Annotated in this window: 58 protein-coding genes, 1 tRNA gene and 1 pseudogene (2 of these 60 only partly in view); 12 read left to right on the top strand and 48 right to left on the bottom strand. The window is 44.1% G+C overall.

The window, feature by feature from the left end:
- A protein-coding gene (locus RYK49_RS05130) for a MerR family transcriptional regulator (RefSeq protein ID WP_314830510.1) crosses the window boundary here: on the top strand, positions 1 to 127 show its end. 236 nt of this gene lie to the left of the window's left edge; only the last 127 of its 363 coding nucleotides appear in the window; its start codon lies off the left edge, out of view; its stop codon occupies positions 125 to 127.
- Between the two features lie 54 nt (positions 128 to 181).
- On the opposite strand, the gene thrS is transcribed toward RYK49_RS05130, so the two are convergent.
- From thrS to ccpA, 6 genes are all read right to left on the bottom strand, one after another.
- Complete coding sequence (thrS, locus tag RYK49_RS05125; protein WP_314830511.1) at positions 182 to 2,125, bottom strand: threonine--tRNA ligase; 1,944 nt, start codon at positions 2,123 to 2,125, stop codon at positions 182 to 184.
- Positions 2,122 to 2,814, bottom strand: coding sequence for an AAA family ATPase (locus RYK49_RS05120; protein WP_314830512.1), 693 nt, complete (start codon positions 2,812 to 2,814; stop codon positions 2,122 to 2,124). The genes thrS and RYK49_RS05120 overlap by 4 nt, the downstream gene beginning before the upstream one ends.
- 211 nt (positions 2,815 to 3,025) lie before the next feature.
- Positions 3,026 to 3,508: a hypothetical protein gene (locus tag RYK49_RS05115; protein ID WP_314830513.1), complete on the bottom strand. Its 483-nt coding sequence runs from the start codon at positions 3,506 to 3,508 to the stop codon at positions 3,026 to 3,028.
- Between the two features lie 68 nt (positions 3,509 to 3,576).
- Positions 3,577 to 4,899 carry a glycosyltransferase family 4 protein gene (locus RYK49_RS05110; RefSeq protein ID WP_314830514.1) on the bottom strand — a complete coding sequence of 441 codons (1,323 nt, stop codon included), beginning with the start codon at positions 4,897 to 4,899 and terminating at the stop codon, positions 3,577 to 3,579.
- A 1-nt stretch (position 4,900) separates the two neighbouring features.
- On the bottom strand, positions 4,901 to 5,899 hold the full coding sequence (locus RYK49_RS05105) for a glycosyltransferase (protein ID WP_314830515.1): 999 nt from the start codon (positions 5,897 to 5,899) through the stop codon (positions 4,901 to 4,903).
- 247 nt (positions 5,900 to 6,146) lie between these two features.
- On the bottom strand, positions 6,147 to 7,151 hold the full coding sequence (gene ccpA / locus RYK49_RS05100) for a catabolite control protein A (RefSeq protein WP_002894913.1): 1,005 nt from the start codon (positions 7,149 to 7,151) through the stop codon (positions 6,147 to 6,149).
- A gap of 162 nt (positions 7,152 to 7,313) precedes the next feature.
- On the opposite strand from ccpA, the gene RYK49_RS05095 reads away from it, so the two are divergent.
- The 5 genes from RYK49_RS05095 to RYK49_RS05075 all read left to right on the top strand — a co-directional run bounded on the left by RYK49_RS05095 (position 7,314) and on the right by RYK49_RS05075 (position 12,488).
- Complete coding sequence (locus RYK49_RS05095; protein ID WP_314865079.1) at positions 7,314 to 8,396, top strand: Xaa-Pro peptidase family protein; 1,083 nt, start codon at positions 7,314 to 7,316, stop codon at positions 8,394 to 8,396.
- A gap of 531 nt (positions 8,397 to 8,927) precedes the next feature.
- A complete protein-coding gene (locus tag RYK49_RS05090; RefSeq protein ID WP_314865077.1) occupies positions 8,928 to 9,974 on the top strand; it encodes an iron ABC transporter permease in 1,047 nt (348 codons plus the stop codon).
- Position 9,975: 1 nt separating this feature from the next.
- Complete coding sequence (locus RYK49_RS05085; RefSeq protein ID WP_314865075.1) at positions 9,976 to 10,731, top strand: ABC transporter ATP-binding protein; 756 nt, start codon at positions 9,976 to 9,978, stop codon at positions 10,729 to 10,731.
- Positions 10,732 to 10,786: 55 nt separating this feature from the next.
- Positions 10,787 to 11,815, top strand: coding sequence for an ABC transporter substrate-binding protein (locus RYK49_RS05080; protein ID WP_314865072.1), 1,029 nt, complete (start codon positions 10,787 to 10,789; stop codon positions 11,813 to 11,815).
- Positions 11,796 to 12,488, top strand: coding sequence for an alpha/beta hydrolase-fold protein (locus RYK49_RS05075; RefSeq protein WP_314865086.1), 693 nt, complete (start codon positions 11,796 to 11,798; stop codon positions 12,486 to 12,488). Before RYK49_RS05080 ends, RYK49_RS05075 begins: the two co-directional genes overlap by 20 nt.
- A gap of 120 nt (positions 12,489 to 12,608) precedes the next feature.
- Here the strand turns inward: RYK49_RS05075 and RYK49_RS05070 are convergent, their stop codons facing one another.
- From RYK49_RS05070 to RYK49_RS05030, 9 genes are all read right to left on the bottom strand, one after another.
- Entirely contained in the window at positions 12,609 to 13,796 is a 1,188-nt protein-coding gene (locus RYK49_RS05070; protein ID WP_314830520.1) for an NADH-dependent flavin oxidoreductase, read from the bottom strand.
- 110 nt (positions 13,797 to 13,906) lie between these two features.
- Positions 13,907 to 14,470 carry an Ada metal-binding domain-containing protein gene (locus tag RYK49_RS05065; protein ID WP_314830521.1) on the bottom strand — a complete coding sequence of 188 codons (564 nt, stop codon included), beginning with the start codon at positions 14,468 to 14,470 and terminating at the stop codon, positions 13,907 to 13,909.
- Positions 14,467 to 14,961 carry a methylated-DNA--[protein]-cysteine S-methyltransferase gene (locus tag RYK49_RS05060; protein WP_314830522.1) on the bottom strand — a complete coding sequence of 165 codons (495 nt, stop codon included), beginning with the start codon at positions 14,959 to 14,961 and terminating at the stop codon, positions 14,467 to 14,469. The genes RYK49_RS05065 and RYK49_RS05060 overlap by 4 nt, the downstream gene beginning before the upstream one ends.
- Before the next feature lie 26 nt (positions 14,962 to 14,987).
- Positions 14,988 to 15,893: a DNA glycosylase gene (locus RYK49_RS05055; protein ID WP_314830523.1), complete on the bottom strand. Its 906-nt coding sequence runs from the start codon at positions 15,891 to 15,893 to the stop codon at positions 14,988 to 14,990.
- Positions 15,894 to 16,017: 124 nt separating this feature from the next.
- Positions 16,018 to 16,869: a VOC family protein gene (locus RYK49_RS05050; RefSeq protein ID WP_314865070.1), complete on the bottom strand. Its 852-nt coding sequence runs from the start codon at positions 16,867 to 16,869 to the stop codon at positions 16,018 to 16,020.
- A gap of 260 nt (positions 16,870 to 17,129) precedes the next feature.
- A complete protein-coding gene (locus RYK49_RS05045; protein ID WP_314830525.1) occupies positions 17,130 to 17,579 on the bottom strand; it encodes an Rrf2 family transcriptional regulator in 450 nt (149 codons plus the stop codon).
- 56 nt (positions 17,580 to 17,635) lie between these two features.
- A complete protein-coding gene (locus RYK49_RS05040; protein ID WP_314830526.1) occupies positions 17,636 to 18,484 on the bottom strand; it encodes a metallophosphoesterase family protein in 849 nt (282 codons plus the stop codon).
- Positions 18,485 to 18,579: 95 nt separating this feature from the next.
- Positions 18,580 to 21,303, bottom strand: a complete 2,724-nt coding sequence (locus RYK49_RS05035; protein WP_314865068.1) for an FtsX-like permease family protein — start codon at positions 21,301 to 21,303, stop codon at positions 18,580 to 18,582.
- 1 nt (position 21,304) lies between these two features.
- On the bottom strand, positions 21,305 to 22,006 hold the full coding sequence (locus RYK49_RS05030; protein WP_314865066.1) for an ABC transporter ATP-binding protein: 702 nt from the start codon (positions 22,004 to 22,006) through the stop codon (positions 21,305 to 21,307).
- A 142-nt stretch (positions 22,007 to 22,148) separates the two neighbouring features.
- Between RYK49_RS05030 and RYK49_RS05025 the strand changes: the two genes are divergently transcribed.
- Positions 22,149 to 22,709 carry a TetR/AcrR family transcriptional regulator gene (locus RYK49_RS05025; protein ID WP_045502009.1) on the top strand — a complete coding sequence of 187 codons (561 nt, stop codon included), beginning with the start codon at positions 22,149 to 22,151 and terminating at the stop codon, positions 22,707 to 22,709.
- Between the two features lie 90 nt (positions 22,710 to 22,799).
- Here the strand turns inward: RYK49_RS05025 and RYK49_RS05020 are convergent, their stop codons facing one another.
- From RYK49_RS05020 to RYK49_RS04920, 21 genes and pseudogenes are all read right to left on the bottom strand, one after another.
- Entirely contained in the window at positions 22,800 to 24,851 is a 2,052-nt protein-coding gene (locus RYK49_RS05020) for a C69 family dipeptidase (RefSeq protein WP_314865062.1), read from the bottom strand.
- Positions 24,852 to 24,975: 124 nt separating this feature from the next.
- Positions 24,976 to 25,797 (bottom strand): PrsW family glutamic-type intramembrane protease, encoded by an 822-nt coding sequence (locus RYK49_RS05015; protein ID WP_314830531.1) that lies wholly within the window; start codon positions 25,795 to 25,797, stop codon positions 24,976 to 24,978.
- Positions 25,790 to 27,454 (bottom strand): C69 family dipeptidase, encoded by a 1,665-nt coding sequence (locus RYK49_RS05010; RefSeq protein ID WP_314830532.1) that lies wholly within the window; start codon positions 27,452 to 27,454, stop codon positions 25,790 to 25,792. The genes RYK49_RS05015 and RYK49_RS05010 overlap by 8 nt, the downstream gene beginning before the upstream one ends.
- A 402-nt stretch (positions 27,455 to 27,856) precedes the next feature.
- Positions 27,857 to 29,926 (bottom strand): M13 family metallopeptidase, encoded by a 2,070-nt coding sequence (locus RYK49_RS05005; protein WP_314865059.1) that lies wholly within the window; start codon positions 29,924 to 29,926, stop codon positions 27,857 to 27,859.
- A 424-nt stretch (positions 29,927 to 30,350) separates the two neighbouring features.
- A complete protein-coding gene (gene tehB, locus RYK49_RS05000) occupies positions 30,351 to 31,214 on the bottom strand; it encodes an SAM-dependent methyltransferase TehB (protein ID WP_223310670.1) in 864 nt (287 codons plus the stop codon).
- A gap of 372 nt (positions 31,215 to 31,586) precedes the next feature.
- Positions 31,587 to 32,570 carry a hypothetical protein gene (locus RYK49_RS04995; RefSeq protein WP_314865051.1) on the bottom strand — a complete coding sequence of 328 codons (984 nt, stop codon included), beginning with the start codon at positions 32,568 to 32,570 and terminating at the stop codon, positions 31,587 to 31,589.
- 144 nt (positions 32,571 to 32,714) lie between these two features.
- A complete protein-coding gene (smpB, locus tag RYK49_RS04990) occupies positions 32,715 to 33,182 on the bottom strand; it encodes an SsrA-binding protein SmpB (RefSeq protein WP_002894882.1) in 468 nt (155 codons plus the stop codon).
- Positions 33,145 to 35,493: a ribonuclease R gene (rnr, locus tag RYK49_RS04985; protein ID WP_314865049.1), complete on the bottom strand. Its 2,349-nt coding sequence runs from the start codon at positions 35,491 to 35,493 to the stop codon at positions 33,145 to 33,147. Before rnr ends, smpB begins: the two co-directional genes overlap by 38 nt.
- Positions 35,494 to 35,582: 89 nt before the next feature.
- Positions 35,583 to 35,816: a preprotein translocase subunit SecG gene (gene secG / locus RYK49_RS04980; protein ID WP_002894878.1), complete on the bottom strand. Its 234-nt coding sequence runs from the start codon at positions 35,814 to 35,816 to the stop codon at positions 35,583 to 35,585.
- A 42-nt stretch (positions 35,817 to 35,858) separates the two neighbouring features.
- Entirely contained in the window at positions 35,859 to 36,008 is a 150-nt protein-coding gene (rpmG, locus tag RYK49_RS04975; protein WP_072074309.1) for a 50S ribosomal protein L33, read from the bottom strand.
- On the bottom strand, positions 36,008 to 37,210 hold the full coding sequence (locus tag RYK49_RS04970; protein ID WP_314865084.1) for a multidrug efflux MFS transporter: 1,203 nt from the start codon (positions 37,208 to 37,210) through the stop codon (positions 36,008 to 36,010). Before RYK49_RS04970 ends, rpmG begins: the two co-directional genes overlap by 1 nt.
- A 3-nt stretch (positions 37,211 to 37,213) precedes the next feature.
- Positions 37,214 to 37,810, bottom strand: a complete 597-nt coding sequence (gene coaE / locus RYK49_RS04965; protein ID WP_314830536.1) for a dephospho-CoA kinase — start codon at positions 37,808 to 37,810, stop codon at positions 37,214 to 37,216.
- A gap of 5 nt (positions 37,811 to 37,815) precedes the next feature.
- Positions 37,816 to 38,640: a DNA-formamidopyrimidine glycosylase gene (gene mutM, locus RYK49_RS04960; RefSeq protein WP_314830537.1), complete on the bottom strand. Its 825-nt coding sequence runs from the start codon at positions 38,638 to 38,640 to the stop codon at positions 37,816 to 37,818.
- 27 nt (positions 38,641 to 38,667) lie between these two features.
- On the bottom strand, positions 38,668 to 39,138 hold the full coding sequence (locus tag RYK49_RS04955; RefSeq protein ID WP_314830538.1) for an NUDIX domain-containing protein: 471 nt from the start codon (positions 39,136 to 39,138) through the stop codon (positions 38,668 to 38,670).
- Position 39,139: 1 nt separating this feature from the next.
- A pseudogene (locus RYK49_RS04950) lies at positions 39,140 to 39,349 on the bottom strand (hypothetical protein); the annotation flags it as partial.
- 34 nt (positions 39,350 to 39,383) lie between these two features.
- Positions 39,384 to 40,289 (bottom strand): Fic family protein, encoded by a 906-nt coding sequence (locus RYK49_RS04945; protein ID WP_314830539.1) that lies wholly within the window; start codon positions 40,287 to 40,289, stop codon positions 39,384 to 39,386.
- A gap of 223 nt (positions 40,290 to 40,512) precedes the next feature.
- On the bottom strand, positions 40,513 to 41,412 hold the full coding sequence (gene era / locus RYK49_RS04940) for a GTPase Era (protein WP_314830540.1): 900 nt from the start codon (positions 41,410 to 41,412) through the stop codon (positions 40,513 to 40,515).
- A 66-nt stretch (positions 41,413 to 41,478) separates the two neighbouring features.
- Complete coding sequence (locus RYK49_RS04935; protein WP_002894866.1) at positions 41,479 to 41,877, bottom strand: diacylglycerol kinase family protein; 399 nt, start codon at positions 41,875 to 41,877, stop codon at positions 41,479 to 41,481.
- Entirely contained in the window at positions 41,858 to 42,355 is a 498-nt protein-coding gene (gene ybeY / locus RYK49_RS04930; protein ID WP_314830541.1) for an rRNA maturation RNase YbeY, read from the bottom strand. Before ybeY ends, RYK49_RS04935 begins: the two co-directional genes overlap by 20 nt.
- A gap of 223 nt (positions 42,356 to 42,578) precedes the next feature.
- Positions 42,579 to 42,651: transfer RNA gene (locus RYK49_RS04925), tRNA-Thr, on the bottom strand.
- Between the two features lie 48 nt (positions 42,652 to 42,699).
- Entirely contained in the window at positions 42,700 to 43,269 is a 570-nt protein-coding gene (locus RYK49_RS04920; protein WP_314830542.1) for a GNAT family N-acetyltransferase, read from the bottom strand.
- Between the two features lie 130 nt (positions 43,270 to 43,399).
- Here RYK49_RS04920 and ald point away from each other — a divergent pair, with 130 nt between their 5' ends.
- Positions 43,400 to 44,512, top strand: coding sequence for an alanine dehydrogenase (gene ald / locus RYK49_RS04915; RefSeq protein WP_002931148.1), 1,113 nt, complete (start codon positions 43,400 to 43,402; stop codon positions 44,510 to 44,512).
- Between the two features lie 66 nt (positions 44,513 to 44,578).
- On the opposite strand, the gene RYK49_RS04910 is transcribed toward ald, so the two are convergent.
- The 8 genes from RYK49_RS04910 to rplK all read right to left on the bottom strand — a co-directional run bounded on the left by RYK49_RS04910 (position 44,579) and on the right by rplK (position 51,186).
- The gene (locus RYK49_RS04910; protein WP_314830543.1) at positions 44,579 to 45,568 is read right to left on the bottom strand and encodes a PhoH family protein; all 990 of its coding nucleotides are present in this window, start codon (positions 45,566 to 45,568) and stop codon (positions 44,579 to 44,581) included.
- 89 nt (positions 45,569 to 45,657) lie between these two features.
- On the bottom strand, positions 45,658 to 45,873 hold the full coding sequence (locus tag RYK49_RS04905) for a YozE family protein (protein WP_002894860.1): 216 nt from the start codon (positions 45,871 to 45,873) through the stop codon (positions 45,658 to 45,660).
- A gap of 68 nt (positions 45,874 to 45,941) precedes the next feature.
- A complete protein-coding gene (gene cvfB / locus RYK49_RS04900; protein WP_049541523.1) occupies positions 45,942 to 46,796 on the bottom strand; it encodes an RNA-binding virulence regulatory protein CvfB in 855 nt (284 codons plus the stop codon).
- A 103-nt stretch (positions 46,797 to 46,899) separates the two neighbouring features.
- Positions 46,900 to 47,457: a ribosome recycling factor gene (gene frr, locus RYK49_RS04895; protein ID WP_125342347.1), complete on the bottom strand. Its 558-nt coding sequence runs from the start codon at positions 47,455 to 47,457 to the stop codon at positions 46,900 to 46,902.
- Positions 47,458 to 47,476: 19 nt separating this feature from the next.
- Entirely contained in the window at positions 47,477 to 48,202 is a 726-nt protein-coding gene (pyrH, locus tag RYK49_RS04890; protein WP_002894857.1) for a UMP kinase, read from the bottom strand.
- 189 nt (positions 48,203 to 48,391) lie between these two features.
- A complete protein-coding gene (locus RYK49_RS04885; protein WP_314830544.1) occupies positions 48,392 to 49,843 on the bottom strand; it encodes an amino acid permease in 1,452 nt (483 codons plus the stop codon).
- A 130-nt stretch (positions 49,844 to 49,973) separates the two neighbouring features.
- Positions 49,974 to 50,663, bottom strand: coding sequence for a 50S ribosomal protein L1 (gene rplA, locus RYK49_RS04880; RefSeq protein WP_002894855.1), 690 nt, complete (start codon positions 50,661 to 50,663; stop codon positions 49,974 to 49,976).
- 97 nt (positions 50,664 to 50,760) lie between these two features.
- The gene (gene rplK, locus RYK49_RS04875) at positions 50,761 to 51,186 is read right to left on the bottom strand and encodes a 50S ribosomal protein L11 (protein ID WP_001085809.1); all 426 of its coding nucleotides are present in this window, start codon (positions 51,184 to 51,186) and stop codon (positions 50,761 to 50,763) included.
- A gap of 151 nt (positions 51,187 to 51,337) precedes the next feature.
- Between rplK and RYK49_RS04870 the strand changes: the two genes are divergently transcribed.
- On the top strand, positions 51,338 to 51,685 hold the full coding sequence (locus RYK49_RS04870) for a DUF3397 domain-containing protein (RefSeq protein ID WP_125352922.1): 348 nt from the start codon (positions 51,338 to 51,340) through the stop codon (positions 51,683 to 51,685).
- Positions 51,686 to 51,795: 110 nt separating this feature from the next.
- Here the strand turns inward: RYK49_RS04870 and RYK49_RS04865 are convergent, their stop codons facing one another.
- The 3 genes from RYK49_RS04865 to RYK49_RS04855 all read right to left on the bottom strand — a co-directional run bounded on the left by RYK49_RS04865 (position 51,796) and on the right by RYK49_RS04855 (position 54,909).
- Positions 51,796 to 52,182: a VOC family protein gene (locus tag RYK49_RS04865; protein WP_314830592.1), complete on the bottom strand. Its 387-nt coding sequence runs from the start codon at positions 52,180 to 52,182 to the stop codon at positions 51,796 to 51,798.
- A 107-nt stretch (positions 52,183 to 52,289) separates the two neighbouring features.
- On the bottom strand, positions 52,290 to 54,596 hold the full coding sequence (locus RYK49_RS04860; RefSeq protein WP_314830545.1) for a DNA translocase FtsK: 2,307 nt from the start codon (positions 54,594 to 54,596) through the stop codon (positions 52,290 to 52,292).
- Positions 54,597 to 54,726: 130 nt separating this feature from the next.
- On the bottom strand, positions 54,727 to 54,909 hold the full coding sequence (locus RYK49_RS04855; RefSeq protein WP_002897145.1) for a PspC domain-containing protein: 183 nt from the start codon (positions 54,907 to 54,909) through the stop codon (positions 54,727 to 54,729).
- 222 nt (positions 54,910 to 55,131) lie between these two features.
- Between RYK49_RS04855 and RYK49_RS04850 the strand changes: the two genes are divergently transcribed.
- Genes RYK49_RS04850 through RYK49_RS04840 form a run of 3 tightly spaced genes read left to right on the top strand, consistent with a single transcriptional unit; the run spans position 55,132 to position 56,696 of the window.
- Entirely contained in the window at positions 55,132 to 55,551 is a 420-nt protein-coding gene (locus tag RYK49_RS04850) for an NUDIX domain-containing protein (protein WP_314830546.1), read from the top strand.
- 54 nt (positions 55,552 to 55,605) lie between these two features.
- Positions 55,606 to 56,424 (top strand): peptidylprolyl isomerase, encoded by an 819-nt coding sequence (locus tag RYK49_RS04845; RefSeq protein WP_314830547.1) that lies wholly within the window; start codon positions 55,606 to 55,608, stop codon positions 56,422 to 56,424.
- A gap of 35 nt (positions 56,425 to 56,459) precedes the next feature.
- Positions 56,460 to 56,696 carry a zinc-ribbon domain-containing protein gene (locus RYK49_RS04840; protein ID WP_314830548.1) on the top strand — a complete coding sequence of 79 codons (237 nt, stop codon included), beginning with the start codon at positions 56,460 to 56,462 and terminating at the stop codon, positions 56,694 to 56,696.
- A 53-nt stretch (positions 56,697 to 56,749) separates the two neighbouring features.
- Here the strand turns inward: RYK49_RS04840 and RYK49_RS04835 are convergent, their stop codons facing one another.
- Positions 56,750 to 56,821 carry the final stretch of an ABC-F family ATP-binding cassette domain-containing protein gene (locus RYK49_RS04835; protein ID WP_314830549.1) on the bottom strand. 1,470 nt of this gene lie beyond the right edge of the window, so 72 of the gene's 1,542 nt are visible here — the last part of the coding sequence; its start codon lies beyond the right edge, outside the window; it ends in the stop codon at positions 56,750 to 56,752.

The raw sequence follows: 56,821 nt of genomic DNA, 5'->3' as shown, positions 1-56,821 counted from the left end.
CTTAGAAATGCTGCAGAAGCACCGCAGTTTTGTTCAAGAACAAATTGAAAATTGGCAAATATCACTAAAAAAATTAGATAATAAAATTGAATGGTATCAAGCAGAAATCAGGCACCTTCCTAAATAGCCTATAAACGAAACCCGAGCAGTTGGCTCGGGTTTAATTGTTATCTAATGAGTTCTACTTTTCAACACGTGATTTGTTGGCAATGTCTGCTAAGATCTGCTCTACAAATTCGTCTACTGGTATTGTATGTGTTTCTTTTTGACCGTAGCGGCGGACATTAACAGTACCGTCTTCGACTTCCTTGTCACCAACGATGAGCTGATAAGGAATCTTGCTAGTTTGTGAGGCACGAATCTTGTACTGCATCTTTTCATTGCGCTCATCCACATCCGCACGGACACCCTTGTCGCGCAGCTTTTTAGCCACTTGCCAAGCATAGTCAATATGGGCTTCGTTAGAAACAGGAATCAAAGTCACTTGATGCGGAGCTAGCCAAGTCGGGAAGGCGCCCTTGTAATTTTCAATCAAGATGGCTGTGAAGCGCTCCATGGTTGAGATAACTCCACGGTGAATCATAACTGGGCGATGCTCTTCGCCATCAGCTCCGATATACTTGAGGTCAAAGCGCTCTGGCAAGAGAAAGTCCAACTGGATAGTTGACAGGGTTTCTTCATTTCCTAGGGCTGTTTTAACCTGGATATCGAGTTTCGGACCGTAGAAGGCTGCCTCTCCTTCTGCTTCAAAGTAGTCCACGCCCATTTCGTCCAAGGCTGCTCGCAGCATGGTTTGGGCATCTTCCCACATCTCATCGTTATCAAAATACTTATGCGTATCCTGAGGGTCACGAAGAGACAGACGGAAACGATATTCTGTCAAGTTAAAGTCAGCGTAAACATCGATAATCAACTGCAGCGCACGCTGGAATTCTTCTTGAATTTGCTCTGGCGTTACAAAGAGGTGGCCGTCATTCAAGGACATTTCACGAACACGTTGAAGACCAGTCAGGGCACCAGATTTTTCGTAGCGGTGCATCATGCCAATCTCAGCGATACGGATTGGCAGCTCACGGTAAGAGTGAACATGGTGTTTGTAGACTTGGATGTGGTGAGGACAGTTCATCGGACGCAGAACAAACTCTTCTCCATCACCCATATCCATGGTTGGGAACATATCCTCTTGGTAGTGCTCCCAGTGGCCAGAAGTCTTATATAGCTCCACAGAAGCCAAAGGCGGAGTGTAGACGTGTTGGTAGCCTGAAGCCAACTCTTTGTCAACGATGTAGCGCTCCAACTCGCGACGGACAGTGGCACCATTTGGCAGCCAGAACGGCAATCCTTGACCCACTTCTTGAGAAATCATGAAGAGATCCAGCTCTTTACCTAACTTACGGTGATCGCGTTCTTTAGCTTCTTCCCGCATTTGCAGATATTTCTTCAGGTCTTTCTTGTCAAACCAAGCAGTACCATAGACCCGCTGCATCATAGCATTGTCGCTGTTCCCACGCCAGTATGCACCAGCCACGTTCAAGAGGTGGAAGATTTGAATCCGACCAGTTGATGGGACATGTGGTCCACGGCAGAGATCCACATATTCACCCTGACGGTAGATGGTCAAACCGCCCTCATCTTCTGAGTGCTCTTCAATCAATTCCAACTTGTATGGATCGTTTTTGAAAATTTCACGCGCCTCATCCTTGGTCACTTCCTCACGGATGGATGGGAAGTTTTCTTTGACGATTTTCTTCATTTCTTCTTCGATACGAGGCAGATCTTCATTTGAAATTTGCCCTGCTTCATTGTCCGTATCGTAGTAGAAACCATCCTGAATGGCAGGACCAACGCCCAAGTGAATATCTGGGAAAAGACGGCGAGCTGCTTGCGCAAAGAGGTGGGCTGTAGAGTGACGCAAGATGTCTAAAGCATCTTCGTGGTCAGGTGTCACGATTTCAATGGCACCATCTTCAGTGATGGCCCGAGTCGTATCAATCAATTTGCCGTTGAATTTACCAGCCAAAGCTTTTTTAGCTAGGGAATTGCTGATAGATTGAGCAATTTCAAAAGTTGACACGCCAGATTCGAATTCACGCACAGCGCCATCTGGGAAAGTAATCTTAATCATGAGTTTTCTCCTTTAATATCTATTCTATTTATATTGGACAATTTAAAGATTCGAGCAATCTCTTCCGCAGTCTGCTTTTCTGATTGACGACCATCTGTTATGAGGCTAGGATAGCCTAATCTCACCGCTTCCTTCTGAACCATTTGGGCAAAAAGAATGTCTCGCTGCATCCAATTTTCAAAAGCTTGCTCAGGATTGGTTGTTCCCTCTAAGACAAAAGGAACCCATTCTCTCTGTCTATAATGCTTTTTCTGAAAATCAGCTGTCGGAGTCAAGCATAGATAGGAAGACGCTGGCCATTCAAGCTCCTTTACCAAGTGAGGCAAAAGTCCTGCCCCCTCAACCAAGAGTGGTCTATCTTGATTTTTTATCAAGTAAGATTTTACATAAGGAAAAATCTCTTCATAAAAGCGCCATTCTTCATCTGCCATCTCTTCTGGATTTCTCATCCAGATTTGTTCCGGATTTCTGTCCTGTCTAAGAAGGCAAATCGGCTGTGAGTCTGCACTTGCTTGACTCATCATCTCGTCTACCAAATCATCCAGTTTGATATGAAGCAGCTGATACTGTCTAGCAAGAAGTGAAGCAATTGTTGACTTCCCACTACAAGGCGATCCGCCAATCATATAAAGCACCATTCTCCCTCCTTCTGACAAAAGAAAAACGACATCCTCAAAAGGACGTCGCAACGTGGTTCCACCTTCATTTATGCAAGCCAAAAGACTTACACCTCGAATCGGCTCTAACGTAGCCACCGTTTTATGTTTGCATAAAAGCTGATAGAGTAGTCCCAACTGCATCCTCTACGCGATTTCCAGCTCCACGCGCTCTCTAAAAGATTTCCTGCAGGTGATTTGTCTCTAGAAAACATTATAGCACGATTGGAAAAATTTGCAAGAGCTATTGACCATCAAAACCAGAAAAACGATTTAGAGCCTCTTGACTCAAAGTGGCAGCTTGACGTTTTTTACGGTATTGCTCTGCTAACAGCATTCCTCCCAAAGAAAGGAATAACAAAACATGAATATCCCTAGCATTATAAAGCGTGGAAGTGATTGGATTATAAATCTTGTCTCCTGAGTAAAAAAGTCCGTCAAAAAAGTTTTTGAATAAGTAATAATACTGAACCCCTGGAATCAAAAGAAGAAAGGGCAGTGAAAAACCTTGCATCCGAGTATTTATATAAACAATCACTGCACCAATCAAAGGAAGCAGCACAGCATAATAAAATAAATTAAGATTAGAAAGCCAGCTCAAATCGCTTCCCATACTTTCTGTATTATTTATAAAATATTGCCAAATTTGTTCCCAAATCAAGCCCGAACCAACGACAATGCCATAGAACAAAAGCAACAAAGGCAGCTGTTTGAGATATTTTTTCATAAGATTTCTCCTCTATTTCTAAAAACCTTGCATAAATAGCTATTGTCGCAATGATGCAAGGCATGTTTCTATTCTAATAATTTAGTAATATTCCTGATTTTTTTCACTTGCTTACTCGAAGCTTTGAGGATACGAACGGAGCCATTGATTGGTAGAGAGATGACCTTTCCAGGCAGATAGGCAACTGTCTTGGCCAGACGCTTGGCAGCACTTTCCTCTGGGCTAAGCTCGTTATGGAAGTCCTTGGAAATAGTCAAATCTAGATAAAACTCATAGACTCTGCGACCAAAGTTCTCCGCTGAAATCTCGTAAAGCTTGTCTGCTAGCTTCTTCTCATCCATGTCAGGCGTCGCAATAATCGCCTCTAAAATAGCACCTGATAAATCACGCTCTTGGTAATAAAGGATCCCAAAAATCTTGTCACTGATAACATTATCCAGATAAGGATTTCCATGGGCAATAATCGGTGTGCCGCTGGCTAAGCTCTCCAGATAAGTCAGACCTTGAGTCTCACTGGTTGACGCGGATATAAAGAAATCCGCAGCTTTATAGTAAAGGGCTGTATCACTAGGAGCAATCATCCCCGTAAAGATGACAGCTTCTTCAATCTGAAGCTTGGCAACCAGTTCTTTCAAGTCTTCCGCATAGGGACCGTCGCCGACAATGACTAGCTTGACTTTGTCATTTTCTTCAAGGACGGCAGGCATCGCCTCAACGATAGCCTGGATATTCTTTTCATAAGAAATACGGGACAGACTGAGCAGCATAATCTCATCTTCAGCTAGTCCTAGCTTGAAACGAAGTTTCTTGATATCCTCACGCGAAATTTCCGGCCGCTCAAACTTCGCCAGCTCAATTCCTGTCGGAATCACCCGTTTTTCTGCTTCGATTTTATAATTAACCAAAAGGTCATAAACAATCTCGCTAGGGCAGATAACCCCATCCAAGTCACTCATAAAACCACGGACGATATATTTGACCATGCTAGGACGGATGACCATCCCCTTGGCAATATAGTGCACATAATCCTCATACTGGGTATGATAGGTATGTACTACCGGAATCCGCAGCTCTTTGGCAATCCAAATCCCCAGCAGCCCTAGTGAAAACTCAGTCTGGGTATGAATAATATCCAGCTGGTACTGACGGGCAATTTCTAAGGCGTGAGAAAAGCCTCGGTAAGCCACTCTTCGGTCCTTAAAGGCAAAAAAAGGTACGCTGGGAATCCGAATAATCTGCCAATCCTCATAGCGGTTGACATCCTTATCCGTCGTCGTAAAAATAAATACCGTGTGACCTAATTTTTCCAGCTCCGTCTTCAAAGTCCGAATACTGGTAGCAACCCCAGAGACCTGAGGAAAATAGGTATCTGTAAAAAGACCAATACGCATCTTACATCTCCAAAACTGTTTGATAAGCCTTGACTAACTGATCTGCAACATCGTCAATAGACCGGCTTTTAGCCACCTGATAGCCTGCTTCGCGCTTGTCCACCTTTTTATCTAAGACATTTCTCAGAGACTGGACAAACTCGTCTATGTTATGACAGAGCTCGGCTGAACGCTCATCCACCCAGCCATGATAAACTGGAATATCGCGCAACACAACATTCTGCTCACTGGCCAAGGCTTCCAGGACAACAATTCCTTCAGTTTCCTCATAGGACGGGAAAAAGAAGGCATCTGCTCCAGACATGGCTCCCTGAAATACCGCTCCCTTAAAATAGCCGGGAAATTCAACATTATCAGGATGGTCAAAAAGAACCAGACGGCGAATCTTGCGCGGAATCAACCAGAGATTGATAGAGCCCAGCCAGATAAAGCGCACATCTGGCATCCTTCGGGCAACCTCTACAAAATCCTCAATCCCCTTGCGGCGGAAATAAAGACCAGCACAAACGACCACCTTCTGCCCCTCTTCAATCTTGAAGTACTTTTTAAAAACTTCTTCCTTGCGATCATCTTTCTTATACTTAGGCAGGTCAATACCGTTTGACACAGCCACCATAGGTGTTGTGACCCCATAAGACTGGATAAGCTGCTTGGAATACTCCGATGGTGTGATAATGAAATCCGCCTTTTTATACATGTGCGTCAGATATTTGCCAAAAAGCGGAGCAAAGAGATTGGATCCAATAAAGGAATTTTCAAAGTCCTCCTTGGTCGAATGCCCATGCATAATCACTTTTTTATTGCCCCTCTTGGCAGCATGCAGGAGAAGCAAGCTACGGGGACCATAGGTATTGATGTGGACCACATCATAATCTCCTAAAACGTCCGTCGTATAAGGAATCCCAGCCAAATCCAAGGCATGCATCTGATGCTGGAGGGCTCGGCCGATTCCTGATTTCTCCAAAACGGACTTTCCTTCAAGATACAGTAATACTTTCATACTTCCTATTATACCTAAAATAAAATAAAAAGGAAATCCACAAGGGCAAATGAGGTAAAAAATCCATCCAAAGCCTGATAAGGCTTAGAAAAGTACCCCTAGCTAAACGGAAACACAAAAAAGCTGAGGTATTACACCTCAGCATCGCTTCATAGTCATGAAACTTTCTTAAAGAAGCCATTGACTTAGTCTCTTCGCTCGCTTTTCAAGCTCAGAGAAGTTCCTAATCAGACTTGCAGATCACTGCTTATTTCCGAGTTGATTTACGCTCGCTAATACTGTGAGCCAGAAGAACTTCGCGTTCTTCCAATTCTTCCTTATGCATAATCTTAGTCAGCATGCGCATACTGATAGCGCCGATGTCATAGAGGGGCTGACCGATTGTGGAAAGGTTAGGACGAGTGAAACGAGCTACTTGCGAATCATCACTGGTAATGATTTCAAAATCTTCTGGAACCTTGATGCCTTGATCAGACAGACCATTCAAGAGGCCTGCTGCCAGTTCATCTCCTGTGACAAAAGCAGCTGTTGCTTTGGAAGCAATAACACGCTCTGCCAAGTGGTAGCCATCATCATAAGAATATTTTGATTCAAAAACCAAGCCTTCGCTGTAAGAAAGTTTCTTGTTCTTCAAGCCATCTTTATAGCCTGATAGACGGATTTTCCCGTTGATATCATCTACAAGCGGTCCGCTGACAAAGGCAATTTTCTTATTGCGCTTAGCCAGTAATTCTACAGCATCAACCGTTGCTTGCTTATAGTCAATATTGACGCTCGGAAGCTGATGCTCCACATCGACAGTACCCGCCAAAACGACCGGTGTACGCGAACGTGAAAACTCTGAGCGAATTTTCTCTGTCAGATGATAGCCCATGAAAATAATGCCATCCACCTGCTTAGAAAAGAGAGTATTGACAACGGATACTTCCTTATCATCGTCCTCATCACTGTTAGCCAAGACAATATTGTATTTATACATTTCAGCAATATCATCAATCCCTTTTGCCAAGGTTGAGAAATAGCTATTGGTAATATTTGGAATGACAACGCCTACGGTTGTAGTCTTCTTGCTGGCTAGTCCACGTGCCACTGCATTTGGACGATAGTCAAGACGATCAATGACCTCTAAAACTTTTTTACGTGTGTTTTCTTTGACGTTCTTGTTTCCATTCACTACCCGACTGACTGTCGCCATCGAAACTCCCGCTTCACGGGCGACATCATAAATGGTTACTGTGTCGTCTGTGTTCATATAGTTTCCTTTCTTCTATTGAAAATATCGTTTTCACTTTCCTACATTCACCATTTTATCACTTCTTGTAAACACTTTCAAGTATTTTGATAAGTTTTTGAAAAGTCTTGCTTTTTTTGACATTTTTTGCCAAAATAGAGGCATAGAAAGAAGGTTGTGACCATGACAAAAATCCAACAAATCACCCACTATCTCGAGAATGAGAAGCTAGATGCTGCTGTGCTGTCTGATCCAGTCACTATCAATTATCTGACTGGTTTCTACAGTGACCCGCATGAGCGGCAGATGTTTTTATTTGTCTATCTTAACCATGAGCCCCTGCTCTTCGTACCTGCTCTAGAAGTTGAGCGAGCTTCAGGAGCTGTTCCCTTTTCAGTCCTTGGATATATGGACTCTGAAAATCCTTGGCAGAAGATTAAAGCAGCCCTGCCAGCTCACTCCTTCAAGACTGTCGCTCTTGAGTTTGATAACTTGATTTTGACCAAATATCATGGATTGAAAACTGTCTTTGATAGTGCAGAATTTACCAACCTGACTCCTTACGTCAACCGCTTGCGCCTGATTAAGTCTGCCGATGAAATCCAGAAAATGCTGGTAGCTGGGCAATATGCTGACAAGGCTGTCAATATCGGTTTTGACAATATCTCACTGGACAATACTGAAACAGATATCATCGCTCAGATTGACTTTGCCATCAAGCGAGAAGGCTATGAGATGAGCTTTGAAACCATGGTGCTGACGGGAAATAATGCAGCTAATCCGCACGGCATTCCCGGTGCCAATAAAGTCGAAAATAACGCCCTCCTGCTCTTTGACCTTGGCTGCATGGTTAATGGCTATGCCAGCGATATGACACGGACCGTTGCTGTTGGCCAGCCGGACCAGTTCAAAAAAGATATCTACCATCTGACATTGGAAGCCCAGCAAACTGCTCTTGACTTTATCAAGCCAGGGGTCACAGCTCATGAAGTAGATCGCGCAGCTCGGCAAGTCATTGAAAAAGCTGGCTATGGTGAGTATTTCAACCACCGTCTCGGCCACGGCATCGGTATGGATGTTCACGAATTTCCATCCATCATGGAGGGCAACGACATGGTCATCGAAGAAGGCATGTGCTTCTCTGTTGAGCCTGGTATTTACATCCCTGGCAAGGTCGGTGTCCGCATCGAAGACTGCGGCCATGTCACTAAGAATGGTTTTGAACTCTTCACCGAAACTAGCAAGGACTTGTTGTATTTTGAATAGAATTTTATAAGCCTATATTATGTCTTGAATGATTATTGGACTTGGCAAAAGCCATCTGCCCATTTTAGCTATCATTGTTGGAGGCTTTCAGGCATCACTTTTTTGATTAATGAGGAAATCGAATACCGTGAGCGCTTCTCACTCTTCTTTAGTCCAAATAGGTTTTGAACATCGTTATAGCTATCTCAGTCCTTACGCATTTATAATTTCAAAAAACGATAGAAAAGTTTCTGTCGTTTTTTCTTGTTTCCTAGTAATTATACTAAGTCATTTAGATTCACCTACTTTTCCTCCAATGAAGTCGTCTGGCAGAGACATTCCGAAAAACTCAATTGATCCGCTCTAACCAGTTCTTACACCAGAAACATGTTTTCATCACTGAAAAGATAAAAAACTTTTTACAATAGAAAGCGTCATTAAGCCTTATCATATCAGAGATTTTTATCCCTTCTTGCCCTTCTGATTTAAAAATGTTATAATTTTTTATGAAATTGTCTAAAAATTCTAATCTTTGCTGTTAAGGAGGTCTGGATGCTCTTCAAAAGGTCAGAAAATCATCGATTTTCTCGCTATATCTGCCTGCTCTTGCTTCTCATCTTTTTTCTGGCTTTCTCCCTCTTTTTAGCTGTATCTTTGGGATCGGTCACTATTGATATACAGGATACTTACCGGATTATTTTCAGCAAGCTCGGCTTTTCCCTTGGCACAGGCAAACTATCGCCGTCTACAATCGCTATTGTTTGGAACATGCGGGTTCCAAGAGTGCTCTTGGGAATCCTAGCTGGTGCTGGCCTTTCTGTCTGTGGCAGCGTCATGCAATCTACTGTCAATAATCCCATCGCAGAGCCTTATATCCTAGGAATTTCAGCGGGTGCAACCTTCGGAGCCACACTGAGCATTATCTTAGGGCTCAAATCCATTACTGGCACAGGTGCCTTTATAGGAGCCATTCTGGCATCGGTAGTGGTCCTTTTTATCGCATCCATGCAGGGAAAAATGACGACAAGCAGTCTGATTTTATCAGGAACAGTTGTAAATGCCCTTTTTATCGCCTTTTCCAACTTTATCATTTCTGTCGGTGCTAATGCTGACAGCCTTATGACGATCAAGTTCTGGACCATGGGCTCACTGGCCGGAACTTCTTGGTCAGACCTTGCCTTGCCGGCCCTTGTTGTTGGTCTCTCCTTTTTGTTTTTCTGTTCCCAGTATCGTATTTTCAATACTATGATGATGGGGGACGAAGCAGCTTTGACACTGGGGGTACCTCTGCGTTTTTACTGGTTCCTCTATATCACAGTTGTCGCAGTCATGACCGCAGTGCTGGTTGCCTGCTGCGGCATTATTGGCTTCGTCGGACTAATCACTCCGCACATTGCTCGTAGATTAGTCGGTACCAACTACAAAAGGCTCTTTCCTATCGCTACCCTGCTCGGCTCTCTCTTTCTGGTCTGGGCAGATGTTTTGGCTCGAATTTTGGTCAAAAATGCCGAGCTGCCGATTGGAATCTTCACCGCTTTGGTCGGCGCACCCTTCTTTATCTACATTGTAGCCAAAAGCCGAAAGGAGGTAAGCAGCTGATATGGATCTAACTTGCCAAAATATCCACTATGCTGTCGGCCAAAAAGAAATCTTAAGAGGGATTTCACTCACGGTCGAGGGAAATCAGTTTCACACCATTTTAGGGCCCAACGGAAGCGGCAAAACTAGTCTGCTCAAAACCATCTACCGCCAAATCAAACCTGACAGCGGAGACATTTATCTAAACGGTAGGCCACTTGAACAGGTCAGCATAAAAAAAGCAGCCCAGAAAATAGCCGTTGTAACTCAGTTTAACCATCTTCAGTTTGACTGCACCGTCCAAGAAATCGTCATGTTGGGCAGGACACCACATCTGTCCCTTTTTCAAAAAGAGAGCGAAAAAGACTATGCCCTCGTCCGTCATGTCTTGAGACAGGTGGACATGCTGGATAAGGGAGAGCGAACCTATCTATCCCTGTCTGGTGGTGAGAAGCAAAGAGTCCTGCTGGCACGCGCTTTGGCCCAGCAGCCAAGCCTACTGCTCCTAGACGAGCCGACCAATCATCTGGATATCAAATACCAGCTGGATATGCTGCGTATCGTGAAAGACCTGAACATCAATGTTTTGGCTGTTTTACACGATATCCAACTGGCTTGTCGGTATTCAGACTATTTGTACCTCATGAAGGGAGGTGAGATTGCATACCAAGGCGCTCCAAAAGAGGCCATCACCCATGATTCACTTCAAGCCGTTTACGGCATTCAGAGCAAAGTAATCTGGACCAAGGATCGACAGGCCATGATTCAGTATCTATAAGAGCCTGTTTTCAGCTTTATCTATACAAGCTTCAAGCCCAAGAAAGGAAGGCAATATGAAAAAAACACTCAGTATCTTACTCGTCGCAACTGCTGCACTGACAATGGCAGCCTGCAATTCTTCATCTAAGGAAAGTACGAAAGAAAGCTCAACTTCACAATCTTCCTCCAAAACAGAAAGCGCGAAAAAGAGCACAGCAGAGACAAAATATCCCGTGACAATCAAAACTTACGATGCCGAAGGCAAGGAGATTGATCAGGTCTTTGAAAAGGCACCGGAAAAGGTCATCACCAACAACCTTTCGACGACCGAAATCTTGATTGAACTAGGATTGAAAGACAAGATCGCCGGTATGCTCAATCCAGACAATGATGTCACAGATAAATACAAGGCTGATATTGCCACCATTCCGCAAGTTGGCGACAAGAAAACCGTATCACAGGAAACTGTGCTATCCTATGAGCCAGACGCTCTTCTTGGCCGAAACATGATGTTTTCCGAGAAGTCTCTGGGGACAGTCAGTGCATGGAATGAAAACAAAATCCCTGTCTACACACAGAAGGCTTCCCTGTCCAATACCAAGCAAGACCTAGGAAATATCGTTGAAGATGTCAAGAATATAGGAACCATCTTTAACGTTCAAGACAAGGCCAATCAGTATGCTGACCAGCTGCAGGCAAGAATTGACGGTGTCAAGAAGACCAATAAGGCTAGTCAAGGGGAAAAGAAAAAAGCGCTCATCATGTGTGCCTACAACGATGAGACTTTCGGTGCCTATAAATCTGCCCTGCAGGAGAGCCTGCTTAACCAGCTCGGCTATACCAATGTAGCGACTGGAACCTCTGACCTAAGCTTGGAAAATCTGGTCTCTATGGATCCTGAAGTCATCATCTACGTAACCAGCGACCGCAACAAGGCCATGGATGAGCAAGCAGTTGATCTAATGAAGGCCAATCCAGTTCTAGAAGATGTCCCAGCGGTCAAAAATCAGAAAATCATGACCATCTCCTATGATGAGTTCATGGATTATGGTCCTGCTGTAATCGACTCACTCGAGAAAATCAATAACTTTGTCAATAAATAAGACCTTTGTCTGGGAAGGTATCACTGTCAATATTGCCCTGCCCCAAGATTATGACGGATTACGACCTTATCCAGCAATCTTGCTAAATGATGGACAGCTAAACTACCTGAGCAGGCTTTCTTCATCGGTAATCTTGATCGGACTGATATCGAACAACAGGCTGGACGATTATACACCCTGGAAAGCCAATGCTCTAAAGTCTGGCAATCCTGATTTTGGCGGCAGAGCAGATAGTTACCATCAGAAACTATTCAAAGGTATATTAACAGAAATCAGACAGCACTACCTACTGGATGACAAGAGAATTGCCTATGGTGGCTACTCACTCGGTGGACTAGCGGCTGTTTACAGTCTCTATAGTGTCTGCGAAGTTCCCTGTGTCTTTTCTATCTGCGGTTCCTTTTGGTACCCAGGTTTCACCGACTATTGCCAGACACAGAACTTGAAAAACAAGGACTGTCTAGTCTATTTGCAGAATGGGAAAACAGAAGGCGCGAATCACTCAAATCGACTTTCCAAAGCTCCTTTTTATGCTGAAGAAATTCATCGCTTGATTCAGAAAGAAATCCTTACCACATTCTCCATCTTTGACCCTTATGGGCATCATGAAGCCCTCAAAGAGCGCTATGCTGCCTTTTCCGACTGGCTGGCCACACAATGGCATATTGACTAATAAAAAACCCCTTTGTCACTCACAGCAGCTGACAAAGGGATTTTTAGTTTATTGCTGTACGTAAAAAAGACTCTCACCAGTAAAATAGTAAAAGTCTTGGAAAAAATTACACCAAAATTATTACTGTCCCTCATCCCCAAATTTACCAGTATGAAGGTGGATAATACTGTCATGACCAGGTAGAACGGGCAGCCCGCCAGAATCTTTACGACTGAACACTTCAAGCAAGCCTGGTGTCAATTGAGAGTTTTTCAACTGCTCAGGGCTAATCTCATGGACAATTTCTGCTCCTCGCCCCGTCTGTACCTTATAGCCAAACAGCGGGTCAATCAAGGTGCCACGGCCGATTGCAACTAAATCCGCAGCTGTATCCTCAATAGCAGCTTCTGCATCTTCCTGACTAAAGACACCACCGATTGTAATCAGTTTAGTTTGCTCATCCATCACTTCCTTAAAATGATCTGCATAGGTTTTGTCAGATCCTGTAGGTTTTGAAGCATAGCCAGCCAAAAGCGACAAATGGATGTAGTCTAGTTCGTGCTTGACTAGCTCCTTGACCAAAAGTTTGGCTTCTTCATAAGTATAGCCTACTTGATCTTCATGGATTTCATCTGGGCTAATCCGATAGCCAATAATAAAATCTTCCGGCGCATACTTGTCCGCAGCACGCTTCACTTCCTCGACTACTGCCAAAGGAAAAGCCATACGTTTTTCCAAAGTTCCGCCCCATCTGTCCTGACGAACATTGGAAGTGCTAGAAAAGAATTGCTGCAGCAGATAGTGATTGGCACCATGGATTTCCACTCCTGAAAAACCAGCTTGAACTGCACGTTTGACTGCTCGACCAAAATCCTTGATAATTTCAAGGATTTCTTCATCCGTCAATTCTCTCACAGGATAAGGCAGAAAAGAAAAATCTAAGGCACTGGGAGCCAATACTTCCCCACCCTTCAAAGCACGGCCTGAAGCTGCTATCCCACCATGATGAAGCTGCAAAATCGCTTTATTGCCATCTTTTTGAAGGGTAGCAGCTAATTTTCTCTCCCCTTCAATGTGGTCATCAGAGTAAATACCTAATTGAACTGGATAGCCAGTCTGGTAACAAGGCCCTCCTGATGGACTGACATAATGAAATTCAGTAATCAAAAGACTGGCTGCCTGAGAGCGTGCTCCGTAGTATCGCAAAGTATCATCAGACACAAATCCTCCTTCTAAGCCACTGAAAGTATACATAGGGGACAGCACCAAACGGTTGGTTAATTTGGCACCGTGACGCAATTGAATCGGGTCTACAATTTGTTTAGACATAGTAAAAATCTCCTTTCTTCTTTGACAATTGGTTTTCAATAAGTATTTATTACCAACAGGTATTCGCTATTAAAATCTACGCTGTAACATCATGAGAATTCATTATACTCTTATTTATAATGTCGTTTTCTATACTCCATCGGACTCACTCCGTAAGTCTTCCGAAATAATTTTGCGAAATAGGCTGCATGCAGGCCGCCTGAATACTCTGCAACTTCTTTTATTGAGAGATTAGTGTTGATTAGTATTTCTTTAGAGTATTCTAATCGAAGTTCGCGTAAACGTTCTTGTGGTGTTTTTCCAGTCACACTCTTATAGACATGCCGAAGATAAGACTCAGAGCCTTTTGCCATAAAAGCTAAATCTTTCAAAGTTAAACTTTGCTGGAAATATTCTTTTAAAATATGATCAATTTCTTCTACCCACTCCTCTTTGCTAACCGGCTTTCCTAGTGGACGGCATCGTTTACATGGTCTATATCCTGCTTCAACTGCCTGCTCTGCTTTTTGAAAAATCGTTACATTTTCTTTTTTGGGAAGACGAGAGGCACATGAGGGACGACAGAAAATTCCGGTACTTCTAACAGCATACCAAAAAAACGTATCATAATCACTGTTATTACTTTTAATAGCCTCCCACTCCCAATCTTCAGCCATATGTCCTAACGCCATCATTTCCTCGCCTCCAGCTTCAGCAGGTAAGCTTTTTTATCAAGTCCGCCGGCATAACCCGTCAGCTCGCCATTGCTTCCAACGATCCGATGACAGGGAATTAAAATAGAAATAGGATTATGCCCAATCGCACCTCCGACTGCTCTGGCCGAACCAATATTACCATACTCGGCTTGTAACTCTCGTAGGATATCTGAATAGGTAGCCGTCTGACCGTAGGAAATCTTCTGCAACACTGCCAGAACCTTGCTTCTGAACTCAGTCACTTGAGGTGCCAGTAGAATCTCATCTGTCGGAGGATTTTCCCCCTTAAAATAAGCATCTAGCCATGCAACAACGCGTTGGCTTACTTCTGTCTCCTCCTGCTGTGCTTGCTCCAAATCATAGCCTGCGCCATAATATTTCTGTCCTTCCAGCCATAGTCCCAACAGGGCAGTTCCGTCCGTCATAATGAGAATACGGCCGATTGAGGATTTGTAATAAGTTTTGTACATTTCTTCTCCTTTTCGATGAAAATCAACTAATAAAGCAAACGCCAAATATAAAAAACTGCATATGAACACCATGTGCCCCACTCTTTTTTTAACTTTAATAGCAATTCCTTAGACGGTTTCTCATCTAGACCAAGTATATAAGATATGCCATTCTGCAATCCAATGTCAGCCATCGGAAAAGCCGATTGGATACGAAAACATCGCATCATCACATAATGAGCCGTCCACGGACCGACACCATAAAGTTTAAGCAGCTCTTTTTCAATTTGCTCAGCTGTATCTAACTTTTGATAATAACTTCTTGAAATGGTCCCCTGATACAAGAGCATTGATATTGTTTGTAAATATTCTGCTTTTTTACGAGTCATTTGCAACTCCAATAACTCCTCAGCCACACTATTTGCAACCATCTCAGGCTTTGGATAAAGCCAGTAAGTTTCATGGTTATAGTGAAAAGCTTCGCCATATTTCTTGACAAAACGTTCTTTTAGGGTATAAGCATAAGCAAGATTTACCTGCTGTCCTAAAATTCCCCAAGTAATAGCCTCATAAAAATCTGGGACACCAATCAAACGAAGTCCGTAAAACTTCTGAACCAAAGGAGATAAAATATTATCTTCTTGTGCAAACTGATAAAAGTCATCTAATGACTGATCTAAATCCAACCAATCTCTGACAAAATTGCTAATAACTTTTCTAGCCTCAGCAGAAAAAATAGGCTGATTTTCCGCCTGGATACATATCTCTTGAACTTGCTCATTGTAAAAAATCGTACAAAGATAAAATTCATTTTCGACTTTAAACAAGCGCTTAATTCTGTCATTTGCAACTTGGTACATCACTTCCTTTTCCTCTCTTGATAAGTAGGAAATGATTTGTACCCAGTCAAAGATAGATGACGTTTCTAAATAGATTATATTTTTAGCTAACATATCTCCACCTTTCTTTTAGTTATTATACCATCATTTTGGAAGCGGAAATATAACAATCTGGCTTTCTCATCAAAAAAACAAAATCCCCGTATCTTTAACAGATGGGGGATGATATCGTATTTAACTAGGTGACTTGGAGCTTTGCCACAATCCCATCTGGGTCTGTGACTTCTAGCTCTTGGGAGCTAATCCATCGGACTGGCGCCTGCAAGTCCAGAGCATTTTCATAAATAGCTACTAGGTCTTCTTTTCCTTGAACTTGCGCTTCAAAATAGGCTAGTCCCAGTTGTTTAGGTTGGCGATGATTCAAGTGAGAACCTCCCCATTCATTAACTGCTAAATGGTGATGGTAGTTTCCTGATGCCAGCCAGCTAGCAGAAGGTACAGAAAATTTATCCTCCAAGCCTAGAAGCTTTTGGTAAAAATGACTGCCTGCTCTGCTATTTTTCACAGATAGATGGACATGGCCCATACGAGTGCCTTTAGCAATACTAAACGGTTGGACTTCCTGACCCAGTTCATAGATTTCTTGAGCCGCGAGCGCTTCCGTCACTCCGATAATGCGACCGTCTTCCCGAATATCCCAATCAGCCTGAGGCTTGTCCCGATAAAGCTCAATGCCATTGCCTTCTGGATCCTCCAGATAAATGGCTTCACTATAACCGTGATCCGCCCCTCCAACCATAGGAACTCTATTTTCGGATAAATGCTTCAGGATATCTGCCAAGGCTTGACGGCTTGGAAGCAAAAGCGCCAGATGATAAAGACCATAAGCCGACTTGACTGACTGCCGGTCACTGGTCGCTAAGAGTCTCACCAGCACTTGCCCGTCCTGGCCCAAAGCCACCTGTCCATCCTGCTCTTCCAAAAGTTCCAGCCCTAAAACACGCTGATAAAAATCCTTTTGTCTTGCTAGGTCAGCCACGTAAAGCGCCACCTCTCCTAGATAAATCTTGCTTTCATATTCAAAAGTCATGTTTTTTCTCCTCTCTTTAATTTTAAATGTCTGCAGGTTTCCTGCTCAATCTTTTTTTATTTTCTCAAAACAGAGATAAGTTCCTTAATGCGGATGCCTTCCTTTCCATTTGCTCCGATTACTGCGATTTTCATAGTCATTTCCTCCGAAGACTTACTTAAATTGTAATTGTTTGTGTTACATCTACTAGTATAGCAGATCTTAATGTAATGTCAACAATTACATCTTGAAAAATTCTTAACAAAAAAACAATCTGCTCACTAGGAAACAGATTGTTCTTTAATTTCTTTTTCGGTCGCTGCGACGACCTCGTCAAGCCTGGTCTGAGCCAATTCAGCTTCCATGGCTGCCTGAATAGCCGCCAAGCGGTCGTCTAAGACGTTGTGAATGTTCTTACCGATAGGACAGTCTGGATTGGGCTTGTCATGAAAACTAAAGAGCTGGCCGCTCTTACCCAGACATTCAACCGCACTATAGACGTCCAACAGGCTAATGTCTTTCAAATCTTTAGCAATCTCTGCTCCTCCAGTCCCACGAGCAACGGTAATCATCTCAGCATTCTTGAGCTGGGACAGGGTCTTACGGATAATAACTGGATTGACGCCAACACTGTTAGCAAGAATATCACTTGTCAGTTTTTGTTTTTTTCCCTCCAAAGCCAGTACAATCAGCATATGGGTGGCAATGGTAAAACGGCTAGAAATCTGCATTTTTTCTCCTCCCTCATCATTTTCTCTCACTATTATATCTCAAAAATGGTGTAACTTCAAGAGTTACGACTGGACTTTAAGAAAGCTGCAATCTCATCTGCATAGCCTTCCCGCTCACTGATTTCCTGCAGTAGGTCGTGGTTATGAGTATGGTGGATACCATTGACCAAGCTCTCCCGATAAATCTCATAGTAAGGCAAGTGGAGCTCCCGAGCCAATCTCAGCTCCTGCTCCACATCGTAGGCCACACGCCGCAGGTCGACATCAGCCAGACCCTTCTCATCAATCTCTAAAATGGCATACTGGGCTCGCAAGTCCTGACGCAAAACTGAATCAAGAAAGAATGGCTGACCAATAGAGCCAGGATTGATAATCAGCTGCCCCTTAGTCCCGTAGCGGAGAAACTGCTGGTGAATATGACCATAAACAGCAACAGCGCAGTCATTTCCTTCAAAAAGGCGGTCGAAATCACTCTGCTCGCCAATATGAATCAACTCCCGCCCCCAGTTCTTATCAGGCAGATGGTGGCTGACTGCAATCTTCAATCCTTCTACTTCTGTCAAGATTTGCAGAGGAAGTTCCTGCATACGGTCAATCTCTTCAGGACTGATTTCCTCTAGGACAAAATGGCAGAGCCGAGTCAGGTAGAGATGGCTGGGACGTGTCAAGTCTAACTTTTGGTGCAGGGCATGCCAGAGACTGTCTTCCCAATTCCCTCTGACCTGGAGACTGATGTGCAGCTTCTCCATCCTATCTAAGATATTTCTGCGGCCAGTTCCTGGCAGGAGCAAGTCCCCCAAAAACCAATAGTCTGTCACCTGCTGGCTTTCCGCATCCGCCAGTACTGCTTCCAAGGCTGTGCTATTCCCATGCACATCGGATAATAAGGCAATTTTTCGTGTCATCGTGTGTCTTTCTCTTTCTTTACAAAGAATATTATATCAAAGTTCAAAAAAACTTCCACCCATCAAGTGAGTGAAAGTTTTGAAGTGTTTTTTTATCAATCAACAGACTTAAGTGCTTCCAGCATATCTACTCGTCTGAGACGGTAGTTGACAAAGAAGCCAAGTAAGGTCAAAATAAGAGTCACTGCAGTTAGAGGAAACAGATAGACTGAGGGGCTTACTTGAGGGTTTAAGCTGATAATGCTAGGCGCAACCTTCTCAATCAAAAAACGATGCAGGAAGAAACCGCCTAGAAGCCCAACTGCCATCCCAATTACTGACAGAATAATGGTCTCTCGATAGATATAGAGGGTCACTTCCTTATTATGGAAGCCCAGAACCTTGATAGTGGACAGCTCGCGAATCCGCTCAGCGACATTGATATTAGTCAGATTGTAGAGAATGACGACCGCTAAAAGAATGGAAATCAGGACCAAAACCAGCATTGTATTATTAAGAGAATCTGCTAGGACGTTGAACTGCTTCACCATGCTTGCGTTTTGGGAAACACTCTTGACAGATTTGAGGCTCATAAATTCATTGGCCTTATCGACAATATTTTCGCTGGAAGAGTCCTTGAGCCGCACTAGATAAGTATTTTTATCGGGCTTTTTCCCGTAAATTTTCTGGTAGTCAGTTGCCTTCATGAAGGCAAAATGACCAAAATGATTCTCATTGACTGCTGCGAGCTTGACAGACTTGCCATCCAGCTCTATACTGCCACCGGGGCTAACTCCAGCTATGCGGGCCAATTTATCCGAAACCACTGCACCGTCCTTGAGAGTCAGCTTTTGCTGCTTGTCGGGACTTTCTAGGGAGATGAAAGGTTCAAAATTTTCTTTGTCCGTAACCATCAAAGTGACTGATTCGGTCTCTTTTCTTCCTTTGTATTTCTCTGTCAAGGTTTCACTATAGATCTCCTGATAATCAGCAATCGAGCCATCTGACAGCATCTTTTTCAGCTTGTCTTGCTCAGCTTGATTCTCCCCAGGATTGACAGCGACAATCAAGTCGTATCGCAGAATCTCCTCAAACTGACGTTTTGGAATACCACCAATGGAAGATTGGAGTCCTAGACCGGCAAAGAGCAGGGCAACAGAACCCGCCACACCAAAGATGGTCATGAACATCCGCTGCTTATATCGAAAGATATTGCGAGCTGTGACCTTCTGAGTAAAGCTAAGACGTCGCCAGATAAGGGTCAGTCTTTCCAAGAAAATCTTGGAGCCCTTGACCGGTGGCTTGGGCAAAAGCAAGTGAGCTGCTTCCTCTGTCAGCTCCCGTCTTGCCACCAAATAGGCAGGGAGAACGCTGGAAAGAAGGGAAAGCCCCAGGGCCAGTAAACTATAGGAAATATAAAAATATGCATGCGGGGCAGAAAGCACCATTCCTCTGGTAATAATAGAAGAAATCACTCCCGACAAGAAATAATGTCCCAGCAGAATCCCTACGAGGGTACCTAGACTCCCCGCCACCAAACCGTAAAGAGCAAACTTGCGAATGATATCTCGGCTATGATAGCCTAGAGCCTTGAAGACGCCTGCATTCGTTCGCTCCTCATCGACAAAGCGAGTCATGGTGGTAAAGGTCACCATAGCTGCCACCAGATAGAGCACCACCGGGAAGATATTACCAATCGACGCAATACTATTCATGGAGTTTTTATACATATGATAGCCATTCCCACCTGGCAGAGACTTGCGGTCATAGCTATGATAGGCCGGCTCTTTCAAACGACTCAGGTCTGCCTTAGCGTCAGCTAGCTTGTCCTTGCTAGCTGATAAGTCTTTCTCTGCCTGTGCCAGCTCAGATTTTTTCTGATTGAGTTGAGACTCAGCTTCCTGAATCTGCTGCTGGCTCTGGCTGAGCTGTGCAGGAGGGAGGATAGAAGCGGATTGAGCTGCTGCTAGCTGGTTTTTTTGCTGGTATAGCTGACTCTGAGCTTGCTCTAATTGTTTTTTCCCTTGAGTCAGCTCGCTCTCAGCCTGAGCAATCTTATCTTGGCCCTTCTGAACGGTACTTTTGGCATCCGCCTCTAATCGCTTAAAGCGAGCCACTCCGTTATCTTCCAGGCTCTTGTCCAAAGCAGTCTGGTGCTGCTCCAAACGCTCCTGATAGCTTTCAGAGAAGGGAGCCAGCTTTTCTAAATCATGATAGCGCAGGCGAGCAATAGTGTAAACATCTGTATCAAAGGCCTTGGGGCTAACTACAGCATAGGCTGATAAAGCCCCGCTACCACTAGTCGCATTGCCTAGATTTCTATCAGACCAGAGCTCTGCCGAGTTGATAAATCCCACGACCTTATAGGTCTTGTTTTTCAGAACTGACCGACTGCCGGCCTTTTCAGTCAGATCAATCTCCTGGCCAATTTTATATTTTTTAGACCAAAAGCTAGCCAGAGCAATTTCTTGCTCTTTCTTGGGAAGACGACCAGAGGTCACTTGAAAGTTTGAAATATCCTTGGTATCTGAGAATACTCGGAGGGCCTCCTCGTCCACGGTGACATCTGTCAGATAGCCAAACTCGACATCAGCTCCCTTGATAGCTTCCAGCTCTTTCTGATCCGCCTTATCCAAACCATAGTCCGCCATAACAGCCAAGTCCATGGTTCTCTGTTCTTTCAAGTAATCTGTTGCTGTTCTGCGCATATTGGGTGGAGCGACCTTGAGGCCCACGAGAGCTAAAGAGCCCAGCATCATGAGGATTAAAATAGATAGGAAACGTCCTTTAGAGCTAGTGAAGGAGCGCAGAATATCTTTCCAATAAATCTTTCTCTTCATATCAATACTCCAATGTACTTATATCCTGTGGTTGATCATTGACTGTAACACTCTTAACTCTCGCATCGTGCATGCGGATAACCCGGTCAGCAATGGGAGCCAAGGCAGCATTGTGGGTTACGATAATCACCGTCGCCCCTTGATTGCGGGACATGTCCTGTAAGATTTGCAGCACTTGCTTGCCGGTATTGTAGTCCAGAGCTCCTGTCGGTTCATCGCAGAGCAAAATTTTGGGATTTTTTGCCACAGCCCGAGCAATGGACACTCGCTGCTGCTCCCCGCCTGATAGCTGCGCAGGAAAATTATTGAGGCGATTTTCCATACCAACCGCAGTTAGAACAGCCACTGGATCTTGAGCATCCTTGACAATCTCAGAAGCCAATTCGACATTTTCCTTGGCCGTCAGGTTGGGCACCAAATTGTAAAACTGAAAGACGAAGCCCACATCATTGCGACGATAGTCCGTCAGCTGGTGGGAATTGTAGTCAGCAATATTCTGGCCGTCTATCAGGATATCTCCCTCATCATTGGTATCCATACCGCCGAGGATATTGAGCACCGTAGACTTACCAGCACCAGAAGCACCTAGGATAATGACCAGTTCCCCCTTTTCAATTTCAAAAGAAATATCATGATTGGCAACAATTTCTGTATCACCTACCTGATAACGTTTAAAGCTATGTTTCATTTCAATGTAAGCCATATCGTTTCTCTCCTTTTCAAAGCTCTTTTCATTAAATCAACAAGGTGTTGATTCTAAATCACAGATATTATATAATGAGCTTAGACAAAAAGCAATAATCAAAAATCAACAAAGTGTTGATTTAAGCAAAAAGGAAGAAAAAATGGTCCAGAAACGAAAAACTAGTACCAAGGAAGACATCAAAGAAGCCTTGATTCAGCTACTATCAGAGGAAAGATTTGATACTATCTCCATCAGCAAACTCTGCAAACGGGCCGGGATTAACCGCGGCACCTTCTACCTCCACTACCAAGATAAATATCAGATGGTTGATAGTCTCAAAAAAGAAATTATTTCCCAACTTTCTAGTTATAGCATGTTTGAAGCGGAGAACGAATATCCCAAAAAGTTAATGATAGCAAAATTTCATATACTGCGCGCTAATGAACGTCTTATCAATGCCCTGACCAAGAGCCATTATATTGACTTTCGGGAGGCTATTCGGGAGTACATAACCACTATCATTCTGAGTGATAAGCAAAAGGCTGCTACCCAGCGTTTTTTAGAAGAGAACTTTCATATCCCTCAGAAATACGCCTTGGAAATCTTCCTATCCAGTGTTGAGGGGATTATTTCTCTTTGGATAGCCGGCGGAGCTCAAGAAGAACCTGAAGAACTCACTGACATAATTTTGACTACTTATAACTATGATTATTTGAGATAAGGGCTCTAGCTTGAAGGCTAGCCCAGACAAAAGTCGTTTCTTCCACTAAGAAAGGCCGAACATTTTGCTCGACCTTCTTTTTATTTTAGATTAGTTTTTCTTTGCTTTCTTCAAAAGGAAGAAAACTCCTGCTAGGATAATCAAACCTGCAATCCCCATGATAGTGACTTGCTCACCTGTTGAGGGCAGGTCTTTTTTCTTGGCCTTGACAGACTGCTCATTTCGATACTGCACTTGGTAAACAGAGAAATGATTGGTCGTGAAGCTGATAGTCTGGTTTTGATTAACCGTTACATCAAATTTCTCAACTTGCTTGCCATTTTCATCCAGGGCATAGACTGCATCTACTGGCAAGTCTTTGCGAACTGGAATCGTCACAAGTGTTGGACTGACCTGATGCACCGGCTGACCATTCGGATCGGTCAAGCTAATGTCATAGGTATCTGTCGGCTGAATCTTGCTTTCCAGTTTTTTCACTGACAGCTGAAGACCGGCCTTGACCAAGTCAGCATTTTTCAAGCGAATGCCAGTTGCGACATCTACCAAACTGTCATCTTCTACATTGACTTCTGTCCGTGTATCCGAACTGCTAGAAGTTTCTGAAGAGGAAGAACTTGACGAGCTTTGAGTTGATGAAGCGCTGCTAGAGTCTTTGCTGGAGCTAGAAGGAGTGGTTTTTGCTGCTTCCTTGATTTTAGCTTCCATTTCAGCTTCCAGCTCTTTCATTTCCTTAAAGACTTGCGCTGCTCGAGCCTGTGTTTCCTCTGTAACTTTGGCTGAAGAGTCTGGCAGAGCTGCATTGGCTGCATCTAGAGCATTTTGCTCCTCAATAAAACGGGCTTCCAAGGCCTTCCATTTGTCTTGAACAGAACCGCCAAAGAGGTCCTGATGCTTGGCCGCCATATCGTAGATATGAGATGCTACCCAGTACCAAGAGTCTGGACTGTAGCTAGTTGTGTTGACCTTATAAGCATCGTAAGTATCTGTGATATTCCCATTATAAGGCAGGTAAGGTGAGAAGCGCGGACTGCCTACCGCCAGCCACATAGTGCCTCCGCCCATATTGGCTGGAACGCCGTCTTTGAGCTGGAAGATATGAGCTTCCATGACATTTGGGTTGCCCAACGGATATTTGTAAACAGGGTCTGTCGTACCGCGTTGTGGCAGCCCCTTACCATCTAGCTCCATTTGGTCCAGCGGTTTGAACTGGGTTCCCTCAAAGCGATTGCGCTGCATAGCCATGACATCTGCTACACTGATCTTTCTGTCTGTGGAGTGCATGAGATCAAAGTAAGAGTCGTTATAAGACACGGCCGCATTTGGGTCCAGACTAGTAATACCAGCCCAGGCACGTGAACGATCTGCCTCTGCCATCGGTGGATTGTAGGATTGAGAAATGTGGAATTTACCATCAATTTCTTTATAAGAATTAGCTTGCTTGGCTACATCCTGAACACCTTTTGAAGCAATGACATTTTCCGTATCATCAAAATCAACACTACCCAAGAAGAAAGTATTAGGAAAGACTGCATACTTGTCATCTGGGAATTTAATAGCAACATATTGGTGGCCAGATAGGATTTCCATATACCAGACACCAGTCTTGTCAGCAATGGTGATAATATTACCCTCTGCTGCTCCCTGCTCTCTGACGATCTGTGCCATCAGCTCCACACCTTGCCGAGCAGTCTGAACATGTGGAAGAACGACAGTTGTCAGGATAGACTCAGCCAAGCCATTTTCTACATAAGGGTCCACTTTTTGGATGGCATCATTAGCCTTGGCAGAAACAGTCGCAGAAATGGAAACACCGTACTCATTGAAGCCAACCTCGTCAAAAATACCTTGGGATGGGGTCACATCTGATACCGAGGTATACTTGTAGCTTTCTGCCGGCAGGGTCCATTCAAAGCCGTTGGTTTCATCGACCAGCTTGGCACCACTCGCATTGGTCTTTCTCGGATGAACCAGAAAGACCTTATTGTGATTGGGCTCCAAGTCCTCCGTCCGACCGTAAAGCGTCGTGCCGTCTGCTGTTAGGTCTTTCCCGACGATAAATCCTGTGCAGGCTTCGACCACTTGGAAAGGAAAGAGAAAAATGGTCGAAAGAGCTAACAAGGAACGAAACAATATTTTTTTCATAAAAATATCTCCTTTGTTTTTTTGTAAAAAATTACAAAATTAAATACTATATTCAGTATAGCCTTTTATACTAGGTTTTGCAAGCGATTTCAAGCTCTTGTTTTATATATTCCCTGAAAATTATTTAAATTTCTAAATCTGTCTTTTTCTCCTTCAAAACCAGTCGGTAAACTTCTATAAAGGTAGCAACGAGAAAGGCAAATAAGAAACCAACAACGATGTTAATCCGATGCTCTGTTTCGAAGAAAGGAGAGTTCCAAATAAAGTGATTAGCAACTGTTGATACGACGCACCAGAGACCAAAGAGACGGTATTTCTTGTAAGCCGTGGAGAAGAGAAGATAAACCCCAACGGTCACCACTGCTGTATAGAGAGTATGTGAAGCCAATCCGCCAGCAATCCTGCCAACCGCTTCTAAGGAACCACTATATTGTCCTCCGAAAGTCACTCTGGATACATAGCCAATATCCTCTATGACTTGAAAGCCAAAGCCCGAACTCAGCCCAGCGATGAAGACTGACTGAATATCCTTGCGCCCCAAAATGTAGAGAGCGGCAAAGGCTGTCAGAGACTTGAAAAATTCCTCTGCAAAAGGAGCTGTCAGCGCATTGGTCCAATCATTGAAAACAGCTGGATCCTTGATAAAGTTAGAGTTAATAATATCAATCAAGCTATTGCCTGCAAAGCTAAGCCAGCCAGAGATAAAGGCACCTCCAAAGAGAGCTGTTCCTAGAACGATCATCTCAACCGATAACTTTTTGGCGAGTTTTTTAATCAAGAAATAGAAAGGCAGGAAAAAGGCAGCTAAAACAGCTAAGTTCAGAACCAAGTCGCGGCCAGCTTCTAAGGTGACTTCCTTTTCCGCCATGGAGCCTAGCTCAAACTGCAAGCCGATACCGGCTAGGACCAAGTAGATATAGAGAGCAATTCTTCTTGTTTTATTCATGACTGTTTGCTCCTTTTCTATTTTTTCCTTTGACAAGATAAATGGCTATTCCAATGACAGTCAACACAAAGATGCCTCCTGCAATAGCAATATCGTAGTCAAAATCTTCTAGACGAATTGTCTCTTCTGTGTCAGAGTCCTCTGACTCCTCAATCTCTTCTAAAGCACTTGCACCATATTCGGCCACAACCTTATCTTCAGCAATCTTCTGAATTTCCTTAAGACGCTTAAAGACTGAATCCGCTCGCTCCATAGAATCTTTTGTCGCTTTCAGACTGGCTTGTTCTGGCTGTTCAGCCAGACTAATCTGCTCGCTGTCATGAGCTGGCTGTTCCTCTATCCATTGGCTTTCCATACGCTCAATTTCACTGCGAATAGAGCCATCTTCAAATAGTTCTGGATATTTTGCAACCAAATCATTGATGCGGCTAACAGTCCAATACCATGAATTCTCATTGTAGGCTGTACTCATTTCTTGATAAGGCTGAGCGGTATTGCTGATATTGCCATAGTAAGGAAGGTATGGTGCATTGCGCGGACTTCCCATAGCCAACCAAAGAATTCCCCCGCCAGTATTGGCAGGTAAATTATCCTTGAGCTGGAAGATGTGAGCCTCCATGACATTTGGATTGGAGATAGGATATTTATAAACTGGATCTGCTTTAGTTTTATCAGGAATCCCTTTTCCGTCTAGCTCCATCTGATCTTGCGGTTTGAAGTCTGTTCCTTCCAAGCGATTGCGCTGCAAGTTCATAGCATCACGCAGACTAAGCTTGTCGCTGGTTGAGTGCATGAGTTCAAAGTATTCATCGTCATATTGCACATCTGCATTGGGATCCAGCGCCTTGATACCAGACCAAACCCGAGAGCGGTCAGCTTCTGCCAGCGGCGGATTATAGGATTGGGCTACATGGAAGCTGCCATTGATTTCCTTATAGGTGCCAGCATCCTGCGCTATTTTTTCAAGATCAGCTGAAAGAATTGTATTTTCACTATCATTTTTATCTACACTGCCTAGGAAAAATGTATTGGGAAAAACAGCGTATTTGTCATCCGGAAACTTGATGGCAGCGTATTGGTGGCCAGATAGGATTTCCATATACCATACACCCGTCTTGTCAGCAATCGTCACGATATTGCCTTCGGCTGCACCTTTTTCCCTGACAATTTTGGCTAAGAGCTCCACTCCCTCTTTGGCTGTTTTCACATGAGGCAGGACTACAGAAGTTAAAGCAGATTCAGCGATACCGTCCTTGACATAAGGGTCTACTTTTTGAATATCATCATTAGCACTGGCCGAGACCGTCGCAGAGATAGAAACGCCTTCCTCATTAAAACCGGCCTCATCAAAAACGCCTTGCTCTGGTGTCACATCCGGTACCGCCGTATACTTGTAGCTAACAGCTGGCAAATCAAAGCTAAAGCCGTTGGTTTCATCTACAAATTTATCACCAGCCTTATTATACTTGCGCTCCCGCACCACAAAATTCTTGTTGTGGTTGGGTTCCAGGTCCTCTGTTCGACCATAGAGAGTCGAACCATCCGTCGTCAAATCCTTCCCGATAATAAATCCGGTACAGGCTGAGACAGCCTGAAAAGGGAAGAGTGTAAGAAGCATCAAGGCTGGAATAGCCCAACTGAAAAATTTCTTTTTCATCAGTTTCTCCTTTGTATATTAATTGATAAAATATTTATCGCATATTTAGTATACTATTCTCTTACCATGGTTGCAAGCGTTTCCAAAATCTCTTCTGCTGCCTAAAATGAATAAATTCCCCTAGGAAGAAATTACTCTAGCTCTATACCTAGCAACCCCACCAAGTCTCTTGAATAAATTTCCATAGATTTATATCAAGCTGTATAAAAATTTTTTTGTAAAAGAAAAAAGCCAGATATAATCTGACTTTAAAGACACGTGGCTGCGGAGGCACAACCCGCAGCCGCGCAAGTATCGCAGGAAAGAATGGATAGGAGAAAAAGAACGAACTTCTCTCCTATTACCAAACTGGTTGTGCTTCATAGCTTAGATTATTTTACCGTCTTCTCTAGACAAGCCATCTTACCATACGCTGACCCGCTTATCTGGAGCCAGATACATGGCATCACCTTCTTTAATTTCTGGATAGGTTTCATAGAAGGCCTCTACATTTTTGAGTTGCTGGTTGACCCGCAGTTCGGACGGAGCATGGACATCTACCTTCAGGAGAAGTTGGTTAAATTGCAGACTGGCCTTGCTTCTCCAGATATTGGCATAGTTTTCAAAGTAATTCTTCAAGTCTGCATCTGGATATTTCTTTTTAACAACTTCTAGAGTAGCTGAAAGTCCACCCGCATCGGCTACATTTTCTGTTACCGTAAGCTTGCCGTTGACCTTGCCGCCGTAGATTTCAATACCATCCCACTGCTTGGTAACTGCTTCAATTTTCTTGTCAAAAGCTTTCTTATCTGCTTCTGTCCACCAATTATTCAAATTCCCCTCTTCATCAAAGTTTGCACCGTTTGAGTCGAAGGCGTGAGTAATCTCGTGACCGATAACCATACCGATACCACCATAGTTCTTTTCCATTTCTTGCTTAACATCAAAGAATGGATTCTGCAGGATTGCGGCTGGGAAGTTGATACTGTTATTTTCCTGTGAGTAATAAGCGTTGATATCATAGGAAGGCATCACCCACTCGTCCTTGTCTACTGGCTCAGAGAAGTGTTCAACATCATATTGATGTTTTGCTTGACTCAAAGCAATTGCATTTTCAAAGAAGGATTTTTTATCATCTACTTTTAAGGCCTTAGTCACTTCGCGAACTTTTTCAGGATAGCCGATATAGAGTTTCATCGTATCCAGCTTCTTGACTGCCTTCTGCTTGGTTTCTTCTGACAGCCATTCGTTTTTCAGCATACGTTCCCGATAAACTTCCTTGATATCTTTGACCATTTGGGTCACTTCTTGCTTGGCTTCCTCACCGAAATATTTGCGACCGTAGTAAAGACTAAAGACATCTGAAAAAGTTCCTGTTGTCAGGTTGTATGCTGCATCTTCCTTTGAAGTTGCTTCCTTAGTACCTTGCAAGGATTTTTGGTACTCTGCAAAAATCAGCCGATAGTCATCGGTTAGAAAACTAGATGCTGATGCTGCCTGCTTCACAAGCATCCAAGATTTGAGCTTGCCAAAGTTCTTGTCGTTGACTACTTTGGCAAAATTTTCATAATACTTAGGGTTAGGTACATTGACATCACCAGCTTCCTGGCCTAGATAGGCATTGATAATATCGTGAAACTTAAAGCTATCAGAGTAGGCATTGATGTCTTCTGCCGTCTTAGGATGGTGGAGATTTTTAATTTCCGAAGTTTCTTCATTGCTTTGAGCATACTTGGCCAATTCTCCATCAAATTCTAAGGCTTCTTTGACGATCTTTTCACTGTCTTTTTCACTATAGCCCAGCTTTTGCAAGGCTTCTTTGAATGCTTTTTCCAGCGGATCCATCATCCTTTTCTTAGCACCTTCATCTTCATAGTAGCTCTTATCCGGCAGCATAAGACTTGGACTGGACAGATTCACTTGTTTCTGATTGGTATTTTCTAGGTTAGAACTAATTTCAAAGGTAAACGGCAGAGCCAGACCACGCTTTTCCCAGTCAACAGCCTTGCTAGCTAGGTCCTTTAGATCGGACAAGTCTTCAATTTCCTTGAGATAGGACTTGAGAGGATCTAAGCCATCCTTTTCCCGCTGCTTGAAGTCAGTAGCTTGCTGGTAGTATTTGATAAACTCAGGCATACCTTCAATCGTTGACTCTTCTTTACCAGAGACTAGATTTTTGACATCCGCCTTCATCTTATCCTTGACCTGCTCGTTCAGCTCATAAAACACACCGTTAGACGGCTGATCGCTAGGAATCTCTGCCTTTTCCAGCCATTTTTTATTGATGGCTTGATAGTAATTGGTCCTCACTGTGGCATTCTTATCGATCGGTGTTTCCTGAGGGACAAAGGTCTTATAAGCCCAGTAGCCACCGGCAGCTAAGATTAGGCCGGTCACAGTCAACGTAGAAGTTAGAATGATTTTCGTTCTTTTCTTCATGAGTTCCTCCTTGTATATTAAGTAAAATATAATTAACTTTTTTATTTTACTCATTTACTTTAACATATTCTTTTTTCCTCGTCAACAGAAAACTGAAGGTCTGGAAAAATTTGCCGCAAGAGGAGAAAATAAGGTCATTCAGTCTGCTTTTAAAAGTGATCTGCTCTAGACTCACACTTAAAGAAAAACTAAAGTTTCCATCAGCTGTCCTGTTGCTTCCAGCTCTTTTCTCTCCTCCTTGCACTTTCTAGTATAGCCTCCAAACTTCAGATATTTCTCAAGAAATTCTAAAATATTTCTAAAGTTTTTTACTAAAATAAAAAAGACTAAGACAAAAATGCCTCAGTCTAGCTTTATTATGTTCAAAAAATATTGAATCTGAGACAATTTAAATTGTCTCCCAGACCTTTTAAACCAGAACCTCAAAATAAGTGGGAAAAGCTAAATTTTCAAAAATTAGCTTCTGTCCTAGCATCTTCTACTGAACCTTTTTAGCCAGCATAGTCGCAAAGCGCAGCTGAATTCGATTGCCGTTTTCATCACGGCGGTGGAGGTGGCCAGGATTTTCATTGTACTTAACTAGCTCCCAGTCTTTATAATACTCAGCAAGTTCACCTTCCTTAAAAGTAAAAGGAAAGGGAACAGAGCATGGGAAGTCTTCTGTATCCATAGCACAGACGATGAGATTGTAGCCACCAAGCGCTGTATGCTCTTGCATATTGCGGATAATATCCGGAATCCGCTCCGCCTGCAGGAACATAAGTACAACAGTGGAAACGATCAAATCATAAGTCTGGGTCAAACTAGCTGAGTTGATATCGTAGCTACCCACTGGCAGATCTAAATCCTCCTGCTCCACAATGCTCCGTAAGATCTCCAGCGCCAGCTCATTCTGATCTACGGCCGTCACTTCAAAGCCCTGCTTGGCCAGAAAGAGAGCATTGCGACCTTGGCCACAGCCTAGATCTAATGCCCGTCCTGACCGGACTGTCTGCATGGCTTCCAAAACCTCTGAGTGCACTGGATTGCTGCCGTATTTCTTTGGGAAGTAATCCTCAGGCCGACAGTAAAACTCCAAATACCACTCCAAATTATCTGTCAAGGCTTCGACCCGATGCCAAGCTTGGGGCTGGGCAAAAGGATTGTCCCGACCAGCTTCAAAGATGTGCTCAGCCAGCTCCTCACCTTCCTCTGACATCTCGACAAACTTAAGGTGTCCCTTGAGAACAGTGATTTTGCCCCAAGTTCCCTCTTTGGTATTGTGCTTTCTTTTTACCGCTTCTGGCATGGTCTCAGCCGTCCACAGCGGCATACGTTTATAGGCTAGCAATTCTTCTGTCATAAAAAATCCTTTCTCTGAAAGCCAAGCTCCGAATAATCTAACTGTCTTTATCATACTCGAAAAGCACAGACTTGACAAGTGTCAAATTGAACGGCCTTCCCTGCAAAAAGAAAGAACTTGTCCATCAACCAGTTCTTTCTCACATAGGAAGTTTATGAATCTTCTTTTTTCTTGCTAACTTGCTTATAGCCAAAGAAGCCTAATACTGCAGCCAGCAGCATATCTTTGATAGTTCAATTCAAAAAATACGAGAACATCAAGAAAAAATATATCACTGTACCCTTATCGGTCCGAGCTCAGTAACAAAAATCAAAGTGTGCTCTTTCAGATAATATACTGCCGAAGATAGAAAATAAACCGTCTACCAACATTCTAATCATTCAGATGATAAAGATTTTTGGCTTTTTCAATATCATAATATTGGTCAAATTCTTCTTTGGAATTGACCGTATGATCCTGACCATCTGTAGAAAATTCCTTGGGTATCTTAGAGTCTCTATAAAGATTATAATCGTTTGGCAAAAACTTTGAATAAACCGATGCAATTCTATCAACGTTATCAAAACTATTTTCATTTGTCAAAATGACAACTTGAGAATTCTCTTTCTCTAATATGTTCATAGCATTTTTATCTTTGCTAATAAGTGTGCCTACCATTTCCTCTGGTTTGATTGTAAAATGGAACCCAACTACATCACTTTTTATTCCAAAGTCAGATATATTACTAAGTTTTATAGTAGAATAGGGAAACTTTATATTTTCAATAGCTTTTACTTCTTCAATTTTTCTTGTTTGAAGATTTAAAAACACCTGTTTCTTTGCTCTAGACTCTTCTAAGGGTCTAATGTAAAGCGCCAACAAATCATTACCTTTATAAGAATAGACTGGGCCAATATAACTCGCAATATACCCCTTCTTATATTCGTCCACTGTAGCCAGTAAGTCAATTTCAGGTTCCTCTTTCAGTTTATTCCCTTCTATCTTGTAAATTGATAAAGTCCAATAGGCATCCTTCCCAACCGATTCATGAATATCCGAAGGGTGCTTTGGTAATTTCATATTATCCCTGAGAATATAGTTTTGAGATGTAGGATTGCGCCATTCAGTGAATAATTGTTTATTATACTTGCGCAATTCTGCTTCCTCTGACTGAACTACATCCCAATGTACTATCGCTCCTTTGCCATCCGCAATAAATTGATAAGAGTCTATTTTCGCTTTTCCAGTGTAATACTGGTAGCCTGTATATTTCTCCGACAGATACCATTGATAGAGGAATAAACTTCCCCCTATCAATCCGAGAACAGATACAAACAACAGTAATCGGTTCAACCATTTTCTATTTGTCTTTTTCATGTTTTTCTAATTACTCCACTATGTACTTTATTTTAAAATATAAACTTTGAGGAAAATCAGTTATTCTAAAACCTTCATCCTTTCCATTATAGCATAAATCAAAAGTCAGAGTTGAATACTCAAAAAGACCGGTCCCCCAGTCTTTCATCTTGTATTAAAGTTCTTCATCTGTCTAGCGATGTCGCGGTTTTGCTCGCGGCGTTTGATGGACTCGCGCTTGTCGTAATCGTGCTTCCCTTTGGCTAGACCTAGGAGGAGCTTAGCATAGCCGTCCTTGAGATAGACCTTGAGCGGCACCAGCGTCATACCAGTTCCCTTGGTCTCCTGCTCCAGCTTTTGGATCTGCTTCTTATGCAGCAGCAGCTTTCTGCGACGTTCAGGCTCTTGGTTCCAGATATTGCCCTCTTCATAAGGCGCGATATGAACATTGCTGAGCCAGGCCTCACCGTTCTTAATCTGGGCAAAGCCATCTTTGAGATTGATACGAGCAGCCCGGACGCTCTTGATTTCCGTCCCCGTCAGCACCATGCCAGCCTCGATGGTGTCTACGATGGTGTAGTCGTGTCTGGCCTTTTTATTTTGCGCGACGACCTTTCCTTCTCCCTTTGCCATGCTTGGCTCCTTTCTTGACTAGTTCCTTGTAAAATGCCTTCTGGCTCTTGCCTTTCTTGGACTTCTTATCTTTCTTATCTCTGTAGCCTTTTTCTTTAGAAGAATGGCTGCGCTTGTCATCCTCACGGCGTCTCTTTCTGCCTGACTTGCCTCTGCCACTCTTGCTAGTCTTTTCTACCAGGTCAAATTCACTAGGCAGGTATTCAAAGTCAATCTCGCCTGTAGCCTTATCCGCTCGAACCAGCTTGATGCGAATCTGCTGGCCGACCTTGAAGACCACGCCAGACTTTTCTCCTTGCAGGGTCATAGTCCGCTCATTGTAGTTGTAAAACTCTGGCAAGTTGGTAACATGAATCAAGCCTTCGACCGTATTGGGCAGCTCGACAAAGAGTCCAAACTTAACTACGCTTGATACCACGCCGTCAAACTCTTCCCCAACGAATTCTTCCATGTACTCAGCCTTCTTCATGGCTTCAACTTCACGCTCGGCCTCTATAGCCCGACGCTCTCGGCTGGAAGACTGACTGGCAATCTCTGGAATCACTTGCTCAAAATGCTCTGCTATTTCTTTAGACTTGCCATAATCCCGCACCATCCGGTGAACCAGAAGGTCCGGATAGCGGCGAATCGGGCTGGTGAAATGCGTATAAAACTCCGCTGCCAGACCATAGTGTCCGTGATTGTGCTCAGAGTAGCGAGCCTGCTGCATGGAGCGCAGAAGCATCATGGATAGAACATCCTCATAAGGCTGATCCTTGACCGCCTCCATAATATCCTGCAGTGCCTGTTGACTCATGGAGCTAGCCGTCCCGTAAATCCGAATCCCAAAGCTAGAGGCGTAGTCGATAAACTTCTGCACCTTCTCCGCCTTAGGCTCCTCGTGGATCCGATAGATGAAGGGCAGATTTAGCTTAGCAAAATGCTCAGCCACCGTCTCATTCGCCACCAGCATAAAGGACTCAATCATGCGCTCAGCAATTCCTCGCTGACGTAGGACAATATCCACTGGCCGACCTTCCTTGTTGACCATGATTTTGGCTTCATTAGTGTCAAAGTTAAGTGCACCACGTTTAAAGCGCATGCTTTCCAGAATCTCATGTAGTCGTACCATGCTGTCAATACTAGGCACAATTTCCTTGAACTGCTCAGCTTTTTCCTGATTTCCAGCAATGATGTCGTTGACATCACTGTAGGTCATGCGGAAGGTCGTCTTGATAACAGTCTGGGTGATGGCATGCTTTACCACGCGCCCCTTGGCATCAATCTCCATGATAGCCGACTGGGTCAGACGGTCCACATTGGGATTGAGCGAGCAGATACCGTTGGACAGGCGCTCTGGCAGCATAGGTACCACCCGATCGGTCACATAGACTGAGGTTGCCCGATTGAGGGCTTCCTTGTCCAGCTCAGAGCCTTCTTTGACATAGTAGGACACATCTGCGATATGGACGCCTAGCTCAAAGTTGCCATTTTTAAGGCGCTTGATATGGACCGCATCATCCAAGTCCTTGGCATCTGCTCCATCGATGGTAAAGGTAATCTCTTCGCGCAGGTCCAAACGCCCTGCCAAATCACTCTCAGTCGGTGCATCCGGAACTCGCTCGGCTTCTTCCAAGACCTTTTCTGAAAATTCGGAGACAATGTCCATCGACTCCAGCACTTCCAGTACATCAATACCTGGGTCGTTGACATGGCCGACCACATCAACCAGACTGGCCACGAAGAAATCGTGTTTCTTGCTTGGATATTTGTCAATAGTGACCTTGAGTACCTCTGTACCATCCAGAACTAAGGCTGGTTTTTTAACATATATAGGCTGGCTGATTTTCTGATTTTTCGAGCGAATATAGCCCGCATACTTGGGCTTTTCTTCATCCAGAACCAGCTGGCCAACTGCCGACGTCAGGCTGTGCTCCAGAATATTGATAATCTTAGCCTCAGCTGATGTTCCCTTGATACGGTCTGCCACCTTGGTGATGACTACTTCCACCGTATCGCCATCAATGGCATGATTGATATCATTGCGGCCGACAAAGAGGTCATCCTCTTCCTCATTCAGGGTGACAAAGCCAAAGCCATTCTTGTGGGCATGAAAAACACCTTTGAGCGTCAGACGCTCCTTCTTTTTCTTCTCATAAATCTCAATCCGCCCCTTGTCATCAAAGCGAATCTGATGCTTTCTTTCCATCTGGGAGATGGTCTTAACCAAGCTACTAAAAGCCTTGGAAGACTCTTTCCCCAAAGCAGCCGCCAGCTCATCTACGCTAGCCTGCTGCCTTTCTTTTAAATATTCAATGATTTCTGATTTCATATTCCTCTTCTCTTGATGAGTTCATTCTTCATCCTTGCTAAATCTCTTTAAAACTTAAAAAATAGGCCAAGACGAAGTCAGAGCCCATTTTATTTACTAGATAATACTGCTAATACCAATGCAATCAATAGCCAGAAGAAAATCATGATTCCCGTCATACGCTGCATCACAGCTTCAAAACCGCGTGCCTTAGGACGTTCAAACAAATCGTTGGCACTGGCATCAAAGACGTTGCTGGACTGATTTTTGGTTGGTTGCATAAAAATTGCAATGACAATAATAGCTGATAAAATGACTAAAATGGTTAATAATAGGTTGTACATAAATAAAAACTCCTTAAAATCCTATCTATTTTATCATAAAATCTACTTGGATTCAAGATGTAAAGTAACTTTTCTTTCCTTAGGGCAATACTTTAAGACCTCAATTTTTTCCGGATGCGTTTTAGTATTTTTGCTGGTCAGATAATTCTGACTGCCGCAACTGGAACATTTTAAATTTATTTTAACGCGCACTAGATATCCTTCTTTTTAAATAAATTTCGAAAACTAAAGAGATTAGCCAGCATACTGACAGCAACTAGCCCTGCTGTTGCATAAAAGACTGAATGATAGCCATAGGCTGCCGCAATGACCGATCCAGACATAGGGCCGACTACCCCACCCAGATAAAAGAAAATCTGATTATAGCTGAAAATCCTAGAGATTCCAAACTTGGGTGTTATCTTACTTAGCAGAGCATTGACACCTGGTATCAGCGCACCTGTTCCTAGGCCAAATAAAAAGCGATAAAAGCCCAGCTGCATAGGGGAGCCAGCATTGGCACAGAGCAGATAAATCAGGATTGAATAGAACTGAGCCAGCACTAGAAGTCGGTGATTGCCGATACGGTCTCCTAAACGCCCCAGAATGCTGGAGCTCATCATGCTGGAAAGTCCCATGCTAGAAACAATGAGACCCGAAACAAAGATTAGATTGTCCTTTTGCCCCAACTCTCTGACATAGAGGGAAAGGATAGGGCTGATAGATTGAGCTGCAAACTGGATGACAAAGCTAGTCAGAAAGAGATTAATCAACATCTTAGGATACCTGAGTTGGCGCAGTAATTCCTTAAAGCCTACCTCTTCTTGTCGGGTCACTGGCACAAAATCCTCCCGAATCAAATAAAAGGTCATCAAGGCTGCCACCAGAAAGAAGCCGCCAATCAGGAGAAAGACATTGCGAATACCGAACATCTCCGCAATCAGACCGCCAATAAATGGCCCCATAAGATTACCCGCAACGACACCGGTCGCGAGAGTTCCCAGAGCATAACCCGTTTTTTCCTTGGGAGCCTGACTGGCAATCAGAGCTGTGCTGTTGGGAACATAACCAGCGAAAACACCGTTTAGAAAGCGTAGGAGCAAGAGCCAGAAAATATTGGGTACAAAGGCAATACCTCCCATAGTGAAAACCATGGCAGTAGCTGCACGTATCATCATAGGCTTACGGCCATATCGATCGGCGAGACTTCCCCAGACAGGAGAGAGCAGCGCCGCTGAGATTGCAGAGAGTGAAATCCCTAGCCCAGCGTAATACTCCACCTCATGACCGCTAGCACCCAACTGCTCCACGAAAAGTGGCATAAAAGGCGTCACCAGAGAAATGCTGGCACCTGTCAGGAAGTTCCCAAACCAAGCGACTTTCAGGTTATGTTTCCAATTTACTTGTGTCGTGATAAATCATCTTCTTTCTAATTTCTGCAAAGCATCGCGAAGCTGCTGTCGAGTTTCCTCAAGCGAGCCATTATTATCAATCAGCACGTCCGCCCTCTTTCGTTTTTCTCGGAGAGATAGCTGAGCTGCTATGCGTTTTTCTGCCTCTTCCTGACTGAGGGCATTTCGAGACATAAGACGACTGAGCTGAGTTTCCTCAGTCACATCCACCAGCCAGATCTGGTCAAACCAGTCTTCATATTGTAACTCAAACAGCAAGGGAAAATCCATAAAAAAGGTATCTTCCGTCTCTGCGAGCATATCTCGCCTGCCAGCCAGTTCCTCGCGGATAATCTGGTTTTGTATTTGACTGGACCGCGCCATGAGTTCGGGATTCCCAAAAATCATAGCTCCCAGCTTGGGCCGATCCAAGCGCCCATCTTCCTGTAAGATAGTTGGACCAAAAGCGGATAAAAGAGCTTGATAAAGCCGTCCGCCCGGCTCCTGTAGCTTATGAACCACCTGATCCGCATCGATAACCTGATATCCCTGCTGCCTCAAAACCTCTGTCACAGTTGACTTACCCGAGGCAATGCCGCCAGTGATACCGATAATTCTTGCCATGACAGCTACCTCGCTTTCTGGCAATGAGGACAGAGATGGGTACCTCGACCGCCCAGCTTAATTTTCTCAATCGGGCTGCCGCATCTAGCGCAGGGTTGACCGGTCTTCCCATAGACCTGCAGAAAATCCTGCATCGTGCCATCTTCACCCAAAGCATTGCGATAGGTCCGAATGGTCGATCCTCTCTTTTCAATCCCGAGCTGCAAAACTTCTATAATCTGCTCACGCAGCCGCTTCACTTCAGCTGGTTTCAGACTAGCTGCTGGCCTTGCCGGATGAATCCGCGCCCGCCAAAGGGCCTCATCTACATAGATATTGCCCAGACCAACGACCAAGGTCTGCTCTAGCAAATAGGGTTTGATGAGCTTCTTGGAACGACTCAAAGCTGCTGCAAAAGGCGACAAAAGAAAGTCCGCCTCTGTCGGCTCAGGACCAAGCTTTCTGGCAGCAAAATAAGCCTCCAGCTGATTCTTTCTCAAGAGCTCCATGGTCCCAAACTTGCGGACATCCTCATAAACAAGCGTCCCACCATCTGTCATCTCGAAAAAGACATGGGCATGCTTGCGCTCAGGCACCGCATCAGCATAAAAAAGATACTTACCTTCCATTCGCAGATGGGAAACCAGCACTCCGCCTGTCAGATAAAAGAGCAAATACTTGCCCCGACGGCCAATCCTTTCAATGGTCTGACCTGGCAAGTCATGGACAAAGCTATCCACTCCCGTTCCAATCATCTTGGCATAGCGGACCTGCACCTGCCCAATCGTCTTGCCAACAACCAGACGCTCCAAACCGCGCTTAACCGTTTCCACTTCAGGTAATTCAGGCATAAAGCTCCTTTCTTATTCTTTCTAATATCAAAGCCCCATAGCAAAGCTGTCCGAAAAATACTCATCTAGCATCAGGCGGTGTTTATCCGATACATTTTCCAGCTCTGCTATTTCTTCTTTAGAAAAAAAGCCTAACCGCAGTGTTTCCTCATTATGAAAATTGGAAATATCAACATTCTCCAGTGCTTGCAATTCATACAGAAAGACAACCGTCTGCACTTTGTCACCATTAGGATAAGATTCATCAAAATTAGTGTAAACATTCAGCAAGCGCTTGGCTTCAACAGAAATGCCTGTCTCTTCGTAAAACTCACGCACGGCTGCTTGCAAAGAAGTCTCCCCGAGCTCCATAGCTCCACCAGGAATCGCCCATGTTTTCTTATCACCTCGCAACTGCAGAAGCACACGACCGTCCTCGTCTGCTACAATTCCACCAGCAAAATTCAGAATAACCTTATCATGCCCCACCTTGGAGCGAATATAGGAAATATAGTCCATATCAAAATCCTTTCAATTTCTCTGGGGAGGCAGCATTTTGAAAGAAATAGCGCAGCAGCTGAATATGCGTATCCACATCACTAAAAAGCCAAGCATGCCCTTTGTCAGGATAATAGGCGCATTCAGACCTAGCATTTTTCTGCGCCAATCTGCGGTGCAAGTCATGAATGGTTTCAGCTTCTTTTCCACCTGAGACAAAGAAAGCAAGATTGGAAAGATTTATATCAACTATAAATCTGATCCCCTTATTCTTCGTCATCAAGAGATAGAATCCCCAAATACATATCCAACCTTTCATTGATATATTTGGCAAATAAATCCTCCATTGCCGATAAACTTCCTTTTGAATGAAAGTCATCAAATGCTTGGTAATAGGCCAATCTATCCGTAAATTTTATATCAATCGGTGGATAGTCCGCCTTCATCAACTCCAAATTCACCAAGAGCCTACCCGTTCGGCCATTGCCGTCAATAAACGGATGGATATTCTCAAAGGAAATATGAAACTGAGCTAATTTGGTCACCATATTTTCCTGACTTGCAGCATAGTCTATTAGAAGCTTTTCCATCAATGGAGCAATCATATACGGCTGAGCCGGTTCATTGGCTGCTCCCATGATGCGCACCGGGACTCTCCGATAAATGCCTCGGTCATTTTTTTTATCTGCTAATACTAGATAATGAATATCCTTTATCATCTGTTCTGACAAAGGCTGGTTCTCCTCAACAAGCCTTTGAACATACTGAAAAGCCTCCTGATGACCGATTGCCTCCATATGATCTTTTAAAGGCTTTTGGTCAATAGTCAATCCACGCAGGACCAAATCTGTCTCACGCAAGGTCAGAGTATTGCCCTCAATGGCATTTGAGTTATAAGTATATTCGACTGTGAACTCTTCATTCAGCCGCTCCAGCTCTCCATCCGTCAAAGGACGAAGTTTTGATAACTGCATCATCTTTTCATCAATCAAGGGCAAGAGACTCTCGACTTTTTTATAACGGCCATCTGCTGGCTTTCTGGCATTTGAGGGAATTCTCCACAAACGCCCTTCTTGGACAGCACCCGGAATCTTTCTCTGACTGCACAGAGACCGAACTCGACGATCAGAAATCCCCCAGAGATCAGCTGCCTGCCTCACTGTCATATACATGAACACTCCTCACTTTCTCCCTCTATTATACCATAGTCCGGAACAATATGAGGAATAACGGAACAATGTTTGCAGATTAACGGAAGGATAGCAAATATTTAATAACGCAATATCAACAATTTTCTATCTTGCTGCTAGTTTGTAGTAGAAAGAGATAACAAAATGTTATGCTCTCTTTCACCGCTATTTCAAACATAATTTTTCCAAGCTTGCTTAGAAAACCTCAATACTCCTTCTTATTATACCCAAAGTCCGCCAAATCCAGCTTCTTGTCCCGCCAGTTTTTCTTGACCTTGACCCAGGTTTCTAGGAAGACCTTGTCCCCTAGCATGAGCTCAATATCGCGCCGAGCCATAGATCCGATTTTCTTCAGCATGGATCCGCCTTTGCCGATGATAATACCTTTTTGGCTATCACGCTCTACCATGATGGTCGCTCGGATATGGACCTTGTCTGTCTCCTCGTCTCGCTTCATGCTATCAACGACCACCGCGACTGAATGGGGAATTTCCTCCCGCGTCAGCATCAAAACCTTCTCCCGAATCATCTCAGACACTAGGAAACGCTCTGGATGGTCCGTGATTTGATCTTCTGGGAAATACTGGAAGCCTTCCTCCAGATTCTCGCTAAGGATGTCAACCAGACGGGAAACATTATTACCCTGCAGAGCTGAAATCGGCACAATTTCTTTGAAGTCCATCTGCTGACGGAAATCATCAATTTGCGCTAAAAGCTGATCCGGATGGACTTTATCAATCTTATTAACCACCAAAATAACTGGCACCTTAGCCGCTTTCAGGCGTTCCATAATCATATCGTCACCCTTGCCACGCGGCTCATCAGCTGGCACCATGAAAAGGACAGTATCCACCTCACGCAGAGTGCTGTAAGCTGCTTCTACCATGAAATCACCTAGAGCCGTCTTGGGTTTGTGGATTCCCGGCGTGTCGATAAAGACAATCTGCTCCTTATCCGTCGTGTAAATTCCCATAATTTTATTGCGCGTTGTCTGAGCCTTATCGCTCATGATAGCAATTTTTTGCCCCATAACATGATTCAAAAAGGTTGATTTCCCAACATTAGGACGTCCTAAAATAGCTACAAAACCTGATTTAAAAGTCATTATTTCACCTCTATTATTTTCATTAAAACAGCAGAAAATCGGCAGTCTCCCCCGATTTTCAAATCTTTAAAAAATCCAATCCCAAATCTTGGGAACAAAAATAATCAACCCCGTCACCACAGCAAAGCCAGACACGACCAGAACAGCTCCCGCTGCCATATCCTTGGCATTCTTTGCCCGCATAGAAAAGTGGTAATCACTGGCCAGATCCACGACATTTTCAATGGCAGAATTGACAATCTCAAAGGCAATGACCAAAAAAATGCTCAAAAAGAGAAAGAGCCATTCTATCGCGGACAAGTCAAAAATCAGTCCCGCAACTATCACTGCCAAAGCCGAAAGAACATGCTTGCGCAGATTGCGCTCCTCTTTAAAGGCTGTAAAAATACCGGTTAAAGCAAATTCCAGACTCGAGACCACATCTCGATTTTTCCATTTGCGTTTGTTATTTCCTTGTGAGTCCATAAGCAGTTAAAATTTCTTCCTGTAAACCAAACATTTCTGCTTCTTCTTCCGGCGTATAGTGATCATAGCCGTTGATATGCAGAAAACCATGCACTGCCAAAAAGCCCATCTCCCGCTCAAAGCTGTGGCCGTATTCCTCTGCCTGCTCACGCGCCTTGTCCACTGAAATGAACAACTCGCCGATATAGGCGTCAAAATCTTCCAGCATCTCAGCTAGCTCAGGGTGGTCCAGCAAATCCTCCTCGTCAACAGCGATGTCCAGCTCAGGCTTATACTCCAAGCTAATCACATCCGTCGGCCGATCCGTATCTCTATATTCCAAGTTGAGTTCATGACTGCGCGCATTGCTGACAAAAGTCACAGCCATTTCCTTCTTTTCCTTGCCCGTTTTCTGAGCCGCAAATTCTAAAACATCTTGGGTCTGTTTGATGATTTCTTCTGAAATCTGACCCGTTTCATCTACCATTTCGATATACATATCTTACCCGCTTTGCTAGTATTACCTTATTATATCATATTTTGACTCACTTTAGGGAGCCGAGGGCAGGCTTTTGGAAAATAGCAGAGCAGATTTGTCAACCTCTCACTGCAAAGACAAAAACAGTTATTTTTATTTTTCCCCTCCTAAAACTTTGCCTTTCACTATCAGCCATCATTGACAAAAAGAAAAGGCTGGGAAAACCCAACCTTGTCCTACAAGATGCTAATTGCCGGGATCGAACCGGCGACCTCATCCTTACCATGGATGCGCTCTGCCAACTGAGCTAAATCAGCGTACCTATCTAATATATCATGTAGATAGGTGCTTGTCAATATCCTTTCTCATTTTTTTGCAAAATAATCTTCCCTAGTCAGATAGTAATGAACCCGTGTCACAATGCGACCATTCTCATGCTTATCCAGTGACGCATAAGGCTCTTTATGGGAATATTTCATACCAGACTTGACCATAACTCGGCCAGATGCTGGATTATCCACATCATGCAGCGCTACAAGCTTGTTCATTCCGATTTGCTCAAAAGCCAGCTTGATGACTGCGCGATTGGCCTCTGTCGTATAACCCTGATTCCAGTATTTTTTATTGATTACATAGCCGATAGCTGCCGTTTTCAAGTCTATCCTAATCTTATGAAGGTCAATCGTCCCGATGAATTTGCCACTCTCCTTCACTTCTATCCCCCAGCGCCCCAGAGGATTGGCCAGATAAAAGAGAGCGATATTATTGCGTGTTTCTTCCAAGCTTTTATTTGTCTCAAACGTATAGCGAGTATTTTCCTCATCTGATGCATACTCAAACATCGCAGGGGCATCCTCCAAGGTCACCGGACACAGAATCAACCGCTTAGTTTCCAGTCTGGCATGATGAGCCAGTTTGACATAGATATTTTCCATCAGGACCTCCTAGATTTTCTTAACAGAATAGCACAATTCACTGATGAAAGCAAACCGCTCCGATTTTTTCTTGATTTTTAAAGCGTTTTCATATACAATAAAAACATCTTAAAAAAGGAGCATATTTTTTATGTTAATCGGTATTCCAAAAGAAATCAAAAACAATGAAAATCGTGTAGCTCTGACACCAGCTGGTGTTCATAGTCTCGTTGGCAAAGGCCATGAAGTTCTGATTGAGACGAATGCTGGTCTGGGATCTGGCTTTGCCGATGCAGACTATGAAAAGCAAGGTGCAAAAATCGTCCCTACTGCTGCAGAAGCGTGGGCAGCTGAGCTGGTGGTTAAGGTCAAAGAACCTCTGGCAGCTGAATATGGCTTCCTCCGTGATGACCTCTTGCTCTTTACCTACCTGCACATGGCTGCCGCTCCTGAGCTAGCAGATGCTATGACTAGTGCCAAGACAACCGGTCTGGCCTACGAAACTGTCCGCGATCAAGATGGACAACTGCCACTCTTGGTACCTATGAGTGAGGTAGCTGGACGGATGGCGGTCCAAATCGGAGCCCACTTCCTGACAAAGCGTGAAGGTGGATCTGGCGTACTTCTCGGTGGTGTACCGGGCGTTCCAAAAGGGAAAGTTACCATCATCGGTGGCGGTGTCGTGGGAACGCATGCCGCTCGTATCGCACTAGGACTGGGGGCTCAAGTGACTATTCTGGATATCAGCGCTAAGCGTCTGTCTGTCCTAGAAGATGTCTTCGGTCATCAAATCCAGACCCTCATGTCTAATCCTTTCAATATCGAAGCTAGTGTTCGAGAGGCAGATGTCGTAATTGGCGCTGTCCTCATTCCAGGTGCGAAGGCTCCGAAACTGGTAACAGACGATATGGTTAAGCAAATGCGTCCAGGCTCTGTCATTGTAGACGTAGCCGTTGACCAGGGCGGTGTCATTGAAACAGCTGACCGTGTGACGACTCACACCGAGCCTGTTTATGAAAAACATGGTGTCCTCCACTATGCCGTTGCGAATATCCCTGGTGCCGTAGCCCGCACTTCTACCATCGCCCTGACCAATGTCACTCTTCCTTATGTGGAGGCTTTGGCAGGGAAAGGCTTCAAGCAAGCCATTGCAGATGACCAAGGCCTGCGCCAAGGTGTCACAACCTACCAAGGTCACATCACCAGCCAACCAGTTGCAGAAGGCCTCAACAAGGACTACACATCTATTGACGAACTCGTTTAGTTGAACATTTCAACTTTAAAATCAATCCCAAAAAAAGAGCAGAAATAAATCTGCTCTTTTCGTATGTTATTCCATTTCTTCTGGCTCAGTTGCTGTCTCTTTAACAGGAGCTGGTTCGTAAGCTCGGATAATCTCCGCCACCACTGGATGACGAACGACATCCTTAGCTGAGAAATGCACAAAGTCGATCTGGGAGATGTTTTTCAATTTCTCCTGAGCATCAATGAGGCCAGACTTAACATTGCGAGGCAGGTCGATCTGACTGATGTCTCCATTGACAATCATCTTGGACTGGAAGCCCAGCCGCGTCAGAAACATCTTCATCTGCATGATGGTGGTGTTCTGAGCTTCGTCTAGTATCACAAAGGCATCATCAAGTGTTCGCCCCCGCATATAGGCTAGGGGAGCAATCTCAATAATCTCTCGCTCCATAAGGCGCGTCGTTTGATCCTTACCCAAAATCTGATACAAGGCATCATAGACCGGACGCAGATATGGATCCACCTTTTCCTTAAGGTCACCAGGCAGAAAGCCCAGACTCTCACCAGCTTCTACCGCGGGCCTTGTGAGGATAATTCGCTTGACCTGCCCACGCTTAAGAGCAGTCACGGCCAAGGTCACCGCTAGAAAGGTCTTCCCTGTTCCAGCTGGCCCGATACCAAAGACAATATCATGATTTTTAACACTGTCCACATAGATTTTTTGACCAAGTGTCTTGACGCGAATCGGCTTGCCATAGCTGTCTTTGATGATTTCTTCTTCGTAAAGAGCTACAAACTTATCAATTTCATCATTTTTGACCATGGTAATGGCTGTCACTACATCGGGCGTGCCAATGGTCATGCCACGATTGACCAAGACCAAGAGAGCTTGAATCACCTGGCGAGCCTCCTCACAGGAAGCCTCCGTACCTAAAATCTGCACAATCTCGGTCCGAGCATGGATGGTGACTTTCAATTCCTGCTCCATCAGACGCAGATGTCGTTCATTAGAGCCAAAGAGATGAAAGGCATCATCTGGATGGCCCAGTTTTAATTCTACTGAATGTTCCTGCAAACAAAGAACCTCTCTATTTTATTTTTTGAATGAATTACCTTTATTATATCAAAGCAAGCAGAAAATGACTATCCCTAGCCACTAACCACTTAATGGGCTTGATATTCTTCCCAAATAGCATCGAATTCACCCAAGTTAAAGGAAAAATTTGCGTGCTCCTCCAGAAAACGACTGACCTCATCAAAATCATCCGTATGCTTTGGAAAGGCCGTATCCTGAAAAGCCAAGTCCGCCAAAATAGCCTTGGGCTCCTTGCTCTTAGGATTTCGCTCTGTCATCAGCCAGCTGTAAAAAGATTTTCTCATGGGTTCCTTTCATTTCTTTAAGATCATATCCTTCCAAGCATCAGCTCTAGATACGAGACTCTCTATCCTCACACCAACTCTGTTCCGGTCGGATCTTGCTTGATTTTACCAGCTTTCATCAGCCCACCCAGAGCTTTTTTAAACTGGCCTTTGGAAATACCAAAAGTGGCCTTGATGTCGTCTGGTGAAGACTTATCGTTCAAGGTCATAAAGCCGCCATTGCTCTCCAGATAGGTCAGAATCATCTGGGCATCGTTTTCCAGCATTTCAAAGGAGCGAGGCTTGAGAGAGAGGTTAAGGGTCCGGTCTACTTCACGGAAGCCAATCACCCGTGCGTCCAAGACCTGTCCCAGACGAGGCTCTGCATAGCGCTCACTTGGGTGGATGAAGCCCAGCATGTTATTCTCCGGCAGGTAGACAAAAGTGCCAGAAAGCTTGAGCCGATAAACGATGGCTGGCCAGTTTTGGTTCTGCATATTATTGTAGGCAGGACGAGCCAAGCGTTGGAAATCCTCCTGATAGGCCAACTGACCCCAGATGCGGTCTTTCTTGTCCACATCTAGACGGATATAAAGGCGGTCGCCCTTCTTAGGCCAGAGTTCCTTAATTTCTGGCAAAATGTCCAGTGACACGACGATTTGCTTATCCGGCAGACCGGTATCAACAAAGACGCCTAGATCCTTGCGAACCTCCGTTACTGTTCCCCAGCCAAACTGCTCTTGAGTAGCCGTGACTTCAAGAGTTGTCAGACGAAGCTTCTGCTTCATATCGCTGTAGGCAAAGCCTTTGACAGACTGCCCCAGCTCATGCGCCCCCTCTTCCTTAGAAAGAGCGTAAACCTGACCGTCCTTTTGAACAAAGTAAAAGCGATCATTTTCATCCGTGATGATACCCACAATGAAGCTGGCAAGATTTGTATTCATATAGACCTATTTTCTACCTTGCTTCTTCAAACCGGGCAAGGATTTTTGATGTTAAAACAACTCAGTCAGCCAAAGCCAACTGAGTTTTGATTCTGATAAAATGTCAAACTTCTAAAAGTTCTTTTTCTTTATTTGCTGTCATCTCATCGATATGTTTGACAGCATCGTCCGTTACTTTTTGAATATCCTTTTCCAAGGTCTTCAAGTCATCTTCAGTGATTTCTTTGGCTTTTTCCTGCTTCTTAGCTTCATCCATAGCATCACGGCGGATATTACGGATAGCAACCTTAGCATTTTCACCGACCTTTTTCACTTCCTTAGCCAAATCACGACGAGTTTCCTCTGTCAGAGCTGGAATGACCAGACGAATCACAGAGCCATCGCTGGCTGGCGTAATTCCAAGATCAGAAGCATTAAGCGCACGCTCAATGTCCTTGATAGAAGACTTGTCAAAAGGTGTCACCAAAAGAACACGCGCTTCCGGAATCGTAATCGAAGCGATTTGGTTGAGCGGAGTTTCTACTCCATAATACTCCACATGGATGCGGTCCAAAAGGCTGGCATTGGCGCGTCCAGCACGGATGCTGCCAAATTCACGAGCCAAACTTTGGTGCGAGTGGGTCATTCTTTCTTTTGCTTTTTCTACAATTGCATTTGCCATGAGTTTCTAATCTCCGTTCTTATAAATTATTTGATACTGTTGTTCCGATTTGCTCACCGATAACAACGCGTTTGATATTGCCCGGCTCATTCATATTAAAGACAACCAAGTCAATGTCATTGTCCATAGACAGGGTCGAAGCCGTTGAGTCCATGATCCGCAGTCCCTTGCTGATGACATCCCGGTGAGTCAGCTCATCAAACTTAACGGCGGTCTTGTCTTTCTTAGGATCGGCATTATATACACCGTCCACGCCATTTTTAGCCATGAGAATCGCATCTGCTTCAATCTCTGCTGAGCGCAAGGCAGCGGTTGTATCGGTTGAAAAATAAGGAGAACCAATACCTGCACCGAAAATGACGATACGGCCTTTTTCCAGATGACGAAGGGCTCGACCTCGGATGTAAGGCTCAGCTACTTGCTGCATAGCAATCGCTGTCTGCACGCGCGTGTCAACACCTACCTGCTGCAGCGAATCCGCCATGACTAGCGCATTCATGACAGTGCCCAACATACCAGTATAGTCGGCCTGCACGCGGTCCATGCCCGCTTCTGCTGCCGGCTCACCCCGCCAAAGGTTTCCGCCTCCGATAACTAGAGCAATCTGAACTCCCAAATCGTGAACTTCTTTGATTTCTTCCGCCATCTTCTGAACGGTTTGAATATCAATACCAACGCCTTTTTCACCAGCAAGAGCTTCACCTGACAACTTAATCAAAATACGCTTATACTTAGGTTCTACCATTTTTTTACTCCTTATTTTATCTGTACTATTTTACCACATTTTGTGATTTTTATATAGTTAAATCACTGAAATTTTTCTTTTTTCCTTTTAGTAAAATAGCAGAGCAGACAAGCTCATTTCACAGAAAACCAGCCCCATCATCAGATAGGACTGGGAATGAATATTTCAATCATCTTTTACAAGGTCTACTCACTGCTTGAGCGACTGTTTCTTTTCCCGCTTAGCTAAGAGCGGCAGGATGACACCCAGACTGATCAACACGATTGGCGTCAAAACGTTTGTTAAGAGAGAGAATTGCCAGCCAGCTGGGTCTTTGGCAAAGTCTACTTTCGGAACCATCCCTAAGATGCAGGCAAAGGCTGTAAAGAGGAAGCACCAAGCTCCGATGGCAAAGCCAACTTTTGGATTTTTAGTAAACTTGTACTCGGCATCCTTGTACTTCTTCCAGGCCTTGTTCAACATCATGTAGGCAAGGAAAACCCAAAGATACCGCATTGGCATAACGATGGAGTTTAGATTGGTCATCCATTTGACCAGACCGTCAATTTCTTTGATTCCAAAGATAGGCAGAATAATCAAGAAGCTAACCAAAATCCCCGTCAGGATGTAACCGTTAATGAGGACTCCTTTTGATGTCCGCTTGCGCAGCCAGCTTGGGACAAACTCTTCATCAGCATTATTGAGCATGATTTGCAGAGGCGCGTCAATAGAGAAAGCCAGTGCTGCAATCTGTCCAACCATATTGGTCAGGGCATAGATGACAACTAGTACATTGCCCACTCCCCAATAGTTGCCCAGCATTTGGAAGGCTTGATAAGCACCGTTTCGCATCAGGTCCTCAGGGATATTGCTGCCGTCAAAAAGCATGCCCATAGCAATAGAGCCTAGGATAGCAGATGCACCAACCATGACAGCCATGACAATCATCCCCTTTGGAAATTCCTTGGCTGGATTGCGTGTTTGATTAACGTAAGGCGAGATTTTTTCAGCTCCACCGACCGCAAAGACCAAGAGAGAGATGGTCGTGAAATAAGAAAAATCAAAGTTGGGAATATAGGTGCTAAGCTCATCCATATTGGCCGTCGCAAACTGCATGTCAGGTTTGATAAAAGGTGCCCCGACCGCTAAGAGGACGAAGAGGAAAGACATGATGAGCATGGCACTTCCTGCCAAGCCTCCAATCACCTTGAGCGTGGACAGCCCCTTGGTAGACAAGTAGAGAAAGGCACCAAAAATCAGCAAACTAAGAATAACAATCCAATGAATATCAAGACTGCTCAAAAAGTCGCCATTCCCCTGAATGGCCCAGCCCAGCGGAATCAAAACTCCCTGCGGCTTCTGAGCCAGATAAGGAATATGCACCACCCAGTAAGTCCAGGCCGCAAAATAAGCCAGACGCTTGGTAGAGGTCTTCTCCACCCAGTCGCTGACACCGCCTCCGCTCTCCTTGAAAGTCGATCCAAGCTGCCCCACGATGAGGGCATAGGGAATAAAGTAAATGGCAAGGATAAGAATCCAAGAAACAATTACCGAAATGCCCTGCTGGGAGTAGTTATTAACCACATTGCCCAGACCCCAGACCATATTAAAAGCAATCAGAGATACCATCAGCCAGGTTAGCTGGTTCTGATCTTTTTTCATGACACCGTCTCCTTTTGTTATAAAATAAATTGATTCGATATTATTATAACATGTTTCTTTGGGATTGTAACCGCTATCATCATTTTTATTTCAAAAAAAGAACCACCCGCAGGCAGTTCTATTCAAATTCTTAAAGTGAGTTTACGTCCACCTTGATACCAACACCTTGTGTAGTAGTGATAGTCAGGTTAGTTACGTAAGTACCTTTAGCAGTAGCTGGTTTCGCTTTTTGGATTGTGTCGTTGAAAGCTTTGAAGTTTTCAACCAACTTGTCAGCTTCAAATGAAACTTTACCAATGATAGCTTGTACGTTACCTGCACGGTCTGCACGGTAAGTAATCTTACCACCTTTAGACTCTTCAACTGCTTTGGCAACGTCCATTGTTACAGTACCTGTCTTAGGGTTTGGCATCAAGTTACGAGGTCCAAGGACACGTCCAAGGCGACCTACAAGTGCCATCATGTCAGGTGTAGCGATTACTACGTCAAAGTCCAACCAACCGTCGTTGATTTTTGCAACTAGGTCATCTTCACCAACGAAGTCTGCACCAGCAGCTTTCGCTTCTTCTGCTTTAGCACCACGTGCGAAAACAAGAACGCGTGAAGTTTTACCAGTTCCGTTTGGCAATACCATTGCGCCACGGATTTGTTGGTCAGCTTTTTTAACGTCGATGTTCAAGTTGTAAGCAACTTCTACAGTTGCGTCAAATTTTGCAAAGTTAGTTTCTTTTGCAAGTGCTACAGCTTCTTCTACGCTGTATGCTTTTGTGCTGTCGATTTTCTCAAGAGCAGCACGAAGTTGTTTGCTTTTTTTAGCCATTTTCTATTCTCCTTGTAAGTGGTTCAATCGATTTTCATCTCCCACGTCACTTCTCGAAATGATGAAGTCTTGCGGGTTTTATTGGGGGTGTTATTGATTAGTCAACAACAGTGAATCCCATAGAACGAGCAGTACCTTCGATCATACGCATTGCAGACTCAACGTTTGCTGCGTTCAAATCTGGCATCTTAGTTTCTGCAATTTCTTGTACTTGTGCACGAGTAACTGTAGCAACTTTAGTTTTGTTAGGTGTACCTGATCCTTTTTCAACACCTGCAGCTTTTTTCAAAAGAACAGCAGCTGGTGGTGTTTTTGTAACGAAAGTAAATGATTTATCTTCGTATACTGAGATAACAACTGGAATGATCATACCAGCTTGGTCAGCTGTACGAGCGTTGAACTCTTTTGTGAATCCCATGATGTTGATACCAGCTTGACCAAGAGCAGGTCCAACCGGTGGAGCTGGTGTAGCTTTACCAGCAGGGATTTGCAATTTTACAAGTTTTTCGACTTTTTTAGCCATTTTTAAATCCTCCTTTGTGGTTTTGGCGGTAAATAAAGATTTTTACCTCCCACAAGTATGCTTTTCGCATACCTTTCTATTATACACTAAACTTTGTTAAATGCAAGGAATTTTATCTTCTTTTTTGAATTTTTTGTGGTAAAATAATCTTATGACACTATTAAAGATTGCTTCGATTTTATTTATCTTTTTAACTTTGATTTTAACCACTATTACTGTGCGAGTTTTTCAATTAAGAAAATACGGTTTAAACTTTGCGGACTTGGCTTTTCCGCTTTTTGTTGTGGAATTTTATATCATTTCAGACAAGGCCTACTATCATAGCTTACTACCCCAGCTGACCCTAGCTCTCTCAGTTCTCGCTATCGCCATCACCATCTATTTTCTCAAGAAAAAACGAAGCTTCTACTATCCTAAGTTCTTTAAGTTCTTCTGGCGGGCTGGTTTTCTTTTGACCTTCTTCATGTATCTAGGCATGGTCATCGGACTCTTTTTGTAACAATGTAAAACAAAATCCATCGGTTATTAGATAGCCGATGGGTTTTTCATATGCGGGACTTACAAGTCGTTCTTTTACCGAGAAAGAAGGACCTCCTGATTTTCCTAGTTTTATTCGTGAATCTCCAGAGGCTGACCATCCGGATCAAAGAAGAAAGCCATCTTACGACCGTCGAAGTCGTCATAGCGTAGCTCGGTATGGGGAATCTCCAAACGGTCAAACTCCGCTAGCATTTCTTCGACATTTGTCACTCGAAAGGCCAGATGCCGCAGACCCGTATGCTCTGGAGCAGGCAAGGCTGGCCGCTTGGGAGCTTCTTCCTTGATAAAAATTTCCAGAGTCAGATTTCCCTTGCGGACATTAAATTGAATATCATGCTTGTCCGGCCGGTGGTGCTCATCTAGCTGCTCAAAGCCCAGCTTGTCCACATAAAACTCCCTGGTCTTGGCATAATCATGGCCAATAATTGCGATGTGGTGAATAGTGTCCAGTTTCATACCTTCTTTCCTTTCAGTTGAGTGAGTAGAGAAAATCTGCCGGCTGACTGCTGGCAGATTTGTTTTTATCAAATGATTATCTTGCTGGCAGACTAGTGAAATTAGAATCAATTAGTCTGCAAAACTTTTCTTGGCTTTGTTCCTTCGGCTGGTCCGATAACGCCAGCCGCTTCGAGTTCTTCCATAAGACGAGTGGCCCGATTAAAGCCGACCGAGAGTCGCCGCTGAATCATAGATGCGCTGGCTTTCTGAGTCTCGATAACCAAGGCCTTAGCTTCCTCAAAGAGCGGATCACCCTCATCGTCACCTCCACCAGTATCCAAATCACTTTCAGATACTTCACCAGGATCAAAGCTATCGTCATAATCAGCTTCAGCTTGATTCTTAACAAAGGCTACGATTCGCTCCACGTCTTCATCCGAGATAAAGGAGCCCTGCAAACGAACCGGATGATTTTCATCAATAGGCTTAAAGAGCATGTCTCCTCGACCCAAGAGCTTTTCTGCTCCATTTTCATCCAGAATGGTCCGGCTGTCTGTCCCGCTGGACACAGCAAAGGCAATCCGAGACGGAACATTGGCCTTAATCAGCCCCGAGATTACATCTACAGATGGTCGCTGGGTAGCCAGAATCATGTGAATCCCAGCCGCACGCGCTTTTTGTCCCAGACGGATAATGGCGTCTTCCACTTCCTTGCTGGCCACCATCATAAGGTCAGCCAGCTCGTCCACGATGACGACGATTAAAGGCAGGGGAACCTGCTTGTACTCTGATTGAGCATTGTACTCGGCTACTTTAGCATTGTAGCCGGCAATGTTACGGGCACCGACCTTGGAGAAGAGTTCATAGCGGTTTTCCATCTCGTCTACAACCTTCTGCAGGGCGCGGCTAGCCTTACGTGGATTGGTCACGACTGGGATGAGCAAATGAGGAATGTCGTTATAAACAGACAGCTCCACCATCTTAGGATCCACCATCATAAACTTGACTTCATCCGGTCTGGCCTTCATGAGAATGCTGGCAATAATACCGTTGACAGCCACAGATTTTCCAGAGCCAGTAGAGCCCGCTACCAAGAGATGGGGCATCTTAGCCAAGTCAAAGGAACGGACAGAGCCGTTGACAGCCTTACCAAGTGGGATTTCTAGGAGCTTGCTGGCATCCGTCTTCGACTGTTCCCAAAGTTCTCGGAAAGTCACGGTCGCAACTTCAGAATTGGGCACTTCAATCCCGACTAGGGATTTTCCAGGAATTGGTGCCTCAATCCGTACATCCTTAGCAGCTAGGGCCAGAGCCAAGTCATCAGCCAGATTGGAAATCCGATTGACCCGAACACCGACAGCTGGCTTGACCTCGTACTTAGTGACGGAAGGTCCGATTTCAGCCCGCTCAACAGCAGCCTTGATGCCAAAACTAGCAAAGGTTTCTTCCAAAATCTTAATATTGTCTCGGACAATGCGTTTTTCTTTAGACTGGTTTTTAGGCTTGTCAGGCGCAAAGAGGTTGATGGTCGGCAGCTTATAGTCCAGACTTTCCTTGGCGGTGAAGTCCACTTCTACCTCTACGTCTGCTTCCGCTTCCTCCGTCTCTTCTTCGCGACCAAAGTCCAGAGGTTCATGAGGGTCATACTCTCCCAGTTCCTCATAGTCTGCTTCGTCAAAGTCCACAGCTGTATCTGACAAGTCCTCGTCATCTAAAATCTCTCCTGTCTCAGGATCGACTTCAGCTTCTTCTTGCTCTACTTCAATGGCTTGCATAGCTGCCTGTGCAGCTTTTTCTTCCTGCTCCAGGAAACGGAGCTGACGCTTTTCTTCCTGCTTCTCTCTCCAATTTTGAAAGGCTGCCATAGCCTTTTCTGAAATATCATAGATAGACCAAGGGCTCATAAGCAGACCGCCCAAAAGAATAAGCAGCAGGCCGAAGAAATAAGAACCGATATTTGAAAAAAGGAAAGAGATTGGTGCGTACAGGAGAGAGCCCAGCAGGCCGCCACCCGCGAAGGAGCTGACCTTAAAGGCTGTCAGATCAGTCAAGACCCTGCCTAGAGTTGTGGATAAGACAGCAGCCCCTTCTAGCTTCAACACACTGACAAAATAAGCTTGGAAAATTAACTCCAGTCCCAAAAAGAGGCTGATAAATCCTGAAACCGTCCCTTCGTGCTTGTGCAGCCACTTGAAAAAAAAGAGATAGCCAAAGCTGGCCAGAATAGCCAGATAGGCCAAACTTCCCACCATTAGGCGAATCATATTATAAATGGTTACCCCAAAGGCGCCCAGCTTAATTGCTGCAAACAAAAGAATAAGAGCAAATACAAAGGTGGCAATCATTCTCTTTATTGCTTTTTGTCTTTCTAATTCTGCTTTTGTCGGCCGACGAGTTGTCCGGCCTTTTTTCGTGTTTTTCTTAGTTGCCATAGCCCCTATTATACCATATTTGAGCCATAGATGAGAAATCTTTTATCTAAAGCAAAAGCAAAAAAACTTATTTATCCACGCAAAAAGAACTGGGCTAACCAGTTCTCATTTCACTATCACAAAATTCTTATTAAGCCTCTGGCATAACAGCCCAGGCAATCAAGTAAGCCAAGACACCTGTACCTGCTGCACAGCAAAAAACAATACAAAGAATACGGACCAAGGTTGGATCCAAATCAAAGTAGTTTGCGATACCAGCACATACACCAGCGATTTTCTTGTTGTTGACATCTCTTGTCAGTCTTTTCTCCATGGAAAACACTCCTTATTATTTTTACACTGTTTATTTTATCATAACATTTCTCTATGCACAAGTTCGCCTGCTATTAAACTCTCTCTTCAGATAAAAATTAATTAGATCAAGATGAATTTGTTCACTCTACCATACTTTTAACAAGTCCCAGCAAAACTCTTGTTCTTGTGTTAGAATAGAGGGAATTCTAATTAACAGTAAAAACATTTCAGGAGTAAGATAATGCGAGCCGGAGTCATTCTTTTCAATCCCCAAACCAAGCAAATACTGCTCATCCACCGCTGGAAAAATGGAGAAGAGTATTTTGTGATACCGGGCGGCGGAGCCGAGTCAGGTGAGACTGCAGTCAAAGCAGCTCAGCGAGAAATTCAGGAAGAGCTAGGTTGGAGCTTGTCTGAAAAGCAACTGCAGCCAGCCTTTACTTTCAGAAATGGCCAACGCTTAGAAATCTATTTTCGTGCCACTATCAGCCATACATCAGCCCCAATGATTCAGGGCGAGGAAGCCCTTCGCAGTCATGCACAGAATCTCTATCAACCTGAATGGCTAGATATAAAAGCAATTCGCAACCTAAACTTACAGCCAGCAGGACTTAAAAATCTGCTCCTGGATTGTCTGACACAGGAGGGTTTGAAAAACTAGCTTAATTGTAGTAAAATATCAGTAGTTTACAATCTAATGCGAGAAAGGTCTTATATGAAAAAAATTCTTCTTATTAGCCTCTTATCAGGACTTGTCTTGGCTGGCTGCTCTGGTAAAGGTAAGAAAGAGGAGACTACTAGCTCCTCCAACTCATCCAGCAGTTCTTCGCTAGTGAGCTCTAGCTCTGACCCAGAGGAAACCAGCAAACTCCGTGAGCAATTCAAGGATGCCATGACCAACGAAAATGCCAATTTTCCGCAGCTATCTACAGAAGTTGCTGAAGATGAAGCGGAAGTCAAGTTGATAACGACTGAAGGCGATATCCGCATCAAGCTCTTTCCAAAACAAGCCCCACTAGCCGTTGAAAACTTCTTGACCCATGCTAAGGAAGGCTACTATGACGGCGTTTTATTCCACCGCGTTATCAATGAATTTATGATTCAGACCGGAGATCCTAAAGGCAACGGCACTGGAGGCGAGTCTATCTGGAAGGGAAAAGACAAGTCTAAAGACTCTGGAAATGGCTTTAAAAATGAATACTCACCTTACCTTTACAACCTTCGAGGCGCCCTATCCATGGCCAATGCAGGCCCTGACACCAATGGCAGTCAGTTCTTTATCAACCAAAGCAAGAAAGATTTGACTAGCCAAATGTCTACAGATTCTTTCCCAGCCAAAATCATCGAAGCCTATAAAAACGGTGGAAATCCTACTTTAGATGGCGGTGCTTATACCGTATTTGGCCAAGTGCTGGAAGGGATGGATGTGGTGGACAAAATCGCTGCCGCAGAAACAGACGATAATGACAAGCCTAAAAAAGATATCAAGATTGAAAAAATCGAGATTATCAAGGACTATGACTTCAGCAAATAAGCTTGCTGCCCAACCAATAAAGGAGAGAAATCAATATGATTATCTGGGGATATAGAGGATATCAGAAAAACGTAGGACAGACCCAAAGCAATATCGAGTGTGCCAACTGCCACAACGTCGCACCTTGGGACATTATTGAAACCGGCCGAAAGTTTACACTCTATTGGATTCCTACCTTTCCTTACGGTAGAAAACATTACCTCACCTGCCCTGTCTGCCAGCACGGCAAACAGATTGAAAAGCAGGAAATCGAGCAGTTTTTGAATTATTAGTAACAGAAAGAGACGATTCTTAATGAATCATCTCTTTTCTTTTTTAAATTTTGTCAAGTCAACTGGTTAAAATCCCAGATTTGATCCATCCAGCCTTTATAGAAATCAGGCTCGTGGCAGACCAT

The organism is uncultured Streptococcus sp., assembly GCF_963525625.1.
Lineage (GTDB): Bacteria > Bacillota > Bacilli > Lactobacillales > Streptococcaceae > Streptococcus.
Note: the sequence above shows the minus strand (reverse complement) of the source record. Positions and strands in the feature narration are given on the sequence as shown.

Excerpts from the sequence above, each read along its gene's own strand:
- RYK49_RS05010 (WP_314830532.1), bottom strand. The coding sequence starts at position 27,454 with ATGAAAAAGAAATTTTTCAGTTGGGCTATTCCAGCCTTGATGCTTCTT.
- RYK49_RS05070 (WP_314830520.1), bottom strand. The coding sequence starts at position 13,796 with ATGTCTAAACAAATTGTAGACCCGATTCAATTGCGTCACGGTGCCAAA.
- pyrH (WP_002894857.1), bottom strand. The coding sequence starts at position 48,202 with ATGGTAGAACCTAAGTATAAGCGTATTTTGATTAAGTTGTCAGGTGAA.
- RYK49_RS04845 (WP_314830547.1), top strand. The coding sequence starts at position 55,606 with ATGAAAAAAATTCTTCTTATTAGCCTCTTATCAGGACTTGTCTTGGCT.
- RYK49_RS04885 (WP_314830544.1), bottom strand. The coding sequence starts at position 49,843 with ATGAAAAAAGATCAGAACCAGCTAACCTGGCTGATGGTATCTCTGATT.
- RYK49_RS04935 (WP_002894866.1), bottom strand. The coding sequence starts at position 41,877 with ATGGACTCACAAGGAAATAACAAACGCAAATGGAAAAATCGAGATGTG.
- thrS (WP_314830511.1), bottom strand. The coding sequence starts at position 2,125 with ATGATTAAGATTACTTTCCCAGATGGCGCTGTGCGTGAATTCGAATCT.
- RYK49_RS05115 (WP_314830513.1), bottom strand. The coding sequence starts at position 3,508 with ATGAAAAAATATCTCAAACAGCTGCCTTTGTTGCTTTTGTTCTATGGC.
- RYK49_RS05105 (WP_314830515.1), bottom strand. The coding sequence starts at position 5,899 with ATGAAAGTATTACTGTATCTTGAAGGAAAGTCCGTTTTGGAGAAATCA.
- ccpA (WP_002894913.1), bottom strand. The coding sequence starts at position 7,151 with ATGAACACAGACGACACAGTAACCATTTATGATGTCGCCCGTGAAGCG.
- RYK49_RS05055 (WP_314830523.1), bottom strand. The coding sequence starts at position 15,893 with ATGTTAGCTAAAAATATAATCTATTTAGAAACGTCATCTATCTTTGAC.
- RYK49_RS04865 (WP_314830592.1), bottom strand. The coding sequence starts at position 52,182 with ATGAAACTGGACACTATTCACCACATCGCAATTATTGGCCATGATTAT.
- coaE (WP_314830536.1), bottom strand. The coding sequence starts at position 37,810 with ATGGCAAGAATTATCGGTATCACTGGCGGCATTGCCTCGGGTAAGTCA.
- RYK49_RS05065 (WP_314830521.1), bottom strand. The coding sequence starts at position 14,470 with ATGATGGCGTTAGGACATATGGCTGAAGATTGGGAGTGGGAGGCTATT.
- cvfB (WP_049541523.1), bottom strand. The coding sequence starts at position 46,796 with ATGAATACAAATCTTGCCAGCTTCATTGTGGGTATCATCACGGATGAA.
- tehB (WP_223310670.1), bottom strand. The coding sequence starts at position 31,214 with ATGACAGAAGAATTGCTAGCCTATAAACGTATGCCGCTGTGGACGGCT.
- RYK49_RS05040 (WP_314830526.1), bottom strand. The coding sequence starts at position 18,484 with ATGACACGAAAAATTGCCTTATTATCCGATGTGCATGGGAATAGCACA.
- RYK49_RS04905 (WP_002894860.1), bottom strand. The coding sequence starts at position 45,873 with ATGAGAAAATCTTTTTACAGCTGGCTGATGACAGAGCGAAATCCTAAG.
- RYK49_RS04995 (WP_314865051.1), bottom strand. The coding sequence starts at position 32,570 with ATGAAAAAGACAAATAGAAAATGGTTGAACCGATTACTGTTGTTTGTA.
- RYK49_RS05090 (WP_314865077.1), top strand. The coding sequence starts at position 8,928 with ATGCTCTTCAAAAGGTCAGAAAATCATCGATTTTCTCGCTATATCTGC.
- RYK49_RS04920 (WP_314830542.1), bottom strand. The coding sequence starts at position 43,269 with ATGGAAAATATCTATGTCAAACTGGCTCATCATGCCAGACTGGAAACT.
- RYK49_RS05025 (WP_045502009.1), top strand. The coding sequence starts at position 22,149 with ATGGTCCAGAAACGAAAAACTAGTACCAAGGAAGACATCAAAGAAGCC.
- RYK49_RS05005 (WP_314865059.1), bottom strand. The coding sequence starts at position 29,926 with ATGAGTAAAATAAAAAAGTTAATTATATTTTACTTAATATACAAGGAG.
- RYK49_RS05015 (WP_314830531.1), bottom strand. The coding sequence starts at position 25,797 with ATGAATAAAACAAGAAGAATTGCTCTCTATATCTACTTGGTCCTAGCC.
- ybeY (WP_314830541.1), bottom strand. The coding sequence starts at position 42,355 with ATGTATATCGAAATGGTAGATGAAACGGGTCAGATTTCAGAAGAAATC.
- RYK49_RS05110 (WP_314830514.1), bottom strand. The coding sequence starts at position 4,899 with ATGCGTATTGGTCTTTTTACAGATACCTATTTTCCTCAGGTCTCTGGG.
- smpB (WP_002894882.1), bottom strand. The coding sequence starts at position 33,182 with ATGGCAAAGGGAGAAGGAAAGGTCGTCGCGCAAAATAAAAAGGCCAGA.
- RYK49_RS04870 (WP_125352922.1), top strand. The coding sequence starts at position 51,338 with ATGACACTATTAAAGATTGCTTCGATTTTATTTATCTTTTTAACTTTG.
- rplK (WP_001085809.1), bottom strand. The coding sequence starts at position 51,186 with ATGGCTAAAAAAGTCGAAAAACTTGTAAAATTGCAAATCCCTGCTGGT.
- ald (WP_002931148.1), top strand. The coding sequence starts at position 43,400 with ATGTTAATCGGTATTCCAAAAGAAATCAAAAACAATGAAAATCGTGTA.
- RYK49_RS04955 (WP_314830538.1), bottom strand. The coding sequence starts at position 39,138 with ATGGACTATATTTCCTATATTCGCTCCAAGGTGGGGCATGATAAGGTT.
- secG (WP_002894878.1), bottom strand. The coding sequence starts at position 35,816 with ATGTACAACCTATTATTAACCATTTTAGTCATTTTATCAGCTATTATT.
- frr (WP_125342347.1), bottom strand. The coding sequence starts at position 47,457 with ATGGCAAATGCAATTGTAGAAAAAGCAAAAGAAAGAATGACCCACTCG.
- mutM (WP_314830537.1), bottom strand. The coding sequence starts at position 38,640 with ATGCCTGAATTACCTGAAGTGGAAACGGTTAAGCGCGGTTTGGAGCGT.
- RYK49_RS05020 (WP_314865062.1), bottom strand. The coding sequence starts at position 24,851 with ATGAAAAAAATATTGTTTCGTTCCTTGTTAGCTCTTTCGACCATTTTT.
- RYK49_RS04855 (WP_002897145.1), bottom strand. The coding sequence starts at position 54,909 with ATGGAGAAAAGACTGACAAGAGATGTCAACAACAAGAAAATCGCTGGT.
- RYK49_RS05035 (WP_314865068.1), bottom strand. The coding sequence starts at position 21,303 with ATGAAGAGAAAGATTTATTGGAAAGATATTCTGCGCTCCTTCACTAGC.
- RYK49_RS04860 (WP_314830545.1), bottom strand. The coding sequence starts at position 54,596 with ATGGCAACTAAGAAAAACACGAAAAAAGGCCGGACAACTCGTCGGCCG.
- RYK49_RS05030 (WP_314865066.1), bottom strand. The coding sequence starts at position 22,006 with ATGGCTTACATTGAAATGAAACATAGCTTTAAACGTTATCAGGTAGGT.
- RYK49_RS05080 (WP_314865072.1), top strand. The coding sequence starts at position 10,787 with ATGAAAAAAACACTCAGTATCTTACTCGTCGCAACTGCTGCACTGACA.
- RYK49_RS04840 (WP_314830548.1), top strand. The coding sequence starts at position 56,460 with ATGATTATCTGGGGATATAGAGGATATCAGAAAAACGTAGGACAGACC.
- RYK49_RS05060 (WP_314830522.1), bottom strand. The coding sequence starts at position 14,961 with ATGTACAAAACTTATTACAAATCCTCAATCGGCCGTATTCTCATTATG.
- era (WP_314830540.1), bottom strand. The coding sequence starts at position 41,412 with ATGACTTTTAAATCAGGTTTTGTAGCTATTTTAGGACGTCCTAATGTT.
- RYK49_RS04850 (WP_314830546.1), top strand. The coding sequence starts at position 55,132 with ATGCGAGCCGGAGTCATTCTTTTCAATCCCCAAACCAAGCAAATACTG.
- RYK49_RS05085 (WP_314865075.1), top strand. The coding sequence starts at position 9,976 with ATGGATCTAACTTGCCAAAATATCCACTATGCTGTCGGCCAAAAAGAA.
- RYK49_RS05045 (WP_314830525.1), bottom strand. The coding sequence starts at position 17,579 with ATGCAGATTTCTAGCCGTTTTACCATTGCCACCCATATGCTGATTGTA.
- RYK49_RS05095 (WP_314865079.1), top strand. The coding sequence starts at position 7,314 with ATGACAAAAATCCAACAAATCACCCACTATCTCGAGAATGAGAAGCTA.
- rnr (WP_314865049.1), bottom strand. The coding sequence starts at position 35,493 with ATGAAATCAGAAATCATTGAATATTTAAAAGAAAGGCAGCAGGCTAGC.
- RYK49_RS05050 (WP_314865070.1), bottom strand. The coding sequence starts at position 16,869 with ATGACTTTTGAATATGAAAGCAAGATTTATCTAGGAGAGGTGGCGCTT.
- RYK49_RS04945 (WP_314830539.1), bottom strand. The coding sequence starts at position 40,289 with ATGTATATGACAGTGAGGCAGGCAGCTGATCTCTGGGGGATTTCTGAT.
- rplA (WP_002894855.1), bottom strand. The coding sequence starts at position 50,663 with ATGGCTAAAAAAAGCAAACAACTTCGTGCTGCTCTTGAGAAAATCGAC.